This window comes from Ruegeria sp. AB8, from assembly GCF_056542605.1.
The window spans coordinates 1-56159 of record NZ_JBQGAB010000006.1; the positions used below are offsets into that span (position 1 = coordinate 1).

A 56159-nucleotide genomic window follows, 5' to 3' on the forward strand; every position below is an offset into this window, starting at 1 on the left:
CCGCTCTCGCCGAGTGGCGTCAACTTTGTTCCGGATAGGTTCACGGTTTCCGCGGCAAACTGAGACTGGTTCGAATTCGTCTGACAGCACCGCCACAAACCAAACGAAGCCCAGATCCAGCCGTCTTCTGAGAGCCGCTGATTCAGACTTTTTTCGTTTGACCTATTTCGGTCGAGTCATATCCTTGCAGCTGACTGACCAGCGGTCCTTCTTTCAATAACAAATTACCCATTCAAAAAGGCCGCTTTTGTCGACTGCGTCAGGCGCACGGCGTTTGATGCCGATCCACGCATTGAAGTTGGAGTTTTTGGATGAACGGCTCGGAAAGGCTCTCGGAAAAGTCTGTTCTCGGAACATGGAAACTTGTCGCTTATCGCTTTGACTACGACGATGGCACGCACGAGGAACCATACGGGCCCGATCCGATTGGAATGCTTCACTATTCTGAGGACGGGCATGTATTCGTGCACATGATGTCGGCTGGTAGACAACCTTTTGGTTCGGACAGTTCGACCGCAACAAGCGAGGCCGCCCAAGCGGCACTCGGAAGCCACATCTCCTATTGCGGTACGTTTCAAGTCTCTGACCAAACGGTCAATCATGAAGTACTAGTCTCGGTTTTGCAGGATTTTGTAGGCCTGACCTTGCAGCGGGAAATTGAGGTCGCAAAAGATCGGCTTACGCTTCGTGGCAAGAACGCGACATTTGGAGGGAAACGTGGAACGGCCGTGCTGGAATGGGCGCGTGCAGATTGAAAGGACTTGCTGTCGAGTTTCCCCTGAATGCTGGCCCACAGGATCCCGACGGCGGCTTACTTTGGATAGGAGGAGAGTAATGGCGCGCATTCTGGATTTTTCAGAGCAGAACGTCATGGTGACAGGCGGCTCAAACGGCATCGGGCTCGCCGTCGCGGAAGCGTTCGTAGACGCTGGAGCGAAGGTGACTGTGACCGGCAGAAGGGGATCGGTCGGGGAGTATCAGGCGGACCTTTCCGCCTTCCGATACCATCAGGTGAACATGGAAGACGAAGCCTCGGTAGCTTCCCTGGTCGCCGCGACTGGTCAGGTTGATGTTCTTGTCAACAATGCGGGAACCTTTGTTGATCCTCCTGAAGGCCTCTCACCCGAGGGGTTTGATCGAAACATGATTATCAACCTCAACTCGGTTTATCGCCTAAGCCACGGCCTGTACCCGAAATTGGCCAAACGGCCGGGATGCATCATCAATATCGCCTCGATGTACAGCTACTTCGGAAGCGGATCGGGGCCAGCCTATGCCGCAAGCAAAACTGGGATCGTTGGCCTGACCAAATCGCTTGCGGTCGCTTATGCGCGTGACGGCGTACGGGTAAACGCCATTGCGCCAGGATGGATCCGGACCAACCTGACCGCAGAATCGCAGGCAAACGACACGTTCAGTGCTTCCATCGTCCAACGAACACCTTTGGCGCGCTGGGGTGAGCCAAAGGAAATGACCGGGACAGTTCTTTACCTTGCATCATCAGATCTGGCCGGATTTGTGACAGGCGTGACGATACCGGTGGACGGCGGTTACAGCGTGATGTAGGACGATGCGTCTGCGTTTTCAGGCCGAACTGTTCGTCAGAGAACGTATGGCGCCAGCCCCATTCCTATCACCCTGGATCACTGTTCGTCATGTCGGTTGGTCGCGCGTGGATTGATGGGGCGATCAGTGGTGAATTGACTGGATGCTGCATTGTATCAAGACAGCGGCGCTTTTATATCTGGCTGGCACATGCTGTGGCTTTGCAAGACAGTTGCGGTGAGTTTGACCTACTGGAATAACGCTTCATGATCGATCTGAGTTCTTTTGAACCACTGCGAAAAAGCCGCAATTACCTGATTTTCCAGCACCCTGAACAAGACAACGCGCTGCTCAAGGTCAGAACGGACAAACCGGTTCGCAGTCACTTTTTACCGCGATACGCTGAATGGCGTTATGGCAATCTGCGGCAGTGGAACCGCGAGGCAAATGAGTACCTGGCCGCCCTGAGCCGAGGATGCCCCGAAATCGAGCGTCTGGCCCGGTTTATGGGATACGCGTCGACATCAGCGGGGCCAGCGCTGGTCGTGGAAAAGATGACCGGCCCGGGCGGCGATCTGGCACCGACGGTGTATCAGGAATTTGTCTCGTACGACGGCGACAAAGACAAAATCCGTACGCTGCACGACGAGTTTATGGAACTTTTGGATGATCTGGAACGCGGCAACATTCTGATGGGCGACATGGGGTTGGAAAACGTTGTTCGCGCTGAACAAAGGGGCGGGCGTCTGGTCGTGATTGATGGGCTGGGTGAAAGGGTTCTTCTGCCTTTGACGCTGTTTAGCAAACGTGCGTATCAGCATTCCATCTTGCGGAGACGCAAGCGCATGTCAGGCAGCTTTGGCGAATTTTGATCCGCGAATCCTCGGCCTGCCATATCGTGGCCCGCGTACAGGGTTGATTTCCGGATCAGGCAGGACCGGCCTGCGCTAATTGAACGAAAGGAACGGTAGTGGAGCGTCAGAGGCAGGAGCAGTTGACCGGTGTGTTTTTTATCAACCTGGACCGCGTTCCCGAGCGGCGGGAGTTCATGGAGGCCGAGTTCGCCAAAGCCGGGTTGAGCAACGCAATTCGATTCAGTGCGACGGACGCGCAGGCAGAAGGGGCGCTTGAAGGGAACGGATATGTCCCGGGAACCGGTAGTCGTTGGGGCCTGAAGCGAAGCGAGATTGCCTGTTTTGAAAGCCACCGGGCCGTCTGGAAACAGATCGTGGATCAGGGACTGCAAGCCGCCGCGGTTTTTGAGGACGATGTGGAAATGTCTGCCAGCGCCGGAGGCGTGATTGAGACAATTCTTTCCAATGGCCAAGTCTTTGATTTTGTGAAGCTTGACTATTCTCCCAAACCGTTGCGTTTCGGGCCACAGGAGACCATTGGTGGTGTCATGGCAAGACCGATGCTGGAAATGGCACCCAGTGCGGCTGCGTACATTCTTTCACAGGAAGGGTGCCGAAAGCTTTTGTCGTGGTCGGAAAATTACTCAGATCATTTGGACGATTTTGTATCTATTCCGCGCCCCGACTGGCGCATGTTTCAGGTGTTCCCTGCGGTTGGCGTACAGATGATCTGGTCGAAGCAACAGGGTCAGACGGTAGAAACTGTCAAAGTCAGCGAACGGTCACAGGACAAGACAACGAATAGCGGTCTGGACAAGGGGCCGCTTTGGTTTCGGGTTCGGCGCGAACTGCAGGCGGCGGGTCGAAAATTGCGCTGGCGAATGGGGCGGCAAGAGCGTCTGCTGAGTCAGGGCGGCTATGCAGGGTTCATTCCCTGCGCCGAAGATTTGAGAGTCTGAGGCCCACGGATACCGGGCCATTCATGTCGTTGAAATCAGTGATCCGGTCATAAACGTTAACAAAACTTTCAATTTGATATAACCTTGCAGTGTTATGAAGAATTAACACGCAGGTAATTGGTGTGGGTCAGACAATTTATGAGAAATACGGCGGGTTCAAAACCATCAGCCGTATCGTAATGACATTCTACGAAATGGCGCTGGACTCCGATGAAATCGGAGGTTTCTTCGAAGACATCGACATGCCGCGTCTGATCGATCACCAAACCAAGTTCGTTTCGTCACTGGTCGGCGGACCGGCGTCGTTCAGTGATGAACGGATCGAGGCGGTGCATAGGAACCTGAACATCAGCCACTCGGACTTTGACGAGATGGCCGAATTGTTCGGGCAGGCATTGTCAATGCACGGAATGTCGGACGGTGATGTGAAAACGGCGCTGGCTGCAATCGAAGGGAAGCGCGCTATCATCGTGGCGCGGGACGCTGCATGAGTATTCTTGCAATCAATGAACAACTGCTGCGTGCAATCGGGGTAGGAGTGGCTGTTGTCCGTGCCTCGGATTTAAGTTTTGTCTTCTATAATGGACCCTTCAGCGAATGGTTCGGCACACCAGCCGAAGGACAAACCCTGATGGACTTCCTTCCGGACCTGGATATGCGAGAACTGGAGGATGTGAAACAATCCGGTCTGCGTTATTCAGTGGAGTTGCAGATCAAGCCGAAACGCAGGACCCTGATATTTGCCACGGCCGTTTCCCTTGCCAATGGCCTTTCCGAGCAGGTCCTGGTGGTCGAGTGCCAGAACATCACCCGCATTCGTGAATTAGAAAGCATGATCGACAGCTATTCGACCATGGTGGAACGCAATACGCGCGAACTTGAGCGGGAAAAGGAACGGGTCGAAAGGTTGCTGCTGAACCTGATGCCTCGTGCGGTTTACGAGGAATTCAAGACGTTCGGCGTTGTGACACCGCAGCTTTATGAACAAGTGTCGGTGGTTATGCTGGACTTCGTCGGCTTCACCGATTTTGCTGCGAAAACGGACCCGACAGTCACGCTGAGCGAGCTGAATGATATTTTCACGGCATTTGACCGCATCGTGGAACAATATGGATGTGAAAGGATCAAAACGATCGGAGATGCCTATCTTGCAGTGTCCGGCATGCCCGATGCGACGCCGGACCATGCAACGGCTGTCGCCCATTGCGCGGTCCGGTTCCTCAGGTATCTCGAGCGGCGCAACGAGACACACCCCCACAAATGGCAGGCCCGTATCGGGTTGGGCATGGGCGCCGCGGTGGGGTCGGTCGTCGGTATCCAGAAATACGTCTACGACGTTTTTGGCCCGGCCGTGAACATTGCGTCCCGACTGCAAGTTTTTGCGAATCCAATGAAAATTGTTGCTCCGGAAGAAATGAAGTATGCGTTGATTGACGAATTCCAGGTTTCGGATCTGGGACTCGTGGAAATCAAGGGCATGGGTGAAATGGACCTGATCAATGTGACGTCCGGCCTGAGCGTACCGCAACCCAGAAAGGTCTTCTGATCGGGTTCAGTCGTCCTGCGGAACCAGGCCAAGCCCCCTCAGGTAGATGCCGATGCCGGTCTCCAGAAGGTCTTCGGGCGGAAAGGGAGAGCTTGCGCCGGTATTTCGGGCAAACAGTTCCACGACTCCATGACTCATTGCCCAAATATGGGCGCTGAACATCGATGCGGGCGGGCGTTTTTCCGGCGGAATGTGCTTGGACAGTTCACTGGCGGCTTTTTCCAGAACGGCCTTGGCCCTGTTGGCGGCCATCGCCAGCTCAGGGGTCCGGTTCAGGGAAATACCGCTTTCAAACATCGAAATGTAGTGACCGGGATGCTTGCGGGCAAAGGCCAGATATGCTCGCCCGGTCGCTTCGAACGCGGCCAAGGCCGAGGGTTGGCCTTTGTCGTATGCGTACTGCATCAGATCGGCAAACATCTCGAACCCCTGACGCGCAGCTTCGGCGATCAGGTCTTCGCGGCCGTGAAAATGCCGGTACACTGCGGCAGGCGTTACGCCCGCCGTCTTGGCAGCTTCGGACAGGGTGAACCCGGTGGGACCCTTTTCTTCGATCAAGGACAATGCCGCCTCGATCAGCGCTTGTTTCAGGTTTCCGTGGTGATACCCGCGTTTTGTCATCCAGGCCTCAGGCGTTTTTTGTTGTCATAACTTGTAAAGTAAGCAGGCTGGCCCGTCCAACAACTGCACCATGTTTGCCAGTCAATCGTACGCCTACGACTCCCAGATGTCCGGCCCGCCGCAAATCAGGGGATCGATCTCTCCGATCGCGCTCTTGTCCTTTTCGTCATAGTCCAGCGCGTGCAACACCGTACGAATGGCGGCCAGTCGCGCACGTTTCTTGTCATCCGAGCGGATGATGGTCCAGGGACAGTGATCCGAGTGGGTGCGGCTCAGCGTTTCTGCGATGGATTGGCTGTACTCATCCCATTTTCCAAGACCGGCAACATCGATCGGGCTGAGTTTCCATTGCTTGAGCGGGTCATTTTCGCGATCCAGAAAGCGACTGAGCTGTTCCGCGCGCCCGACATTCAGCCAGAACTTGAAGAAATGAATGCCGTCATTCACCAACCCGGTTTCCAGCGGGGCGACTTGCCGGAAAAAGCGTTCCCGTTCTTCAGAGGTGCAAAAGCCAAAAACGTTTTCCACCACACCCCTGTTGTACCAGCTGCGATCAAAGAACACGATTTCACCTGCCGAGGGCAGATGCTGGATATAGCGTTGGAAATACCACTGGCTGCGTTCGGCATCCGATGGTTTGCTGAGCGCCACAACCCGCGCGCCACGCGGGTTCAGGTTTTCGCGAAAGCGTTTAATGGTGCCGCCTTTACCCGCCGCATCGCGGCCTTCAAAAATCAGCGCCACGCGATGATCCGAGTCTTTCAGCCAGGCTTGCATCTTGACCAACTCGATCTGCAAAGCCTCCATCTGCCGATCGTATTCCTTGCCCTTCATCTTTTCCGAGTAGGGAAAAGAGGGATTCAGAATTTCGCGTTTCCCGGCATCCTTGATCGCAGAGCGAACGTCTTTGGGCGCATCATTTCGGTAGTAGTCTTCGATCAAACCTTTGTCCGAACGGGCCATGCCTTACCTCGCGATAAAATCCATACCTGACTATGGATTAGCCGGAAGCCTAACGCAAACCGGCGCGTTGTGCGGCCCGGTCGATGGCCGAGGCAACCTCGGGCGCGGCGACCACTTGCGGCATATGCCCGATTCCATCAAGCAGGATCAATTCCGCACCGGGGATCTGTTGGGTCAGCGGTTCCGCGTGCCAGTCGGTTTCAACCGTCGTGTCAGCCGTGCCATGTATGATCTCGGTTGGCACGGAAATCTCTCCGTACCGTGGTTGCAGCTCAGTGATCTCGTTCAGAAGGTTGGCGCGTTGCCGTGCATTGGCATGCATTGACTCGGGTCGCATCGTCAGCCCGGGGCCGAAATGGGCGGCGTAGCCTTCCGGGGCTTTCTGCGGCGCGAACACTTCATCCAATGCGCGTTCGACAAACCAGTCCGGCGTGTATGCGGACACGAACGGCAATGCCGCTAGGCGCCCCGTCGTGGTCGAGGCGAGCCGATTGAAACCATCCAGTGGTGTTTCCCACGGGATGGCTGCCGGCGCGATCAAAACCAGTGCCGAAATGTTCTCGGGCCGGGTCACTGCCCATGCCAATGCAACGGAACCACCATAGCTTTGCCCGGCGACAATGGGTTTCTCGGCTCCAAGCTGGGCGGCCGCACGTTGCAGGATTTCGGCTTGCTCCGTGATGGTTTCGCCGTTCGGGTTAAAGCTTTGGCTGTATCCGAGGCCGGGCCGGTCAAACACGATGACACGAAAGCTTTGTGCCAGGATCGGAGCCAGCGCAACCGTCATGTCCCGCGTGTTTCCGCTGGAGCCGTGGATCAACACCACATCCGGTCCTTGGCCCATGACCACCGCGTGAACCGCAATGCCGTCAACGGTCAAGATGTCCCCTTCGGGCGGAAAAGCGGCCTCTGCGCTTTCCTGATATCGCGCGGCTCGCCACAGGGTGAAGGCCCAGAACAGGGCGAGGGCAGTCAGGAGGATGACGGCAACACGCATCGACCCGCGTCAGGCCCTCAGGTCGGTCATTTCCATACCGATCCGAGTGATATCATAGGGGGTGGTTTCGTAGATTTCGCTGATCCAGTTACCATAAAGCAGATGCGCATGGCTTCGCCACCGGTTCTGCGGTGTCCTTGTTGGATCGTCATCGGGATAGTAGTTCAGCGGGACATTGATCGGCGTGCCGTTGGCAACGTCGCGATCGTATTCCTGTTTCAACGTGTCGCTGTCATACTCGAAATGGTTGAAGATATAGATCGCGCGGTGGGCCTTGTCCTCGACCAGACATGGCCCGACTTCATCGCTGCCCAGCAAGGTGATCAATCCGGGTGCTGCGTCTATCTCATCCTGTTTCATCTCGGTCCAACGGCTGACAGGGATCACGCAATCGTCTGAAAATCCGCGCAGAAAGGGCGAGGATGGTTGCAGATTGCGATGACGGAAGCAGCCAAATGCCTTCGCGTCCAGTATGTGTTTCCTGACGCCATGAAAATGGTTGATCATGGCCATTCCGCCCCAGCACACACCGAAAGTGGAATGCACGTTGGTTTGTGTCCACTGGAAGACTTCCCTGATCTCGTCCCAATAGGTGACGTCGTTGAAATCCAGATGTTCAATCGGCGCGCCGGTTATGATCAGACCGTCGAACTTCTCGTCCTTCACCTCCTGAAAAGGGCGATAGAACTCCTGCATATGCTCGGCGGCGGTGTTCTTGGTTTGGTGCTCGGTCATGCGGATCAGCGACAGATCGATCTGCAATGGCGTGGCGCCGATCAGGCGGGCGAACTGGTTTTCGGTCTGAATCTTCTTCGGCATCAGGTTCAGCAACCCGATGCGCAATGGCCGGATGTCCTGCCGCATTGCCTGATCCTCGGCCATGACCATGACGCCCTCGTTGCTGAGGACGTCAAATGCGGGAAGGTCGGATGGGATCTTGATTGGCATACTGGTCAAGCCTTTGCGGGAACAAGGTAAGTTTGAAAACTATGTGCGGTTGCGGTGGGTCTCAAGAGTGCGTTCGATCAACTCGTCGAAATCTCCGGCGTCCCGGACCGACGCAATCTCACGAGCGGGAATAGTGACGCCCCAATTGTCGGCCATTGCCTGGTAACGCGGCTGGCGGTGCGCCAGAGCCTGCGCATAGGTCCACCTGATGAAGGCATCGGGGTCGACCTCGGTCGGGGCGCAGTCATTCAGGGTCAGGTATTCGTCCCATACGCGGGTCAGAAACTCAGGCTGATAGGACATTGGCTTTGGGGCTTTGTCAAAGCGGCGGATCAGTTCGGAGGCGTGGTTTTCGTCGCCCTTGATCCAGATCATCAGTGTCTGACCGGACAATTCTGACAGGACCTGATCTCTGGGATCGCTTGGATCGACCCACTCGCAGATCGATCCGCCCGTGTCACAGATGAAGTGCGGGTATTTGTAAAGCCGCTGAGCCCGGTCGACAAAATACTCGGTATCCAGCAAGGCGTGGATTTCTGCCAGCCGGAACTGTTCCTGCCTGCGGCGATATTCCTGCAGTTCCATTCCACCCAATTCCGGGTCGCCCGGTTTGCCCAGGTATGTCGCGACGGGCTTGAGGTTCTCGAATGAGATGTTCGAACCGATATAGATCGAGTCCGACAGCAGCAGGTCGCGCAGAAAAGGCACCTTCATCGCCTGCGCTTTGGCGTTGTCGGTAATGTACTCTCCCATGTAACGGGTCCCGATCCGGTAATCGATCGAGTAGTGAAACCAATCACCCGAGTCACGCAGAACGTTCGATACGTAAGTTTTGCCCAGGCCCGACATGCCGAAGAACAAAACCTTTTTCCGCGCTGCCTCGCGCCAGTCTTTCGCCGAATTGTAGATCATGACCCGCCGTTCCTTTTGGAACCTAGCTAAATCGGGCAGCGAGCGGCGTCAATCGCGCGGACCCGAGCGGTTGAGGATCAGCAGGCCCAGTGCCAGCACGGCAAATCCCGCAAACGCATTGGGCTGTAGCGTTTCGCCGCGAATAACTGCCCCCAGCACGATGGCGACAGGCGGAATTATCAATGTCACCAGCATCAGGTTTCCACTGCCTACCATCGCCAGGATCCGGTAATACAGCAGATAGGCCCCGGCAGTTGCAATCAATGCGTAATATCCGATTGCGACCCATGCGGAAATCGGCAGGGCAAACGTTGGGACACCATCCAGAAACAGAGCGAACGGCAGTATCAATATCGTCGACGCCGTCAGCATTCCAGCCGCGGCGACTTGTGGTGGCAGGTCGGACAGGGTTGCCCTGGCCCATGCCCCGGCTAGAGCGTAGGAAACTGTTCCCGCGACAATTGCGATCTGGGCCGTGCTTTGCAGTGAGAAACTTGTGAAATTTTGAAGTCCAATGGCGATGGTGACGCCTGCAAAGCCAAGCGCAACACCAACGATACGAGCTGGCGTCAAACGTTCGTCGTTGAAGCATAGTGCCGCCACGATCACGCCGAAAATGGCGGTTGCGGCATTCAATATCGACGTCAAACCGGATGTCACATAAAGCTGCCCCCATGCCATCAGCGAAAACGGAATTGCATTGTTCAGCAGACCCATGATCAGAAACGCCCCCCAGACGCGTGGGTTACGGGGAACAGGAAGCCGTTGAAACCAAACCACAGCCCAAAGCACCAGCATTGCCCAGAACACCCGATGCAGAACCGAAGTCACGAAAGGCACCGAGTCCAGCGCGATACGAATGGCAACGAAGGATGCGCCCCAAATCAGGCCCAACAGACAAAGTTCGGACCAGGCGCGGGCGGAGAAGTGTTTTTGAGAAGTCATGGTTTGTGTTCGCACGTCCGGACGTGCACGACGACCCGGATCCTGCGAAAAAAAAGCCCCCGCACGTCATGCGGGGTCAATTCCGTGTCTTGGCGATCAGTCCAGAGCGTATGTGATCTGGAAGCCCACGCTCCACGCACTGTTGCCTGAGAAGTCTGCCCGTGCCAACGGTCCTGCGCCGTCTGCGGTCGCATCGCCGATATCGGTGTAGCGAACGCCGCCCGAGATCTTGGCCTTTTCAAGCGAGTACGTTCCGCCCAGGCCAATGCTCCAGAACCCGTCGGTCGGCCCCAGGTTGGAAACCGGATTGCCTGACGAGGATTCGTAGCCCAGTGTCACAGCTCCCGAAAATTCTTCCGAGAACTGATATCCCAGACCAAGAGAGTAGGTGAACGTGGCTTCGTCGTAATCGACCAGGTTCGAGGTCGGCGGATAGTTTGGCGGATTATATACCAGCTGAGGCCAGTCGACCCAGCGAATCGAGCCAAACAGAAGGGTCTTAGGCGCCACACCGGTCTGGAAGTCCAGGTTTACGGACTGCGGTGTTTCAATCTCGCTCGACGTGTCGAATGTTGCCACGGTTCCCGGTGTGATCGGGGGGCGCGGTGGAGGGTTCAGCGATTCCGTCTGCGACCAGTCATGGCTGATTTTCGAGTTGTAGGTCAGTGCTACGCGTGCCGCGATCTCGGGTTTCTCCCACGCCACACCAACCACATAGCCAAACGCGATATCGGCATCGGTATCCACTTGATATCCGGCGGCGAGCGGAACGGTAACGGATGCCTCAACACGTTGAGCGCGAATACCACCGATGGCGCTGAAGCCACCGTCGAACTTGTAGCGCAGCAGCGCCGTGATTGCGTCGGTATCAGCCGTTGCTTCCAGAACACCGGAGCGGCCGCCCGGAATTGGGTTCAATGACAACGGGTAATTGCTTGCGTATGATATGTCCGCCCCGAACGGCTGATCGTACATGACCGCAAAATCAAGCTTGTCGGTCAGCGATGTTTTGAAGCCGAGGTGGGGTGTGAAGAAACTGTTGGCGACATCGCCTGAATCAACGGGCTGGCCCAGGGTGGCGGGATTCAAGCTGGGCATGGTGCCGCTGACGCTTGGGTCGGTATACCCAAGGCGGAACTGAGCAACCGTACCTTTTTCGAAAATAAGGTTGATACCCTGTCCGCTTCGGTCCAGCCCCCCAGCCTGCGCGGCTGATGCACCGGCACATATCATGCACGCCTGTAGTAGCGCTCTCTTCATGTATTCCTCCCTGTTTGCCTCATAACGGTCGCTCTGCTTGGGTTGAGTGAATGGCAGAGCGAGCCCCGGTAGTAAGATTTGCGGATACTCGCTTTTCGTTTGTTTTAACGTCAATCGGTGACGGTGCGTTACTGGCTGCGACTATCCTGACTGACTGTTGCCAAACTGTTACGATTCTCGGACCAGACATTCAGAAATATCCCCGAAAAGATTACAGCCGCCCCCACAAGCGTCCAATTATCCAACGGTTCGGAGTAGAGCACCATGCCAACGATGGCGATGGTCGGCAGCCTGGCAAAGTCAAACGGGATGACCACGGTGGCAGGTGCAATCGCCAGCGCGTTGGTGATGCAGAAATGCGCCAGCAAGCCGGCTATGCCGACCAGCACCAAATAGGGCGCGGTCTGCACGCTTGGCAGCCCGATCTCGCCATCAAGACCAGCGGCAGCAAAACCCAGTACGCCTTGCATCGCGGTGAGCCAGAAAACAATGCAGCCGATCTGTGCGGTCTGTGTGAGTTTCTTGGTGGTAATCGTTGTAAACGCAAAGAAAACAGCAGACGCGGCGGCCATAATAAGACCCGGGCTAAGCGGGGCGGCACCGGGACGCGTGACAAGCAGGATTCCGGCAAATCCTATCAAAGCGGACAGCATTTTCAACGCGGTCAGACGCTCGCGCAGCAGCAGTGGGGAAAGGAGGATAACCCAGATCGGCTGGGTGAATTCCAGTGCAAAGACCTGCGCCAGCGGAATAACACCAACCGCGTAGAACCACAGATTCTGACCCGTGAAATGCAGCGTATTTCGCAGGGCGTGAAGCCCAAGTCGTTGGGCAGTAACCTGATGCCAATTGGCTGTCAGGGTCAGTACGGTTGCAACGATCGCAAAGCCCACGATGCTGCGATACATCATGATTTCGAAGGTGTCGTGAAACAGGCTTAGTTCGCGCCCGGCGACAGCCATTGACGAAAAGGATGCAATCGCACCCGTCATCCATAGGGCAGCTTTGCCCGTCTGAGTTTTGGTCCCGTTCACGTCAAGTCCATGATGTTAGTGGATCATGCGATTGAAAAGGAACAATAAATTCAAAGGGAAATAAACAGAAAAGCCGGGGTGGACCCGGCTTTTTGTCATTCCCATTCGATTGTACCCGGCGGCTTGGATGTTATGTCATAAGTGCAGCGGTTGATGCCTTTGACTTCGTTTATGATCCGAGTGGCCGTTTCGCCAAGGAATTCATGGCTGAACGGATAATAATCCGCTGTCATTCCATCCACTGACGTTACGGCACGAAGCGCACAGGCATAGTCGTAGGTGCGTCCGTCGCCCATCACACCGACCGTGCGAACGGGAAGAATGGCCACAAATGCCTGCCAGATGTCGTCATACAGCCCGTGTTTGCGAATCTGGTCGATGTAAACTGCGTCGGCTTCGCGCAGAATCGCCAGCTTTTCGCGGGTGATTTCGCCGGGGCACCGAATCGCCAGGCCGGGGCCGGGGAAGGGGTGGCGACCGATGAAACTCTGCGGCAGGCCCAGTTCCCGGCCCAGCGCGCGGACCTCGTCCTTGAACAGTTCGCGCAGGGGTTCGACCAGCTTCAGGCCCATCTTTTCTGGCAACCCGCCCACATTGTGGTGCGATTTGATGGTCACTGACGGGCCGCCCGAGAAAGACACCGATTCAATTACGTCGGGATACAGCGTCCCCTGAGCCAGAAACTCGGCCCCATCAATGGTGTCGGCGTGTTTCTGGAACACATCGATGAACAGCTTGCCGATGATCTTGCGTTTGGTTTCCGGATCGCTCTGGCCTTCGAGTTCACCCAGGAACAACTGGCTCTCATCCGCATGAATCAGTTGGATGTTGTAGTTGTCTCGGAACATGCCGACGACTTCTTGAGCCTCGTTTTTGCGCAGCAGACCGTGATCGACAAAGACGCAGGTCAGCTGATCGCCGATCGCTTCGTGAATCAGGATTGCGGCTACAGAGCTGTCTACACCGCCGGAAAGGCCGCAGATGACCTTCTTGTCGCCAACCTGCTCGCGAATCTTTTCGATCATTTGCTCGCGGTAGGCGCCCATGGTCCAGTCACCGCTGAAACCTGCCAGTTTCACGAAATTCTCGTACAGCTTCGCGCCCTTGGGCGTGTGGTGCACCTCGGGGTGGAACTGCACAGCATAGAAATGGCGATCGGTGTCGGCAGTAATCGCAAATGGCGCGTTGGGCGAGGTGCCGAACACCTCAAAGCCAGGGGCAATTTCGCTGACATGGTCTCCATGGCTCATCCAGACCTGCTCGTCACCGTCGGAAAACCATCCATTCAGGATATCCAACTGCCCTTTGGGAGTGACAAAGGCGCGTCCGAATTCCGCAGTGCCGTGACCGCTTTCGACTTTGCCGCCCAGTTGATGCATCATCACTTGCTGGCCGTAACAGATGCCAAGGATCGGAACACCGTAGTCAAAAATCTCTTGCGGCGCGCGCGGAGAACCTTCCCGCGTCACACTGTCAGGACCGCCCGAGAAGATTACGGCCCGGGGGGCCATTTCCCGAACAAACTCCATCGTGACTTTCTGATAGGGGTGAATTTCGCAATAGACATTCAGTTCGCGCAGGCGACGAGCGATCAGCTGCGTAACCTGGCTGCCAAAGTCGATGATCAGAAGGCGGTCATGGGATGTATCACTCATGTCCGCGCCATAGGCCAAGCACGGGAATTTCGCAAGTGTAAGGTCATCGTCGTCGTGCAGATCAGGTCGGAAGTGCAGGTTGCGATGATGACGGGGGATGCTTGCCACCTTGGGCTGACGCTGCTGGTCTATCAGCTTTGGCAGGCGTGCGAGGCAGGGATTCTAATATCGCGGGGGTGAAACGCGCACTTTGGCCTCTTCATCTCTATCTCATAATTCCCTTCGAGCGGTTCGATTTACCGAAAGCTGACGTTGATCCGGGGCACAAACTATGTCGCTTTTATGTTCCAATGGCCGTTATCTTCCAATGGTCCGAACAGTTGTCACGATAAATAGGAACACAATCTGAAATTACCTGAGTATGGGGAAAGCAAATGGCTGAAGCATCAGCACGTCGCCGGAGTCGCGGTGGGGGCGGAGCCGCCCGCCGGGCAGAGCGCACTGCGGTTCGGATCGAAACCGCCAAGTACATTGAGCGCAATATTCCCAACTTCGAGATTCTCAACGAAGAAGCGTTGGAAATCATCGAGACCAACGCCGAGACCATTCTGGAAGAGGTCGGCGTTAACTTCGTCGACAATCCCGCCGCTCTGGAACGCTGGAAAGAGGTCGGTGCGGATGTGGATGGCGAGCGTGTGCGCATCCCGCGCGGACTAGCCCGCCAACTGATCAAGACCGCGCCCAGCCAGTTCACGCAACACGCGCGCGACCCGGGAAAATCGGTTGTCATCGGCGGCCGAAATATGGTTCTGGCCCCGGTCTATGGCCCGCCGTTTGTACGCGATGCACAGGGCGGCCGCCGCTATGCGACCATGGAAGACTTCAACAAGTTCGTGAAGCTGGCCTATATGTCCAAGTGGCTGCACCATTCGGGCGGCACCGTGTGCGAGCCGACCGACATTCCGGTCAACAAACGCCATCTGGATATGCTGATGGCGCACATGACCCTGTCGGACAAGCCGTTCATGGGATCGGTCACTGATCCCAGCCGCGCGCAGGATTCGGTAGAAATGTGTGAAATCCTGTTCGGCAAAGAGTTCGTTCAGGAAAACACGGTCATGACCTCGCTTACCAACATCAACTCGCCGATGACCTTTGACGACGTGATGATGGGGTCGCTTGAGGTTTATGCGAAGAACAACCAGGCCTGCATCATCTCGCCCTTCATCGTAGGCGGCGCGATGGCGCCGGTTTCGGTAGCCGGTACACTGACTCAGGTTCTGGCCGAGGTTCTGGCAGGCGTTGCCTACAGCCAGATCATCCGCCCGGGTGCACCTGCGATCTTCGGCGCGTTCGTTACTTCGATCGACATGAACTCGGGTGCACCGACCTTTGGTACGCCGGAGGCCGCGCACATCACCTATGGTGCCGGTCAGCTGGCGCGGCGGCTTAACTTGCCCTACCGCTCGGCCGGATCATTCTGCGGCTCGAAACTGCCGGATGCGCAGGCCGCGTATGAGACGTCGAATTCGCTGAACATGGGGCTGATGGCCGGAGTGAACTTCATGCTGCATTCCTGTGGCTGGCTCGAAGGCGGTCTGGTTGCCGACTTTGAAAAATTCGTCATGGACGCTGACCAGTTGGGTGTTCTTCACCACCTGGCCAAAGGCGTGGCTTATGACGAAAACGCGCAAGCCATGGAAGCCATCCGTGAAGTTGGACCCGGCGGTCACTATCTGGGCTGTGCCCACACACAGGCCAACTTCAAGGAAGCGTTCTGGAAGTCAGACCTGCTGGATTACAAGCCCTACGAGACCTGGGAAGACGAAGGTGGGCGCGACACGAGGCAACTGGCCTCGGCTCGGGTCGAACACCTGCTGGCCAACTACCAGCAGCCGCAACTCGACCCGGCAATCAACGAAGCGCTGAATGCGTATGTGGCGAATAAGAAAGCCTCGATGCCGGACGCCTTCACCTGATAGATTACTGAAACTGCGAGGCGCGGCTGGTCTGAAATAACTGCGCCTCGCTTGAAATCGCAATCAGCAGATCCAGATGCCGCACCAGTGAATAGGCGGCGTCATCGCTCTGTCGTTGCGCCTCTACTTCCTTCTCCATATCCATCAATCGCACAAGGGCCGAACCGGTTCCGGGTAGTGATCGTATCCCAGAATACGTTGCAGATGCCGGTCACGGTTGTACTCCTGCGCCCCGAACTTGGCCGCGCGAGTCAACAGGCGCGGGCGGCGTAGCGTCGTGATCATTGTCATCAGGTCCTGCATTCTCGGGCTCCGTAACTTTTGTTTTTGCGAGGCCAGTTGTTGCACAACCTAAGCGCGTGGTGCCTTGTCTATATTCGCGCCAACGCTGCTTTCATGAGTGTTTATCAATTTGAATCAAATCTGGTTTTCGCCTTCAGGGGTTAACGAACAAGTAACGAAAGAAACCCTAATTAGAATTGGTTAACTCATACTCCGAGGGCGATCTTAGACAGAATTTCTTGTCGGCGAGGACAAATGACTATGGAAAACAACATGGCTTTCACTGTTCCGGCATGGGTGCCGGAAGGCGCGCAACGTTATCTGGATCACACGGAAACCGGCCGGTCGATCCGAGAAATTGCGCGAAAAGCAGGGTGCCATGCTTCGACGATTCTAAGGCAGATCAGGCGGATCGAGACGCGCCGGGATGACCCCCTTGTGGACGCGGCGCTCCAGTCTCTGGCCGAGACACATTTCTCTGAATCCAAAGTCAGCCCTGGTTTCAGTTCCGATGTTTCAGACGGGACGCCCGAGGGGTTGGCCGCCGCCCGGGATGAGGAGTTCACCCGCGAAGCTCTCAGGGTTTTGCGCAGGCTTTGCGAAACCGGAGCGGTACTGGCGGTCGCCGAAGAAATGGACAAGGCCGTCGTTGTCCGCGATACCGGCAACAGCGCTGCCACCCGGACCGCAGTAGTTGATTGCCGGATCGCCCAGGCGCTTGCGCTGAAGGACTGGATCAACTGCGACAACCCGGGTCGGATTTCACGGTACCGAATTACGGCGCAAGGACGGGCGGCTCTGACCCGTCTGATTGCCCAGGCGGAAAACAAGGCCCGCGCCGGGAATGATCTTGGCATGGCCGAAGCGCAGGCGTCGTTTCAGGCGCACTCGGCTTCGGGCAACACGACTGCATCCCAGCCCGAGCGCGCCCGGCGAATCCGGTATAGCGCCACTGAAAGCCCGTTAATCGCGCTGGCCCGCAGGCGCGATCGGGACGGCAAGCTTTTCCTGGACGAAACACTGGTCGCCGCAGGTGAGCGTCTGCGCGAGGACTTCGAACTTGCCCAGATCCGACCAAAAGTGGCGCAGAACTGGGACCTGTATCTGACAGGCGGTGGACGTGGTTCTTTCGGAAACAGCCCCCAAGTTGGAAACGGATCGTCGGATGCACGGGATCGCGTCGAGCGGGCACTGTCGGACCTAGGGCCGGGCTTGAGTGATGTGGCGTTGCGGTGCTGTTGTTACCTTGAAGGGTTGGAATTGGCCGAAAAACGTATGGGATGGTCTGCCCGGTCTGGAAAGATCGTGCTGCGCATCGCGCTGCAACGTCTCAAACGCCACTATGAAACGCAGGCCGGGCTCAATCGCATGATCGGATGATCGGCAGTCTACGCGATATGAGAGTCTTGTGTTGGTTGAGGTAAGTGATAATCAATGATTATGAACTTCACCCTCCGGCAGTTGCAGTATTTCAGGGCTGTTGCAGAACAGCGGAACTTTGGGCGTGCGGCACAAATTTGTCATGTGTCGCAGCCGGCTTTGTCCGTGCAGATCAAAACGCTCGAGGAAACACTGGGCGGTACATTGTTCGAACGTCAGGCCCGGGACATCCTGCTGACCCCGCTGGGTCGGGACGTTCTTGAACACGCCCGCCAGGTGCTTGGCGCTGCGGACAGGCTGGATCAGTTTGCAAGGGATCACTCGGGCGGGCACCGGTCGCTGTCGATCGGCATCATTCCGACTATTGCACCGTATCTGTTGCCCGGGGTTCTGGCTGGTCTGAGATCAGCAGACGTGTCGTTGCGCGTTCAGATTCGCGAAGCCCGAACCGAACGCTTGCTGAACATGTTGCGGGGCGGTGAAATTGACGCTGGGCTGATGGCGCTTCCGTCAGGCGGTAGCGAATTGTTTGAACTGCCCTTGTTCGAGGACAGGTTTCTGCTGGCAGGCAGCGCGGCCCGCGTACAGAGACTGGCGGATAATCCGGAAACCCTGCGACCTGTCGATCTGCAGACTGCGCAACTGATGCTGTTGGAAGACGGCCATTGTCTGACGGATCAGGCGCTGGACGTGTGTGGGCAGGACAGAAGCAGCGGTTTGATCAATATGGGCGCGTCTTCTCTGGCGACCCTGTCGCGGCTTGTGGCCGAGGGGTTTGGCCTGACTTTGATGCCCGAACTGGCCGCCCGTTCTGAAACCGAGGCCGTGCCGGGGCTGCAACTCATGCGGTTCGGGGCACCACAACCGGCCCGGACCGTAGGGCTGGTACGTCGAAAATCCACAACCGGAGAAGACTGGTTCGACAAACTGGCCGGTGTGATCAGACAGGTCGGCGAAGAGATCGTGACCGCGACCCGCGAATAAGAAAAAGGCCCGACTTGGGCGGGCCTTTTCAACTTTCGGACTTAGGCCAGTGCGGGCTCTTTCGCCTCGCTCAGATGCGCCATCAGGGACTCGGGCGACGAAACGCCATAGGGATCCTCGGGGCAGTTATCCATCAGGCCGGGCTCTTCGAACCACGCTTCGACCACACCGTTATTGACGATGGCTGCATAGCGCCACGAACGCATGCCAAAGCCCAGATTGTCCTTGTCGACCAGCATTCCCATTTTGCGGGTGAACTCACCCGAACCGTCCGGGATGACCTTGACGTTTTTCAGGCCCTGATCCTGTGCCCATTTATTCATGACAAAGCTGTCATTGACAGACATGCAGTAAATTTCGTCGATACCTTGGGCGGCGAAGTCGGCATGGCCGTTTTCGAATCCAGGCAATTGGTAGGTCGAGCATGTGGGCGTAAATGCGCCCGGTAGCGAAAACAGGATGACGCGCTTGCCGGCAAAATAGTCAGCCGTGGTTTTGTCTTCCCAGCGGAACGGGTTTGGCCCCTCGACGGCTTCGTCGCGAACGCGGGTGTGGAAGGTCACGTCAGGGAGTTTTGCATCGGTTTTCATAGTCGTATTCCTGTGATTCAAGTCTGATTGAGGTGTGATCTAAAACAGTTCTAAATCGCAATCAATGACCGTTATTCTGCATTTGCACGGTTGCCGGATGCCATCGGAAACCACTGGAATTGAAAGTTTTAACATAAATCGGCTTAGAGGATACTGCGCCTGCATCAATTGGCAGCATGGCGGCTATGCACCTGTGGTGTAGATCGGCCATACGGACTATGTTAGGGAAAGAAAATTGACCCAAAGTCAGGATACCGAGCCGTGCGTGATCTGAAGATTCCCGAACAACGCCACCCTGAAAAAGCGCATCGCCCCGACAACGCTCAGCCGAAAAAGCCAAGCTGGATTCGGGTGAAGGCACCGGGTGGCAAAGGATACGCCGACACCAGGCGGATCATGCGGGACAACAACCTTGTCACAGTGTGTGAAGAAGCCGGTTGTCCCAATGTCGGCGAATGCTGGAGCCAGGGCCACGCCACCATGATGATCATGGGTGACATCTGCACACGCGGATGCACCTTCTGCAACATCGCAACCGGACGGCCGGACACTCTGGATGTGTTCGAACCGGGGCGCGTTGCACATGCAGTCGAGAAGTTGGGACTGAACCACGTTGTCATCACCTCGGTCGATCGTGATGATCTTGAAGATGGCGGGGCGGATCACTTCGCCCAGACCATTCGAGCCGTGCGCCATCGTTCGCCCAAAACGACGATCGAGATTCTGACACCGGATTTTCTGAAGTGTGATCCGGGAGTTCTGGAAGTTGTTGTCGAGGCCAAGCCAGATGTATTCAACCACAATCTGGAAACGGTCCCGGGTCTTTATCCCGAAGTGCGCCCTGGTGCCCGGTACTTCCATTCATTGCGTCTGTTGCAACGGGTCAAGGAACTGGATCCCTCGATCTTCACCAAATCGGGCATCATGGTCGGGTTGGGAGAAGACGAGCAGCAAGTACGGCAGGTCATGGATGACATGCGTGCTGCCGACATCGACTTTCTGACCATCGGTCAATACCTGCAACCCACGCCCAAGCACCACGGTGTGGATCGGTTTGTCACGCCCGAAGAATTCGCTTCTTACGAAAAGGCGGCTTATGGCAAAGGGTTCCTGATGGTTTCGGCCACTCCGCTGACGCGGTCTTCGTACCACGCTGGGGATGACTTCGCTCGGCTGCGCGCCGCGCGCCAAAAGAAGCTGGAGCAAGGGTGAAACCTGAAACCCTGTCGCGCCTGACCGCGCTGCGACACGAATTGCATCAATTTCCGGAACTGTCCGGTGAGGAACAAAAAACAGCCGCGCGGGTTGCCGACCTGCTGCGGTCTCTTGGTGCGGGTCGTGTTCTGACTGATATCGGCGGCCATGGCGTTGCAGCAGTATATGATAGCGGTCATCCGGGGCCCTGTGTTGCCATCAGGTGCGAACTGGACGGGCTTCCGATTCAGGAGCTTTCGAGCGCGCCCTACGTTTCGCGGGTCGCGGGCAAAGGTCATTTGTGCGGGCATGACGGCCATATGGCAATGGTGCTGGGCGTGGCCCAAGACCTCAGAGATAACCCGCCAAAATCCGGTCGTGTGGTTCTGATCTTTCAACCCGCGGAAGAGACGGGAAAGGGTGCCGCCGCTTATCAGGCCGATCCGAGGTTTTCTGAGTTTTCCCCGGATTATGTGTTTTCGCTGCACAATCTGCCCGGGCTTGAGCTGGGTCATGTCGAAATTTGCCGGCGCTCGGCCAACTGCGCCTCGCGCGGTATGCGGGTGGTTCTGACGGGAAAAACCTCACATGCCGCCGCGCCCGAGGACGGGATTTCGCCGATCGGTGCGCTTGCTTGGTTGTTGCCGGAACTGGCCGGGTTGGGGGCAGGCGGTCCGTTGACCGATGATTTTGCCCTGACAACCGTGACACATGCCAGCCTGGGCGAGCAGACTTTTGGCGTCGCTCCTGGGCAGGCGGAAATCTGGGTGACCCTCAGAACCGTTTCAGATGATCGGATGAGGAATCTGGTCGAAGAGGCCGAGACGCTGGTCGGACGAGCGGCAAACAAAGCAGGGCTGCAGGTCGAAATCACCTATGATGACATCTTCGAGGCGTGCACGAACGACACCGAGGCGGTCAAAATCCTTTCCGACGCCTGCGCGTCTCGGAATGTGGCCTATCAGATTACTTCCGAGCCGCAGAAATTTTCTGAGGATTTTGGGCAGTTCGGCAAAGCGGCGAAAACGGCGATGTTCTGGCTTGGGGCAGGGGCGGATCACCCGCAACTGCACAATCCCGACTACGATTTCCCGGATGCGCTGATCCCGGTTGGTGCCACGGTTTTTTCGGCTGCAATTCGCTCACTGGTTGGTTGATCGCTCAATTCACCAAATCGCTGACAATTCCCACGGCCTCAATGACGGTTTGTGTGTCGTCCGAGATCGACAAAATTTCGTCATCCACGCGGACGTATCTCTGACCGGGAGGTAACGGTTTCAACTTCCAGCCATCAAGGTCATCCAAGTAGTCGAATTGCAGATCTTTCGGTAGTTTTTGGCCTCGCGTGTAACGCTTTACCTGCCCGGGCGGAACAGCGACGCCATTATTGGATTTTATCGCCTTTTGGACTTCGGATTTGTCCGCACCTTTTGCTTTGCCTTTGTTATCTTTTGCATCCGCATAACCAGTTGTCAGAGCGACTGTAAAGGCAGCCACAAGACCAATAGACGACACTTTCATTAGCAGAAACCTCCTTTGTTCTTCTGAGGGTAGTCTGCGGTTGAGCACATTGTCCATTGATATTCGGTTGCTTGAATTTATTGACTTTTCGTACAGTAGACATTTCAGGGGTTAGTCACGGACTACCTGACCAACAAGCCAAGCACGCAATACAGCGATTGAAAGACCCTGAAATATTACACCGAATACTAGCTTGTAGGCCCCACCTGAACTGCGCAGAACACGGCGAGGGTCCGTACGGTCCTCGGTCAATTCTCGACAAAACGAACCTTGCCGATGAAAGGCAGGTTGCGGTTACGCTGTGCGTAGTCGATTCCGTATCCCACGACAAATTCATCCGGAATTTCGAACCCGATCCAGTCCGAGCGAAAGTCAACTTCGCGCCGGCTGGGCTTGTCCAGCAAAGCAATAGATTTCAGTCGTTTGGGTTTCCGGCTCAGCAGCAGGTGGGTGACATGGTTCAGGGTGTGGCCCGTGTCGACAATGTCTTCGACAACCAACACGTCCCGACCTTCAATTGCGCCGCGCAAGTCTTTGAGAATGCGCACTTCCCGGCTGCTTTCCATCGAGTCTCCATACGATGACGCCTCGAGAAAATCGACCTCGATCGGCAAGTCCAGTTCCCGCACCAGGTCGGCGATGAACACGAAGCTGCCGCGCAGCAGGCCAACAACGACAAGCTTGTCCGTACCGCCAAACTCATCGGTGATCTCGCGACAGAGCTCTTCGATCCGCGCGGCAATGGCCTTGGCCGAGATCATCTCATCTATCACATATGCGCGGTCGCTCATTGCTGCCCCCTTGATCTTTGGCGCGCAACATACGACATGACGCGCCATTGTCACCTGCAAATACCGGACGCCATGCCCATTCATTCGGAAAACCGCCACCTGCCTTACACCGCTCAGCAGATGTATGATCTGGTTGCCGATGTGGCCAAATATCCGGAATTCCTACCATGGTGTGCCGCGGCGCGTGTCCGCAAGACCTTTGCTGTTGGAGAAGCGCAGGTGATGGAGGCCGATCTGGTCATCTCTTTCAAAGTCTTTCGCGAGCGTTTTGGCAGCCGCGTGACTTTGTTTGCGGATCAGAAAAGGATCGATACCGAATACCTGGATGGTCCGTTCAAATACATGAAGTCCGACTGGCAGTTCGAGGACGCCCCGGATGGCGGCTGCAATATCGCTTTCCATGTGGACTTCGAATTCAAGAATGCCATCCTGCAAGGCATCATTGGCGTTGTATTCAACGAAGCAATGCAGCGGATCGTGCGCGCGTTCGAAGCCCGGGCCGCCGAACTTTACGGCTAGTGTCCCAATCCTGAGGCTTTACCGGAGACGGGCGCACGCTAGACTGCGCTCATGACTGATTTCACTACCAAGATTGCCGCTTTCGCCGCTGGCCCCGTTTCGACCTCATCCCAGACCCGGATCGTAACATCCCTGTCCGTGCTCGACTGGATCGCGGTAGGGCGGGCGGGCGCGGACGAACCTGTGTCGAAAACCGTCCGCGCAATGGTTCTGGCCGAGGCCGGCCTACAACAGGCCCGCTTGTTCGGCGGCGGTTCGGCGCCCTTGCGCGCGGCCGCGTTGGTCAACGGTGCGGTCTCACATGCGCTGGATTACGACGACACGCATTTTGCCCATATCGGACACCCCTCGGTAGCGGTTTTGCCTGCTGCGTTGGCCTTGGCAGAATGGGACGACCGTATTGTCGTTGACCTTCTTGAGGCCGCGCTGGTCGGTATGGAGGTCTCCATCCGCATCGGGCTGTGGCTGGGACGCGGTCATTATCAAGCTGGGTTTCACCAGACCGCAACGGCGGGCGCGTTTGGCGCGGCCGTTGCCGCCGGGCGGATATTGGGTTTCGAGGCCGGGCAAATGGAAAGAGCACTGGGGCTTACTGCGACACGCGCCGCCGGGCTTAAGGCGCAGTTTGGAACCATGGGTAAGCCATATAACGCCGGTATGGCATCATCTGCCGGTGTCGAGGCGGCGCTGCTTGTTCAGCGCGGGTTTGAACCGAACTCCACCGCGCTTGAAGGGCAGTACGGGTTTGGCGCCACTCATCACGGAGAGGGCGACATCGTCTCTGCACTCGATGGTTTGGGCCATGAATGGCTGTTCGAGTCCGTCAGCCACAAGTTCCATGCCTGCTGCCACGGGTTGCACGCGGCGCTGGAAGCGGCGCGTGACCTTGACATCGCGGAACCCGAAGTGGCCGAGATCAAGATCAAGACGCACCCGCGCTGGATGAGCGTGTGTAACCAGATGTCGCCGGACACCGGATTGGGTGCCAAGTTTTCCTATCGAACGGTGATTGCGATGCAGGCGCTGGGATTCGATACCGCATTGCCGGAAAGCTATTCGGCCAAAACCTGCGCCGACCCGCGCATCGTGTCCCTGCGAGACCGGATTTCAGTCGATGCCGATGACAGCCTGTCTGAAACGCAAGCGCAGATATCTCTTCTGCGCCGCGATGGCGTTCGTCGTGAGGCGACCCATGATCTGCTGACGCCCATGGCTCTGTCGGACCGCGAAGACCGGGTCCGCGGCAAGGCGGCCAAACTTATCGGACACGAAGACGCGGACGCGATCTGGTCGATGCTGCGCACCGGGGGCCGCGCCCGCGAACTGCCCATCAATCCTGACGGTTAATCAACCCGCCAGTGCAGCGGGAAGCCCGGGTCGAACACGGTCACAGGGCCATCCCCTGTCTCAATTTTGGACGGGTAGGTCACCGCGTCGCCTTTCGTCAGGGTGAGGCTGTCCTCATTCACAGGCAAGCCATAGAATGCCGGACCGTTGAGCGAGGCAAACCCTTCCAGCTTGTCCAGCGCGTCTTCACGCTCGAACATTTCCGCCAGCAGCGACATGGTGTTTGTCGCCGTGAAACACCCGGCGCAGCCGCAGGCCATTTCCTTGTTAGCATCCGTATGCGGCGCGCTGTCCGTGCCCAGGAAATACCGCGCATCGCCCGAGGTCGCTGCGGCCAGCAATGCAAGGCGGTGTTCTTCCCGTTTTGCGACAGGAAGACAATAATAATGAGGTTTGATCCCGCCAACCAGAATGTGGTTGCGATTGATGATCAGGTGATGCGCCGTAATCGTTGCACCCAGTCCGGCCTCATTCGATTTGACATAATCGACGCCGTCTTTCGTCGTAATATGCTCCATCACAACACGCAGTTCGCGCGTCGCCCTACGGATCGGATCCAGAACGCGGTCGATGAACACGGCCTCACGGTCGAAAATATCGATGTCGGCATCGGTTACTTCGCCATGCACACAAAGCGGCAAACCGATGCTCGCCATTTTTTCCAGTAAAGGGCGGACCTTGTCGAAATCGCGCACGCCCGAGGCCGAGTTCGTCGTCGCGCCTGCCGGGTACAGCTTGACAGCCTTGATCAGGCCGCTGGCATGGGCGGCGGCAAGATCATCCGGGTCCGTATCTTCGGTCAGATACAACGTCATCAGCGGCTCGAAACTCATTCCTTCCGGCAGCGCGGCCAGAATACGCTCCCGATAGGCTGCAGCCTGTGCGCCGGTGACAACAGGGGGCACAAGGTTCGGCATGATGATGGCTCGCGCAAAGTGGCGTGCTGTTTCGGGCAGAACGGCCTGCAACATGGCGCCATCGCGCAGATGCAGATGCCAGTCGTCGGGGCGGCGGATCGTGATGCTGTCGGTCATGTGCCCCGGCTAGCACAAGGGTCGCAATCGTGAAAGACCTTGTCGAACCATCTGATCGCAGTAAGTCCAGAAAGACCCGTGGGGTTGACGCAAGACCGGCACCATGCCCTTGTGTGCGAAAGGAGATCGGCTGATGAACCACCCCCAATCCATTGATGCGGTTCAGAAGATGTTGGGCGCGCAGGGATACGTCTGCGGCCGGTCTCTGGCGACCGTTGTGTTTCTGTCTCTCAAACTGGGTCGCCCGCTGTTTCTGGAAGGCGAGGCCGGGGTCGGCAAAACCGAGATCGCCAAGGCGCTGGCTTCCGGTCTGGGGCGGCGGCTCATCCGGTTGCAGTGCTACGAGGGGCTGGATGCCGCGTCGGCCGTTTACGAGTGGAACTTTCCTGCGCAAATGCTAGCAATCCGGACAGCCGAAGCGGCAGGTGCTGCCGACAGATCCGCCCTGCAGGCCGAACTGTTTTCCAAAGACTACCTCGTGGAACGCCCCTTGCTGCAGGCCATGCAACCCGATGAAGGCGGCGCGCCTGTACTTCTGATTGACGAACTGGACCGTACGGACGAGCCATTCGAAGCCTTTCTGCTGGAAGCTCTCAGTGATTTTCAGGTGACGATCCCGGAGCTCGGTACGATCAAAGCGCCGGAACCTCCAATTGTGATCGTCACGTCGAACCGAACGCGCGAGGTCCACGACGCGCTCAAACGACGGTGCCTGTATCATTGGGTCGACTATCCGGATTTCGACCGTGAAATCGAAATCCTGCATGCCCGCGCGCCCGAGGCTGCTGACGCCCTCAGTCGTGAAATTGTGGCCTTTGTCCAGCATCTGCGGACCGAGGACCTGTTCAAGAAGCCCGGCGTCGCCGAAACGATCGACTGGGCCAAGTGCCTGTTGGCGCTGGATGTCATCAATCTCAGCCCCGAAGTGATCGGCGACACACTGGGCGCAATCCTGAAATACCAGGACGATATCCAGAAACTGCAGGGGTCCGAGGCGAAACGCATTCTGGATCAGGCCAAAGCCTCACTCGAACCGGCGTGATGCTTCATCTTTTCCGAAATACTCCGGGGGTATGGGGGCAGCGCCCCCATGCATTGTGATGGCCGAGCAACTGCCGATCGACATTCCCGATGATCCCAAACTGGCGCAGAATATCACCCATTTTGCCCGCGCTCTGCGCAAGGCCGGGTTGCCGATAGGAACCGGCCGCGTCATTGATGCCATCCGCGCCGTTGAAGCCGCCGGTTTTACCCGCAAGCAGGATTTCTACTGGACCCTCCACGCCTGTTTCGTCAGTCGTCCGGAACACCGCACCGTGTTTGCACAGGTGTTTCGCCTGTATTGGCGGGATCCACGCTATCTCGAACACATGATGTCCATGATGCTGCCGGCCATTCGCGGTGTTCAGGAGGAGCGCAAAGCGGATGCAGCCGAAAAGCGGGCAGCCGAGGCTCTGCTGGATGGTGTCGAAAAGGATCTGCCGGAAGTCGAGGATCAGGGTGAGGAAACCGAACTCGACATTGATGCCTCTCAGACCGCGTCGTCCGAAGAACGACTGCGAAATCTGGATTTCGAACAGATGAGCACCGACGAAATCGCACAGGCCAAACGGATGCTGTCGCGCTTGTCTCTGCCGGTCAAACCCATTGCTTCACGCCGTGGTCAAGTCAGCCATCTGGGTCATCGTATCGACCGGGCCCGAACCTTGCGGGCCGCGATGCGGCAGGGTGGGGACATGCGGGACATCGCCCGGCAACGGCCCAGACCGCGCTGGCCCAACCTTGTCGTTCTTTGCGATATATCGGGCTCGATGAGTCAATACAGCCGGATCATCCTGCATTTTCTGCACACCGTCTCGAATGCGCGCGGCGCGGGCTGGGCCAGGGTTCATGCTTTCACTTTCGGAACCCGACTGACGAATATCACCAGACACCTGCATCAGCGCGATGTCGATGCAGCGCTGGCCGCCGCCGGGGCCGAGGCGCAGGACTGGGAAGGAGGAACCCGTATCGGGGAATGCCTTCACGCTTTCAATCGGGACTGGTCCAGACGGGTCATGGGGCAGGGCGCGGTGGTTCTGCTGATCTCAGACGGGCTGGATCGCGGTGAGCCGGATGCACTGGCGAAGGAAATTGAGAGGCTGCATCTCTCTGCAAGACGCCTGATCTGGCTGAACCCCCTGCTGCGATGGGATGGCTTTGCACCCAAGGCCAAGGGAATTGCGGCCATGCTGCCCCATGTCGACAGCTTTCGGGCAGGTCATTCCATCGCTTCGCTTGAGGAACTGGCCCAGGTCATATCGCGGACCGACGACAACGGCGAGAAAGCGCGGCTGATGACCGCGCTTTCAGAGCAGTCTTAGCCTAGCTGCTTTTCATTGCACTCTCGTGCCATTTCCATGGCTTTGTAGGTGCCCGTCAGATCGACGGTAAAGGCGAATTCCTTTTCCGGAAAAACGACCATGACCTTCTGTTTGGCCAGATCGTCGGCGAATTGCGGGTTGTCCGACAGGACATAGCCACCGGAATAACCCTTGGTGATGTTCCCTTTCATGCCAGTACCTTCGCCGACATACAGGTTGTCACCCAGCATGATTGCGACCGCACCTTTTTCACCGCGTTTGATATCGGTTTTTTCCTTGGTGAATATGCCGACGTAGCCAATCCCGCGGTCTTCGGTCAGCCCCATCTGAACCACGTTTTCAGCGCTGTCCACGGCTTCAATCAGACAGGACTTCTTTTCCTTGTCCACAAAGACTTTCCAGCCCTCGACTTCTCCATACCGTTCGAATGTATCAGCCCATACAGCAGTCGAGGCCATCAGCCCCAATGCGGTCCCCAGTGAAAGAATACGTTTCAATTTTCTCTCCGATTCAAAAAAAGTGGCAGAGCATCAGGCAGCTTGCCAGATGCGGGGTCAGGCTAAAACCTGCGCCCAAAACAATCAATCCTAGGGTTTTTTGAATATGATGAAGCCTTCAGGTTGCCCCAAGGATCCGTTTGTCTTCCAGCCATGGGTTTCTTGCTGACCTCGCCGCAGGGCTGACTTTTCATTGCAGCAAACCTGCCTATGTTGGAACGGGAAACGCCAGGAGGTTTCGATGGATCGATTCGACAATAGCCCGGAGACAGCACTGAACTGGTTCCGCAAGGGCCGTGGCGCGGCCCTGGCGACCGTCGTCGATACCTGGGGCAGTGCACCGCGCCGGGTCGGATCGCAGCTTGTGATCGGGGGAGATGGCCGGATCGAAGGGTCGGTCTCCGGTGGATGTGTCGAGGGTGCCGTAATCGTCGAAGCAATGGAAGCCATCGATGAAGGCGAGGCGCGCCTGCTGGAATTCGGTGTCAGCGACGAGGACGCTTTTGCCGTCGGTCTGGCCTGTGGCGGCACGATACGTGTTCTGGTCGAGCCTGTCGGCACGGTTCTGACGAAAAACATGCTGACCGATCTGGTTGCGGCGCGCGCAGGGCGTGAAGCCGTCGCGTATGAAGTCAATATCGACACGGGGCACCGGGCTTTACGCCGGAACGCGTATCACGAGAGGCTCCGCATGGACCGGTCCGGTTTTGAAGCGGACGGCAAGACCTTTGTGGCTGTCCACAACCCTCCGCTGCGGCTGATCATCGTGGGTGCGGTCCACATTGCGCAGGCGCTTGTGCCAATGGCGCGGATCGCCGGGTATGATCCTGCAATCATTGATCCGCGAGAAGCCTTCGCATCCAGCGCGCGGTTTCCCGGTGAAACCATTCTGACGGAATGGCCAGACGAGGCGGTCGCTCAACTGGGGCTGGATGCGCGGACCGCAGTGGTTTTGCTGACCCACGATCCCAAACTGGATGATCCGGCGTTGCAGGCCGCGTTGCAGGCTGATGTGTTCTATATAGGCGCACTTGGTTCCACACGCACACACGCCAAACGAGTGGACCGGATGAAGCAGGCTGGTTTTGCAAATGCGCAGATTGCCAGGATCTACGGTCCGATCGGATTGGATATCGGCGCTGCGGATCCTTCGGAAATAGCGGTTGCCATACTGGCGCAAATGACCGCCGTATTGCGGGGCAAGGCGTGAAATTCGGACCGGTCCAGGTGCCCGAAGCAGAAGGGGCGGTACTTGCGCACTCGGTTCAGGCTGGCACAACCAAACTGCGTAAAGGCGTGATCCTGTCGCGTGAACACCTTGAACAACTGACACAAGCCGGCCATTCCGAGGTTATCGTGGCCCGGCTGGAACCCGGGGATTGCCAGGAGGACGAAGCCGCCCGAATGCTGGCCGAGGCTCTGGCGCCAGACCCGGCCGCTGCTGGTCTCCGGGTAACGCAGCCATTTACCGGGCGCGTCAACCTGCTGGCGGACGGGCCCGGCGTCGTGGTTCTGGATACAGATGCTCTGCGGCAGTTCAATCTGGTCAATCCAATGATAACGGTCGCCACTGTCCCCCAGCACCAGCAGATGGAAGCCGGTGGGATGGTCGCAACGATCAAGGTGATCTCGTATGCGGTTCCCGGAGGTGACGTCTTGCGGGCATCGCGACTGGCCGAGAACTCGATCCGGCTGGCCACACCTGTCCACCGGACAGCCGGATTGATCGTGACCGACATTCCCGGCGGTCCACCGAATGAAAAGGGCATTGCTTCGATGCGTGGGCGTGTCGAAGCGCTTGGGATGGAGTTGAACGATATCCGCATCGTGCCGCATCGAACGCCAGATCTGGCCGAAGCCATTGCCGCCATGCAAGAGGATATCGTGATGATTCTGACAGGGTCTGCGACATCGGATCCCGCCGATGTGGCCCCCGAAGCCGTGCGCTCGGCTGGGGGTCAGGTAGACAGGTTTGGTATGCCGGTCGATCCCGGCAACCTGCTGTTTCTTGGCAGCTTGTCGGATCGTCCCGTCATTGGACTGCCGGGATGTGCGCGTGCGCCTGCCTTGAACGGGGCCGACTGGGTGTTGTCCCGCGTGGCCTGCGGCATCCCGGTCACCAGTGCGGATATCGCCGGGATGGGGGTTGGCGGATTGCTCAAGGAAATTCCGACAAGACCGCAGCCCCGGGCCAGAAAGAAGGTGTGACGTGGGGGCATTTTGCCCGGTCGCCATTGCGGGCTAAGATGTTGTGTTTGGCCAATCCCCCTGTTCGTGCTCCTGCCAAAGATTTTTGTTCTCAAACGAAAATTCCCGTGTTTAACTCGGCACAAGCAAAAAAACGAAATGGGAGGAACTTATGACACAGGTCTCAATGACCGTGAACGGAAAACCCGTGAGCGGTGATGTCGAAGGCCGGACCTTGTTGTCCAGCTTTCTGCGCGATCACCTGTCGCTGACCGGGACACATGTTGGTTGCGACACCGCGCAGTGCGGCGCGTGCGTCGTTCACGTGAACGGGGACGCGGTGAAATCCTGCAACATGCTGGCGCTTGAGGCGGACGGTGCCGACGTCGGCACGATTGAGGGGCAGGCCAACCCGGACGGTTTGCTGAACGTGATCCAGCAGGCATTCCAGGATCACCATGGCCTTCAGTGCGGCTTTTGCACGCCCGGCATGGTGATGAGTGCCGCTGCGCTGCTGAAAGATAACCCGCGTCCGACCGAGGCCGAGATCCGGAAATATCTGGAAGGCAACCTGTGCCGCTGCACCGGGTATCACAACATCGTCAAGGCGATCATGGCCGCATCGGGCCAGGACGTTTCCAGCATCGCCGCCGAATAAAGCGGTCGCAAAGAATTTTCAGCGAAAATTCTTTCCCAGGGAGGAGAACAAGCAATGCCCAAAGACAGTGGCATCGGAGCCAGTTCCAAGCGGCGCGAGGACGTGCGCTTTCTGACCGGAGCGGGCAATTACACCGACGACATCAACGTACGTGGTCAGGCCTATGTACATTTTCTGCGGTCCGACATCGCACATGGCCGGATCAAATCCATAGACACATCTGCGGCGGAAGCCATGCCAGGTGTGGTCAAAGTGTTTACTGGTAAGGACTTCGAAGGCGTGGGCGGGATGCCCTGCGGCTGGGAAGTCACCGACAAACACGGCGCACCCATGCAGGAGCCGCCGCACCCCATTCTGGCGCAGGGCAAAGTGCGTCACGTTGGCGATCCTATCGCCGCCGTTGTGGCCGACAGCCTTGAACAGGCGCGCGACGCGGCCGAGGCAATCGACGTAGATATCGAGGAACTGCCAGCCGTCATGGATATGAAGGCCGCCGCGCAAGATGGCGCGACGCTGGTTCATGACGACCTGAAGAACAACATCTGCTATGACTGGCAGCTGGGCGAAGCGGACGACGCCAAGGTAAACGATGTCTTCGCCAACGCAGCCCACGTGACGACGCTGGATTTGGTGAACAACCGTCTGGTCGCCAACCCGATGGAGCCGCGCGTGGCCGTGGCCGAGTACAGCCGCGCGACCGAAGAGTATACACTTTACACGACGTCGCAGAACCCGCACGTGATCCGCCTGCTGATGTGCGCCTTTGTTCTGGGTCTGCCCGAACACAAGGTCCGCGTGGTGGCCCCGGATGTGGGTGGCGGCTTCGGCACCAAGATCTTCCACTATGCCGAGGAAGCGTTCTGTACCTTTGCGGCAAAAGCCTGTGGGCGTCCGGTCAAGTGGACGGCCAGCCGGTCCGAGGCATTCATGTCGGATGCGCAGGGTCGGGATCACGTCAGCAAGATCGAACTGGCGCTGGATGCGGACAACAACTTTGTCGGCCTGCGGACAAACACCTATGCCAATCTGGGCGCGTATCTGTCGACCTTCTCCAGTTCGGTTCCGACCTGGCTGCACGGCACGCTGATGGCGGGCAACTACAAGACGCCGGTCATTCAGGTAAACGTGAAAGCGATGTTCACCAACACGGTGCCGGTGGATGCCTATCGCGGCGCAGGCCGCCCCGAGGCGACCTTCCAGTTGGAGCGTGTCGTGGACAAGGCCGCACGTGAGTTGGGCGTCGATCCGATTGCACTGCGCCGTCAGAACTTCATCACTCAGTTCCCCTATGACACGCCGGTGGCGCTGACTTATGACACTGGAAACTACAACGGGACGATGGACAAGCTTGAGGCCGCTGCCGATCTGGCGGGCTTTGCTGCACGTCGGTCGGCGAGTGAGGCCAAAGGCAAGCTACGAGGTCTTGGCATCAACTGCTATATCGAGGCCTGTGGCATTGCGCCTTCGAACATCGTTGGGATGCTAGGGGCCAGGGCGGGTCTCTATGACGCTGCGACGGTGCGCGTGAACGCGACCGGGTCGATCAGCGTCATGGTCGGTGCGCACAGCCACGGGCAGGGGCATGAAACCGCCTTCCCGCAGGTCGTGGCGGACATGATCGGCATCGACGAGTCGATGGTCGAGATCGTGCATGGGGATACGTCCAAGATCCCGTTCGGGATGGGCACCTACGGCTCACGTTCGCTTGCGGTCTGTGGGTCGGCCATGGTCAAGGCGACCGAGAAGGTGATCGATAAGGCGAAAAAGATCGCTGCACATCTGCTTGAAGCGTCCGAGGCCGATATCGAGCTGAAGGATGGTCAGTTCAGTGTCGCGGGCACCGACAAGTCGGTGGCGTGGGGGGATGTGACTCTGACGGCATATGTCCCGCACAACTATCCGCTGGAGGTCGAGCCGGGGCTTGAGGAAACCGCCTTCTATGACCCTGCCAATTTCACCTTCCCGGCAGGTGCTTATGCCTGTGAGGTCGAGGTAGATCCGGACACAGGTCAGGTCAGCATCGAGAAATTCACGGCTGCGGATGATTTTGGGAACATCGTCAATCCGATGATCGTTGACGGCCAGGTCCATGGCGGTATCGGTCAGGGCATCGGTCAGGCCCTGCTGGAGAACTGCGCCTATGACGAGAATGGCCAGTTGCTGAGTGCGTCCTTCATGGATTACGCGATGCCGCGTGCCGACGATGTGCCATTCTATGGTGTCGACCATTCCAGCCAGACGCCGTGTACGCATAACCCATTGGGTGTGAAGGGCTGTGGCGAAGCGGGCGCGATCGGATCGCCGCCGGCAGTTGTCAATGCGGTGCTGGATGCGCTGAATTCGGGCGGCAAGGCGGTGGACCACATCGATATGCCGGTCAGCCCGTCGCGCGTCTGGGCAGCTATGAACGGCTGAGTTGAGAGGGTGGACCGGGGGCCAGCCCCCGGACCCCCGGAGTATTTCCAAAAAGATGAAGGGCCGGGAAACGCCCTTCGGAAAGGAAAAGCGAAATGTACAGTTTCGAGTTTGAAAAACCCTCGACCATAGCCGATGCGGTTGCCGCATTGGCGGCCGAGGATGCACAGGCGTTGGGAGGAGGGCAGACCCTAATCCCGACGCTGAAACAGCGACTGGCCGCGCCATCATCCCTGGTATCCCTGAGCGGAATTGCCGAGATGAAGGGTGTTTGCATTGAAGACGATGGCTCGGTTGCGATCGGAGGGGCGACGACTCATGCCTCGGTGGCGCGTGATGCGGCGGGGTCGTACCCGGCACTGGCGGCGCTGGCTGGTCAGATCGGTGATCCGGCAGTGCGCAACCGCGGCACAATTGGCGGGTCGGTTGCAAACAATGATCCTGCAGCCTGTTATCCTGCGGGTGTTCTGGGATCAGGTGCGACCATCGTTACCAATACACGCCAGATTGCGGCAGATGACTTTTTTCAGGGTATGTTCACCACTGCGCTGGATGAAGGTGAAATCATTACGTCTGTCCGTTTTCCGGTGCCGCAGGCGGCGAGTTACCAGAAGTTTCTGCAACCGGCGTCGCGTTTTGCGTTGGTGGGTGTGTTTCTTGCCCGTTTCGCTGACGGTGTTCGGGTTGCCGTAACCGGGGCCAGCGAAGATGGCGTGTTTCGATGGGGTGAGGCTGAGCAGGCCCTGAACAAAGAGTTCCGGCCGGATGCGTTGATGGACCTGAGGGTCAACCCCGCGAACATGATTGGGGACTTGCATGGCAGCAAGGAGTATCGCGCACATCTGGTGAACGTGATGACCAGACGGGCTGTCGAAGCGACGATGTAAACAGCGCAATGAACAGGGGCAGGCCCCGGGTTTACCGGGGGCTGTTCTTTTGACGCACTCTGGGCGGTTTTGAAGGGCGCCAGTAAGCGCCGGTTTCCTCACGAGCCCTTTGATATTCTTCCACGCGAATTCGTGCGGCGTCGCCGCCGGCGTCAAAGAGATGACCAAGCAAGCATTCCAGAACGGCCATTGCGCCCGAAAAGCTTGAGAAGTGGTGCAGGGATCGGGTGCTAACTGCAAGTACAACGTCGGGTTTGACGCCCGGGGCGATGACGTCACTGTCCGACAAAAGTATGATCTTCATTCCCATGTCGCGGGCATACCGCATGGCCTGAATCGTGTCCGCTGAATAAGGTTGGACGGTTATCGCGAACAGACAATCCTGCGTGTCCCCTTCGATCAGATCATCAATCGCGGAGCCCATTTGCCGAGGGATAAGCTGCATTCCGGGTTGTGCCATGCGTCCGGCGTAGCAAAAATAAGAAGCCAGTGCATGGCTGGACCGTGTGGCCGTCACAAAGCAACGCTTTGCATTAGATATGATTTTCGTGGCCATCTGCATTTTCTTGGGGTCTATCTGCCGCAACGAGCGGGTGACGACGTTCAACTCATTCCGTGCGAATTGGGATTGAGCCGTAGCGAATTGCCCTTCTTGTCTGAGGCTGGACAGCCAGTCCTGTCCCAGCTGTTCCTCTCGGTCTGTGGCCAGAGCGTGCCGAAATGGCTGACGAAAGGCGTCAAACCCGTCAAAGCCCAGCCTCTGTGCCAATCGGACCAAAACGTTGGAACTGACGCCGATCTTTTGGGCGGTAACTCGAACCGGGTCGATACCGAAATCTGCCGGATGATCGATAATGTATTTTGCGGCTGCCTGAAGCTGTGTCGGCAGGTCATCGATGGTGCGGCGAAGGCGGTTGGTCAGTTGGGTTGGAGATTCCGGCATATCATTAGAAAAACATATGTTATGAAAATGGCAAGTTGAAAACACGCGGTCAACAGGTAAATGGGGTGCAGGAACGCGGCTGGGGTTGGAGCAGGGAATGCAACGTCCGGAAAATGAAACAATCAGACCTTACGTAATGGTCGCGCCCAATGGCGCGCGGCGCGGTCACAATGATCATCCCAAGCTGCCTGTTTCGCTGGATGAAATATCGGCCACCGCCCGATCCTGTTTTGATGCTGGTGCCCAGGGGCTGCATTTGCATGTCCGTGACGATCAAGGTGCCCATTCTTTGGATGCTGGGCGATACCGAGAAGCGATTGCCGAGTTGAGCCGCACTGTGCCGGAGATGGACATTCAGATCACAACCGAGGCCGCGGGCGTTTTTGATGTCGCGGCGCAGTTTGAATGTGTGAAGCAGGTCAACCCTGGCTGGGCTTCGATTTCCGTCCGTGAAACTGCCCGTGCGCCGGAGCTTGCGGCACGGCTATATGGACTTTGTGCCGAACAGGGTACACGGGTTCAGCACATCCTTTATGATGCAGAAGATGCGGCTTTGCTGGATCAGTGGCGGGACAAAGGGATTGTGCGACAAGAGCAGGCGGATCGCCTGCTGGTTCTGGGCCGCTACACAACAGGTGGGGAATCGACACCTGAAGATATTGATGGTTTCCCGCAAAATCCGGCGCCGTGGATGATCTGTGCCTTTGGGAAACAGGAACATATGTGCCTTGCCGAAGCCGCAAAGCGAGGCGGTGATGTGCGGGTTGGTTTCGAAAACAGCCTGACCGACGCACAAGGTCGAACATGGACAGACAATGCGGCATCGGTAGCAGCGCTGGTCGCAAAAATTGAGAGGATTTTGATATGAGCCATGTATTTCCACGTCACACCAAGGCCGAACTGCCGGTCGCAGCAGGCGCTGATGGGTGTTACCTGATTGACGCTGACGGACGGCGCTATCTGGATTGCGGGGATGCGGCGGTTTCCTGTCTGGGGCACTCCAACCCGGCCGTGATCAAGGCGGTACAGGAACAGGTTGAAAAGATCGCCTTTGCCCATACAGGCTTCATGACCTCGGAACCGGCAGAGGAATTGGCGGATTTGCTCATCGAACACGCGCCGGGTGATCTGGACAGGGTGTACTTCGTTTCCGGGGGGTCTGAGGCCACCGAAGCCGCGATCAAGCTGGCGCGCCAGTATTATCTTGAAATCGGTCAGCCGGAACGCCGGCATGTGATCGCTAGACGGCAGAGCTATCACGGCAACACTCTGGGTGCGTTGTCGGCAGGTGGAAACGCGTGGCGGCGGGCGCAGTTCGCGCCGATGCTGATCGAGATGACCCATATCGCGCCCTGTTTCGAATATGCGGAAAAGCCCGATGGAGAGAGTAGCTTTGACTATGGTCAGCGCGTCGCCAATGAGTTGGAAGCCGAGATTCTGCGGCTTGGTCCCGATACCGTTATGGCTTTCATGGCAGAACCGGTTGTTGGCGCGACATTGGGTGCAGTTCCTGCGGTTGAGGGGTATTTTAAACGCATTCGCGAGATCTGCGACAAGTATGGCGTGTTGTTGATTCTGGACGAAGTGATGTGTGGCATGGGCCGGACAGGGCATCTGTTTGCCTGCAACCATGATGGGGTGGCGCCGGACATCCTGTGCATCGCCAAGGGTCTGGGCGCGGGGTATCAGCCGATCGGTGCGATGCTGTGTTCCGGTGCAGTTTATGATGCGATCCGGGATGGGTCCGGTTTCTTCCAGCACGGACACACCTATATCGGGCACCCGGTTGCGACGGCTGCTGCCTTGGCTGTTGTAAGGGAGCTGACTAACCGCGATTTGCCGACCCGAGCTGGCGTGATGGGTGAAAAGCTGCAATCAGCGCTCGAGGCTGCGTTTGGACAACATCCGAATGTTGGCGATATCCGCGGCCGGGGGTTGTTCCGCGGGGTGGAACTGGTGGCCGATCGGGAAAGCCGAACGCCCTTTGACCCTGCGCTGGGTGTTGCGGGAAAGATCAAGAAGGCCGCTTTGGCCGAAGGGCTGATCTGTTACCCGATGTCCGGAACGCGCGACGGCAGGAAAGGTGACCACGTCCTGCTGGCACCGCCCTTTATCATCGAGGACGAGCAGATTGATGAACTGGTCGCAAAACTAAGCAAAGCCATCGAGGTTTCGCTTCCGGCCTGATCAAGTCAGAGAATTCTCAGAGGGCCGTGCCTTCCATGGCCCTCTGGTAATGCGCATTGAACGCCATGATCGGGTGTTCTGATTGCGATGAACACGCGTCATCGACCACCAGTGCCCCAAACCCGATCGCGCCACTTTCCCACCCTTTTTGAACCGAATCCACAATCGGGCCATCTTCGGCAAAAGTGGTGTTGCGGTGTTGCAGGATGATCTCTTGTTCAACGGCGTTGGGTTCGGATTCGGGCAACCACCAGTCAACTTCGATCTTGGTTTTGTTCACGCTGACCGGGGTCCAGCGATAGGTGTTCACAATCCCACCGGGATAAACCTGCAGGGCAAAAAGCGGAAAGAACCACCAGGTCAGGAACTTGTCCGTGCGCGCTTCGGGGTCGGCGACATAGCTGTAGGATTTCTGACTGTCCGGGCGGGCCGGGCTGGCATGGCGAATGCCGTAATCATGGCCGCGCGTCCGGTACAGGTCCGGATCGACCACACCAGTTGTCAGAGTTTTGTGAACAACAGCGCAGTGATAGCATTCGTTGAAATTCTCGGCGACCACTTTCCAGTTCGCGCTGGCCAACCGTTCCGTCCGGTCCGCGCGTTTATAGTTGGGAAGGTTGGGCGCGTACTCAGCGATTTCGCCAAGCGCGCTTTCGGCCAGTTCGGCCATTGGCCGGGCGTCCGGGTCCAGGTTCAGCAGAATGAGTCCGAAGAACAGTTCAACCTGAACCGGGCGCAGCTTGTACTGGCTTTTGTCAAAGCCCGGAAACGCGGTGGCATTCGGCGCGGCGCGCAACTGTCCGGTCGTGTCATAGGTCCATGCGTGATAGGGGCACGTCATCTTTTTGGTGCAACCCTTGCCATTCAGCAATTCATGGCCGCGATGAACGCAGACGTTGTAAAAGGCTCGGATTTCGCTGTCCTGGCCCCGAATCACGATCACTGAGACGCCGCTGATGTCTTCGACAACATAGTCACCGAAGTTGGGGATGTCGGTCACATGGCCTACCAAATGCCAGGACCGCCTGAATATCCGGGTGCGTTCGTGGGAAAAAACAGCCTCATCGCAATAGGCCTGCGTCGGCAGAGATTGATAAACGCCGCCAGCGAATGACATTTCACCCATCGTTGCCTCCCCTTTATCCGGCATCTCACGCTTAACCGCATCGCGATTCCGCGCATTCCAGTTTGCGCCAGCGCGCCGTCGAAATCAGAGTGCCTGAAATCGACCTATTGTCGCCTTCCGGCCTTTAAGATTTGCGGACGGGGACAGGTGTGTACAAATCGCGAGGATTGAATTTTCGGTGAACAAAAAAACCCTGCCAGAGCAACTCTGACAGGGTTTGAAATTGGTTATTTGCAGGGCTTATTTCTGCGGAAGCGGGCCGATCATCATGATCATCTGACGGCCTTCCATCTTCGGCATGTTCTCGACCTTGCCGATTTCCTTGATATCTTCGGCAACACGCTCCAACAGCTCGCGACCCAGGTTCTGGTGCGCCATCTCACGGCCACGGAAGCGCAAGGTGACTTTGACCTTGTCGCCCTTTTCCAGAAACTTGACGACGTTCTTCATCTTGACGTCGTAATCATGCGTGTCGGTGTTGGGCCGGAACTTGACCTCTTTCACCTCGATGATTTTCTGCTTCTTGCGGGCTTCGCTTTCGCGTTTCTGCTGTTCGTACTTGAACTTGCCGAAATCCATGATTTTGCAAACCGGAGGATTGGCATTGGGCGAGATCTCGACCAGATCAAGTCCGGCATCAGCGGCCATCTGCATAGCTTTGGCGGGATGAACCACCCCTACGTTATCACCGTCAGCGCCAATCAGGCGGATTTCAGGGGCACGGATCTTTTCATTGACGCGCGGTCCGGTGTCTCTCTGCGGCGGCGCGTTGTGGGGTCTGCGGGCTATGGGTTCATTCCTTTGATGATTGCAGAATTTCGAGACCGGAATTTAGACCGGTGCGAAAGGCGTTTCAAGCAGCATAAAGGCCGGAAAACACGAAAAACCCGCCTTTGTTGGCGGGATTGAGCTGGCCGGGTTGTCAATTACCCGGCCAGCTCCAAAGATCAGCCGACAAAGGCTTTTTCGATGACGAATTCCTTGGGGTCGGAATTTGCGCCTTCGCGCAGTCCGAACTCTTCCAGAATTTCCTTGATATCGAGGTTGAAAGCCAGGCTGCCGCAAACCATCGCGCGGTCGGTTTCGGGTTTGATTCCGCCATCGATGCCCAGATCGGCAAATACGGTGCCGTCTTTCAGCAGGTTGGTGATGCGGCCCATCTTGGGGCTCTCTTCCCGGGTGGTGGTCGGGTAGTAGCGGATCTTGTCTGCAAAACCTTCGCCGATCAGTTCGGCCAGCAGTTCGTCCTGGCGGATGCTTTCGATCAGCTGGCGGCCGTACTCCAGTTCAGCCACTTCACGGCAGGTGTGCGTGATGATGACCTCATCATAATCCTCATAGGTCTGCGGCTCGCGCAGCAGCGAAGCGAAGGGCGCGAAACCGGTGCCGGTGGCAAAGAACCACAGGCGTTTGCCGGGCAGCAGCGCGTCGTGCACCAGGGTACCAACGGGCTTGGGGCGAAGGATGATCTGGTCGCCGGGTTTGATGTGTTGCAGCTTCGAGGTCAGCGGACCGTCCTGCACCTTGATCGAGTAGAACTCGAGTTCCTCGGCCCACGAAGGCGAGGCGATGGAATAGGCGCGCAGCAGCGGCTTTCCGTTATCGCCCAACAACCCGATCATCACGAATTCGCCCGAACGGAACCGCAGCGAGGCAGGGCGCGACACCTTGAAAGAAAACAGGCTGTCGGTCCAGTGTTTCACGTCAATTACTGTTTGCGCGTCCGGTAGGACGGGGGCCTTTACGGCAGTTACTTCGCTCACGGGCTTCATCTCTGTCATCGTTTACCTGCCGGTCTGCTAAACCGACATCTCCGTTTAATCGTTGATCCAAGTCAGGAAAAGGGGACAGATTGCCCCCTTTCTGTCACAAGCTGGCGATGTGCGGCCTTAACCGCGCAGGCGGGCCTGATAGTTGTTCTCTTTCCAGTTGGCGCGGGCAAGCCACTGATCTTCGGGCTGACGGGTGGCAAGGCCATCATCAATCTCGACCTCGTCAAAGCCGCTGCGCCGCGCCATGGCGTATTGGTCTGCCAGAACGTGCCCCTTGGCGCGCAGACGCCCGGTATAGCCTTTCAGGCGCAGTGTGCGGGCGATGGTAAAGCCGCGGCCATCTGCGAAGGACGGGAAATCGACCCGCACCAGTTCGGCTCGGCCAAGACGATCGTAGAGTTCATCCGGGTCGGTGTCTGAACTTACATCCAGGGCAACCACGTCATTGGCGGCATCATCCAGCGAAACAAAGCCGTCGGTCCAATCATCGGGGGAAAACCCCTGATCCGTTACGATTACATTCATTGCTTTTCTCCAACACGCACCATCTTGCCGTCGACAAAATGGATGCCGCATTCTTCCTTGTTCTGATCGCGCCAGCGTCCGGCGCGGGGGTCTTCGCCCTCTTTGACCGGCGAGGTGCAGGGCGCACAGCCGATTGAGGGATATCCTTTTGCCACCAGCGGATGCCGGGGCAGGCGGTTTTCGTCCATGTAGGCGCGCACATCTTCGGGTGCCCAATGTGCCAGCGGGTTGACCTTGATCCGGCCTGTTCCGTCCTCGACCTCGAAAAAGTCGAGCGCGGCGCGGGTGCCGGCCTGAAACCTTTTGCGCCCGGTGATCCAGCCGCAATAGCCCATAAGGGCCTTTTGCAGCGGGAATGTCTTGCGCAGGTTGCAGCACGCATCCGTGTCGCGCAGGCGCAAGGCTCCATAGGGGTCATCGCGCTGGACGTCTTCATCGTCCGCCCTGATGATCCGAACGTTTCTCAGTCCAAGACGCTCGCTGACCTCCTGCTGATATTCCAGCGTTTCGGTGAACAGCATCTGAGTGTCGATGAACAGGACGGGCGTTGCTTTGTCAACAACAGCCGCCATGTGCAGCAACACCACCGATTCCGCCCCAAAGCTTGACACAAGGGCAAGCTCATCGATCTCTTCAATCGCGCCATGCATCACGTCGTGTGCACTGTGGTGGCGGAATCGGGCGTTGAGGTCCTCGACCCGTTCAGTCAGTTCACTTCGGTCTTTACCCAGTTCCGTCTGGATCAGGTCAAGCGGCATTGGCCTGTGCCTCGGGGTAAAGCGCCGCCTTGAACGGCGCCATGCCAACGCGGCGGTATGTTTCCAGGAACGTCTCCTCTGCGCTTTCGCGCTGGTTCAAGTAGGTTTCGACGATGCGTTCTACGGCGGGGACGATCTCATCGTAAGCAAAGCCCGGACCAGTTCGATCGCCGATGGCCGCGCTTTCGGTGGCATCACCGCCCAGAGTGATCTGGTAGTTTTCGACGCCGGCACGATCCAAACCCAAGATGCCAATATGACCCACGTGGTGGTGACCACAAGCGTTGATGCAGCCCGAGATCTTGATCTTCAGGTGGCCGATATTATGCTCGAGCTTCAACTCCTCGAAGCGGGTTGCAATCTCTTGCGCAACCGGGATCGAACGAGCGGTCGCCAGTGCACAGTAATCCATGCCGGGGCAGGCGATGATGTCGCTGATCAGGCCGATATTAGCGGTTGCCAGTTCGTATTCCTTCAGCTTCGCATGGATTGCAGGCAGGTCCGATTTATGGACATGCGGCAGGATCACGTTCTGCTCATGGCTGATGCGCAGCTCGTCATAGGCGAACTCTTCGGCCAGATCGGCCATGACCCGCATCTGCTCGGCCGTTGCATCGCCCGGCGTCTGGCCGTGCTTCTTGATCGAGATCGTGACAATCGCGTGGTCTGCGTTCTTGTGCGGTGCGATGTTCGTATCGATCCACGAGCGGAAGACCGGATCGTTGGTGTAGGCAGATTCAAACGACGCAACCGAACCCTCTCGGAAGGCGGGGGCAGCGAAGTGGCCCTTGATTTCGTCCAGCAGCGACATGTCCGCGCCTTTGAACTGCGGGCGAACCTTCAGGAAGCGCTCATTCACCTTGGCACGGATGGCGTCGATGCCATGCTCATGCACGGTGATCTTGATGCGCGCCTTGTATTTGTTGTCGCGGCGGCCGATCTGGTTCCACACGGAAACGGTGGCTTCGAGATAAGCCAGCAGGTCGTCAAAGGCGACGAATTCGGACAGTTCCTTGCCAATCATTGGCGTACGGCCCAAACCGCCACCCACGATGACACGAGCCCCCAGAACGCCGTCACGCTCGACCAGTTGCAGGCCGATGTCATGCGCCTTAATCACGGCGCGGTCGTTTTCCGAGCCGGTGATGGCGATCTTGAACTTACGCGGCATGAACTGGAATTCCGGGTGGTCGGTGGACCACTGACGCAGCAGTTCCGCATAGGGGCGCGGGTCGGCGACCTCATCCGCGGCGGCACCGGCGAAATGGTCGGCGGTCACGTTGCGGATGGTGTTGCCCGAGGTCTGAATGGCGTGCATCCCAACCTCGGCCAGCGCGTCCAGCATATCCGGCACGTCATTCAGTTTCGGCCAGTTGTACTGGATGTTCTGACGGGTGGTGAAGTGGCCATAGCCCTTGTCCCACTTTTCGGCCAGTAGGGCCAGCTGACGCATCTGAGCGCTGTTCAGCGTCCCGTAAGGGATCGCTACGCGCAGCATGTAGGCGTGCAGTTGCAGATACAGGCCGTTCATCAGGCGCAGGGGTTTGAATTCGTCTTCGGTGAGCGAGCCGTCGATGCGACGCTCGACCTGCGCGCGGAACTGCGCGTTGCGTTCTGCCAAAAATGCTGTGTCGAACTCGGAGTAGCGATACATGATTAGCTGTCCTTAGTTGCAGCCCCGAACCTTGGGGCCTTGTAGGGGAGAGTGAGGGGCCAGAGGTCAGGCCCGGGGCTGCGGGGAAGTTTCCTGTTTGCCGTGGGCATAGTTGGACGGACCAGTCCGGCGGAAGTCTTCCCGAAAATGAGTGGGCTCGGGGCCGCGTTTGCCAGCGACCGCGTCGGCCAGATATGCGCCAACGATGGTATTCGCCTGACGTGCGGCATCCAGCAGACGCACCTGTGCGTGAGCTTCGTCAGTAATCAGTTCAGCCTCGGACAGATCGCGTGACCAGCGATCGTCTTCGGTCAGATAAATGACGTCTCCTTCCAGCAGGTCGTTGGCTGTAACCACTTTGGGTGTAAAAGCGCGGGCCATCAGGCAAGCTCCTTGTTGAATTCGGTCAGGGCCTCGGCTGCACGGCGCGGTGCGAGGCCATAAAGGGTCAGTGCGGGGCCGTCCATTGCGGCGGCATGCAGATCGGTGGGCAATTGGTCCAGCGTCGTGGACAGCACCCTTTGGCCTGGGCGCGACGCGTTTTCGACGATGGTGACAGGGGTTGCGCGGTCAGCACCGTGCATGATCAGACGGCCCTGAATGAAACGGGCGGATTTCTTGCCCATATAGATTGCAGCCACGGAACCGGGACGCGCCAGTGCATTCCAGTCGTGGTCGGCAAAACCCTTCATGTCGTGACCCGTCAGGTACCGCACCGAGGAATTGCGACCGCGGCGCGTCAGGCTTTGACCGATGCCAGCAACAGCGGCAGAGGCGGCAGTGATGCCGGGAATGATCTGCCAGGAAACACCTGCAGCCTCGACCGCTTCGATTTCTTCGTCCAGACGCCCGAATACAGTGGGGTCCCCCGACTTCAGACGGACCACACGCTGACCCTTCAGTGCGTAGTCCACCAATAATGCGTCGATGTCTTCCTGTTTCCATGAGGGTCCGAAGCCGGCCTTGCCAACATCGACCAGTTCAGCGGTCTTGCCGGCCAGCGCCAGAATTTCGGGGCTGATCAGGCGGTCATGCAGAACGATATCCGCACGCTCAAACGCGTTCAGCGCCTTAAGCGTCAGCAATTCCGGATCACCCGGACCTGCGCCGACGAAATCGACGTGCCCTGTATCCGTATATGTGTGCGATTGCCGCATCTGAGGATCTCGACCTGTGTTTGACTTGACCCTCAATATAGGAAATATTCCCGGATTAATGCCATATGGGCGAGTAAATAAGAACATACGTTCCAATCAGGCTGAGCTTTGGGACGCTGGTTCCGGAAATGGAAGGAAATTGGAATGTCGGTGCGGATTGATGATACGGATCGGAAAATTCTGGTCGAGCTGCAACGCGACGCCAGTCAGTCACTGGATGAAATCGCTGCAAGGGTCGGCAGTTCCAAGACACCTGTCTGGAACCGAATCCGAAAACTCAAAAGTGCAGGGGTCATTGGTCAACAGACAGTGTTGCTGGATGCCGAGGCACTGGGGTTCGAGGCGACGTTCTTTGTTCTGATCCGGACTTCAGAACATGAGGCGGAGTGGCAGCGTAAGTTCCTAAAGGCGCTGAGGGACCGACCAGAAGTGCAGGAGGCGCACCGCCTTGCTGGTGACATCGACTACATCCTCAAGGTGCGCGTCAGAAATGCCCGCGCCTACGACGATTTTTATCAGACCCTGATCTCGGAAGTCAGGGTGCACAACGTCACGGCCCTTTTGTCGATGGAAGAGATCAAATCAACGACGATGCTACCGCTGAGTGCGTTGGTTGTTGGTTAACGAAGTGGGGGGCGCTTCCCCCGCCGCGCTTAAGCGCGCCTCCCCTGGGATATTTGGGGCCAGATGAATAAAGGATCCGATTTCATCTGGCTATAAATATCCCCGCCGGAGGCATAGCGCATTATGCGCTATTCAGTCGGCATCTGCTGAAACTCAGACGTGAACAGGCAGCCGGGTAAGCCCATGAAAGTGATAGCTGTTCGAATATTCCGGCTGTACCGACAGCCGTAGTTCTGGCGCCCGCTGGAACAACACCTGCAGTGCGATGCGCATCTCGAGACGGGCCAGTGGGGCGCCGACGCAAAAGTGCAGGCCGCCGCCGAAACTGGTGTTTGTGACAATGGGCCGGGTTGGATCGAAGGTGTTCGGTGCATTCCAGACCGCGGGGTCGCGGTTTGCGGCACCCAGCAACAGCGCAACCTCATCGCCACGGCTGAAGCGGTGATCAAAGATCTCCACATCCTCATAGGCATAGCGCGTGAACATGTGCAGTGGCGGATCATATCGCAGAATTTCTTCAACGGCGGCATCGATTTCGTCGGGTGCAAGCGGACGGGATCCGGTTTGCAACAGAGTTTTCACCCCGTTCCCCAGGGAGTGAACCGTGGCCTCGTGCCCGGCGTTCAGCAACAGGATGCAAGTGGCAACCATTTCGTCGCGGGACAGTTTTTCTCCGTCCTCTTCGGCCGCTATCAGGCGCGTGATCAGATCGTCACGGGGTTCGCTGCGGCGCTGTTCGATATAGCGGGTCAGAAAATCGGTAAACTCCCGTGCGGCCCGGGCCGCGTTGTCCCCGGTCTGGTGGTTCCGGCTGGCCTGATACATCGCGACCATGTCATGCGACCATCGCAGCAACTGTGGTGACATGTCCTCGGGGACGCCCAGAAGACGGCAGATCGTAATGACCGGTACCTGAGTGCAATAGGCGTCCAGAAGGTCGAACTCTGTCGCGGGGAACCGGTCTATCAGGGTGTGGCAAAGCTGCTCGATCGAAGGCGCCAGGGACGCGATTGAACGTGTGGTGAAGGCGCGCATGACGAGGGCGCGCAGCCGCGTGTGCCGTGGAGGTTCAGCTTCCAGCAAGGAATGCGCTTCGACATTCAACCACGGCGCCAGATGGGCGGGGCCGGGTTCTCGCAATTCTGCCGGAACCTCTCGGCCAAACCTCCGATCCTTCAGCAGGGCTTGCACAGCGCGATAAGAAACAGCGGCCACTTTGTTGTAGTCGCCCCAATACACAAGGTCGCCGTATTGGCGCGCCTCGTCATAGAATGGGTAGGGGTTCTGCACGAAACCGAGTTCGACCGGCGATTGAAATAGCGTCTTCATGCGGCGCAGACTTGCCATGAGGCGCGTCGAATGCAAGACCCTATGTCATGTATCGAGTCTGGGTGATCCTTGGATTTCTGTTTGTCGTCGGACTGTTGTCTGCCGGGGTCTGGTCCTACGCCTATCGTCAAGCCCTGTCGCAACTGAGCGAAAAGGCCGAGGCAGATCTTGAACTTGCAGCAGACCGGCTGAGCACGCAGATGCAGGTGTATCAGGAGCTGGCGGTCCTGATGGCCGATCATCCAGCCCTGCACGAGTTAGAAACCCCGGCAGACAGGCAGGCGGCCCGGTCCCTGCTGCTGGATGTGTCCGACAAGACAGCTGCAGTGAACATGATGTATTTGGATTCCAACGGGCAGGTTCTGGTCGCGGCCCAGCCGATAAGGCAGCCCGACATGGCCGGATATCCTGCTTTTGAGCGCGCCATGCAGGGGGCCATGGGAAGTGCCCATGGGGCCCTGCCGGAAAGCGGTGATCGGATTTATTCTTATGCGGCTCCGACCTTTGGACCCTCGGGTCAGGTTGAGGGTGCTTTGATGGTTGTCGCGGACGTGCAGGATGTTGAGCAAACCTGGCGCGGCAGCACCGAAGCGGTATTCTTCGTGGATGCGGAAGGCGTTGTCTTCATCTCGAACAGGTCCGATCTTCTGTTCTGGCGGCGCGCAGAGGGACAACAAGGGCTTTCACCGCCGGATGGCGGCACGGTCGATTTCAGCTCGACCCGGGTCGCCGGGCATGAATTGTGGACGCTGAACTGGGGGCGTTATTTGCCCCGTCACGCGCTGCACCTGACGCTTGACCTGCCGGTTATCGATATGACGGCCGAGGTGCTGGTGGACGTAGCACCGGCCCGGCGCTTGGCGGGATTACAGGCCGCCGCGGTTGCCGCAATCTGTCTGGCCTTTGGGGCGTTACTTTTTCTGGCAACTGAGCGCAGGCGCACTTTGGCCGAGGCAAACACCGTTCTGGAAAGCAAAGTCGCGCGGCGAACCCGTGATCTGACGGATGCAAACCTGGCCTTGCGGCGCGAAGTGTCCGAGAGGATGGAAGCGGAAGCCGCCCTGAAGCGCGCGCAATCTGATCTGGTGCAGGCCGGAAAGCTGAGCGCGTTAGGGCAGATGTCAGCGGGTATCAGCCACGAGTTGAACCAGCCGCTTATGGCCATTCAGCAGTTTGCGGATAATGGTGCCGCGTTCATGGAGCGCGGTCGGAGTGAAAAGGCCCGCGAAAACTTGGGGCGTATTTCTGAAATGGCGGCGCGTATGGCCCGTATCATCAAGAACCTGCGCGCCTTCGCCAGAAATGAAAGCGAACCGATGGGAAAGGTGGATCTTGTTCAAGTCATCAATACAGCCGTCGAACTGACCTCGGCACGGTTGCACGCTGAAGGGGTCACAGTGGATTGGCAGCCCGATGTTGAACCGGTCTTCGCCTGGGGTGGTGAGGTTCGGCTTGTTCAGGTTTTCGTCAACCTCATCAACAACGCCGCAGATGCCATGATCGAACAGGACGATCGATATATTCGCATATGGATCGACACCGACGCGCGAGTGTCCGTCACCGTGCGCGACAACGGTCCGGGAATCGAGGATCCCGAAAAGCTGTTTGAACCCTTCTATTCGACCAAGGCCGTTGGTTCGTCCGAGGGTATGGGGCTGGGCCTGTCGATTTCTTATGGGCTGGTTCAGAGTTTCGGCGGCGACATTCGGGGTTACAATTCACAGAGTGGCGCGTGTTTTACCGTCGAGCTGGATTATTACGAGGATGACAAGGCCGCATGATGCACAAGGTCCTACTGGTTGACGACGATGCGGCGGTTCGGGACGCCCTGGCGCAGACGCTGGAACTGGCCGATTACGCTCCGATTCCAGCAGGGTCATTTGTGGCCGCGAAAGACCATATCCAGGCCGAATTTCCCGGTGTCATCATCTCGGACATCCGCATGCCGGGGCGAGACGGGTTTCATCTGCTGAATTACGCGCATGAAATCGACCCCGATCTGCCGGTCATCCTTCTGACCGGAGAGGGCGACATTCCGATGGCGGTGCAGGCCATGGGGCAGGGTGCCTTCGATTTCCTTGAAAAACCCTGTGCCGCCGCCGACCTTCTGGCGGTTCTGAAGAGGGCCATGGAAGCCCGTGCGCAGGTTCTGGAACAGCGCGCATTAAAACACGAATTGGAACGCGGTGATCCCGCCGCCCGATTGTTGTTCGGACTGTCCCAGCAGGCCGAAGCACTGCGCGAACGTGTCCGCACCGTAGCACCGACCAACGCCGAGGTTCTGGTAACCGGGCCGGCTGGAAGTGGAATATCCAAGGTTGCCGAAGTGGTCCATATGATGTCGCCGCAGGCGCAGGGGCCCTTTGTCAAGCGGCCATCCTCGGGTCTGACCGCGGCGGCGCTGGTGCAGGTCTGTCATGACGCCGCTGGTGGCTCGCTGTTTCTGGATGAAGTGTCGGCAATGCCCGAGGCTACGCAATATGCCGCGCTTGAGATTGTCGAGCAGGGCGCCGGGGTCCGCATTCTGGCGGGCACCACAGCGGACCTGTCGGCATTGTCTTCGCAGGGCCGTTTTCATGCGGATCTGTTCTATCGCCTGGACGTCATGCGGGTGCGCATTCCGTCGCTGGCAGAGCGTCCCGAGGATATTCCGGTCATCTTTCGCCACTATGTCGCGCAGGCCGCTGAGCAGGCGGGGATTGCCGCGCCCGAGATAACCTCGGAACATCTGGCGTCCTTGATGGCCAGCGACTGGCCGGGCAATGCGCGCTCGCTGATGTCCGCTGCGATGCGATTTGTTCTGGGAATGCCCGAAGATGTCGCGCAGGCTGCTGATTTGGGGCTGAGCGAGCAGATGGCGCGTGTCGAACGTTCGCTGCTGATCACCGCCTTGGGCAGGCATAACGGGAAGGCCACGGAAGCGGCGCGTGCACTGAAGCTGCCGCGAAAGACGTTTTACGACAAACTTGCACGCTACGGCATCCGCCCGGAAGACTATCGGCGCTGACGCGGCCGTGCGGCTCAGTATTACCTAAAAATTCTGCGGTTATGCGCGCTTGGCGGAGTATCCCGCCCCAAGGGAGTTGCTACCGGTGCGAATCTCCTGGTGTTTGATTCGGAACTCGTGAGTCGCCGTAGTGCGGAAATCCGCACAGTGCGCCAAAGGCCTGTGCGGATTTCCGCACATGGCTTCTTGGGGATCTTGAAATCTCAGGTATTAAGTTCACCTAGGTATTTGATAGAAAACAATAAAATATCAAAAGAACAGCCATGAAACAAAAAGTTGTGAGAAGAGATCTGATTCGGTTCACTTCGCGTCATGGGGCGCTGCAAGAGTGCCCGATGAAGGGTTCTAGGAAGTCTGGGAGGACAATACAGATGAAAATCCTGACAACAACTGCAACCGCGCTTGCGCTGACCGTGACGGCTACTGCCGGGATGGCGGCGTGCGAAGATGGCGAAATTGTCGTTAAGTTTGCACACGTGACCAACACCGACAAGCATCCGAAAGGCATCGCTGCCTCGCTGCTGGAACAACGCGTCAATGACGAGATGCAGGGCGTCATGTGCATGGAGGTCTATCCGAACTCCACGCTCTACAATGACGACAAGGTTCTTGAGGCAATGCTGCAGGGCGACGTTCAGCTGGCCGCGCCGTCGTTATCGAAGTTCGAAAAGTTCACCAAACAGTTCCGCCTGTTCGACCTGCCGTTCATGTTCAAGAATATCGACGCCGTGGATGCCTTCCAGGCCTCGGCGGACGGTCAGGCGATGAAAGACAGTATGCAGCGCCGCGGCCTGCAGGGTCTGGCCTTCTGGCACAATGGCATGAAGCAGATGTCGGCGAACAAACCGCTGGTTGACCCGTCTGATGCGGATGGCCTGAAGTTCCGGGTTCAGTCTTCGGACGTTCTGGTTGCGCAGATGGAAGCCATCGGTGGCAGCCCGCAGAAGATGGCATTCTCGGAAGTTTACGGCGCGCTGCAGCAGGGCGTTGTGGACGGACAGGAGAACACCTGGTCGAACATCTACGGCAAGAAGTTCTTCGAGGTGCAGGACGGCATCACCGAGACCAACCACGGTATCATCGATTATCTGGTCGTGACGTCGGTCGACTGGCTGGACAGCCTCGAGCCGGAAGTGCGTGATCAGTTCCTGACCATTCTGAGCGAAGTGACCGAGACCCGGAACAAGGAAGCCTTTGCCGTGAACGAAGCGGCGAAAGCCTCGATCACGGACGCCGGTGGAATAATTCGCGAACTGAACCCTGAACAACGTCAGGCCTGGGTTGATGCGATGAAACCCGTTTGGGACAAGTTCGCTGACGATGTAGGTCAGGAAAAGATCGACGCCGCTCAGGCAATCAACGCCGGGTTCTGATCCCGGTCCAGGCCGCGCGTCAGGGGACTGGGGAGTTATCGACGCGCAGGCCGGGCGGGCCGAAAAGGCCCGCCCCAATCCTTCTCAACAATAAAAATGTGGGGACAGATAGATGTCTGGTGCGAAATCCGGCCATGGCGGGCTGGTCGACCATATCGAAGAAACCCTGATTGCATTGCTCCTGGGCCTGATGACGGCCGTTACATTTGCAAATGTGATCGCGCGTTTCTTCTTTAATTCGAACATATTGTGGGCGCTTGAACTGACAGTGTTCATGTTTGGCTGGCTAGTGTTGCTTGGCGCATCTTATGCGGTGAAGAAACACGCGCATCTGGGGGTCGATGCCATCCTGAACATGCTGGCTCCGGCGCCGCGCCGGATACTGGCGCTGATCGCCGTCGCGTGCTGTCTGGTGTTTTCGCTGCTGCTGCTGAAAGGGTCGTATGACTATTGGGCTGTGTTTGCCGACCTGCCACCCACATCCGGACGCTGGTTCCCGACAGGGTTCGATAGCGGAGCGCGCAGCCAGAGTTTCTACGAAGTTGACGATATCCCTATGGTCGCGCCGCTGCGCTTTCTTGAGGGTCTCATCAACTATGGCGAGGAATACGAGAAGCTTCCCAAGGTGGTGCCGTATCTGGTGTTGCCAGTGTCCATGCTGCTGCTGGTGATCCGCTTTTCGCAAGTCGCAGTGCAGATCTGGCGCGGTGAAACTGACCGGCTTGTCGCCAGCCACGAAGTCGAGGACGAGATCGAAGAAGTCCGGGCTCAGCAAGGAGAGCATGACTGATGGATGTAGTTCTTCTTTTCTCGATGGTCATTGGCCTGCTGCTGATCGGCGTTCCGATCGCGGTGGCACTTGGCCTCAGCTCGACCCTGTTCCTGCTGATCTATTCCGACAGCTCGCTCGCCTCGGTTGCCGGTACGCTGTTTGAGGCATTCGAGGGGCACTTCACTCTGCTCGCGATCCCGTTCTTTATCCTGGCGTCGTCCTTCATGACGACAGGGGGCGTGGCGCGCCGGATCATTCGCTTTTCGATTGCCTGTGTGGGCCATTTGCCCGGCGGGCTGGCGATTGCGGGCGTGTTTGCCTGTATGTTGTTTGCAGCCCTGTCGGGGTCATCCCCTGCAACGGTGGTCGCAATCGGTTCGATCGTTATCGCTGGAATGCGACAGGTTGGGTATTCCAAAGAATTCGCGGCCGGTGTGATCTGTAACGCAGGAACCCTGGGTATCCTGATCCCTCCTTCGATCGTCATGGTGGTTTATGCAGCGGCAGTCGAGGTTTCGGTCGGCCGCATGTTCCTGGCAGGCGTCATTCCGGGCCTGATGGCCGGTTTGATGCTGATGGTAGCAATCTATGTGATGGCGAAGGTCAAGAACCTGCCCAAGGGCGACTGGAAAGGCTGGGGCGAGATATTCGCATCAGCGCGTGAAGCTGGTTGGGGCCTGTTCCTGATCGTGATCATCCTGGGCGGCATTTACGGCGGTATCTTCACGCCGACCGAAGCTGCCGCAGTGGCCGCAGTATATGCGTTCCTGATCGCCTGCTTCGTCTACAAGGACATGGGGCCGCTTAGCAGCGAGGGTGACGCGCAGAATATCTCGCTGTTGAAGAAACCCTATGCACTGGTCACCGCGCTCTTTCACCCGGATACCAAGCACACGCTGTTCGAGGCTGGAAAGCTGACCGTCACACTATTGTTCGTGATTGCCAACGCACTGATCCTGAAACATGTGTTGACCGACGAACAGGTGCCGCAGCATATCGCCAGCGCGATGCTGTCGGCGGGCTTGGGGCCGATTACGTTTCTGATTGTGGTCAACGTGATCCTTCTGATCGGTGGTCAGTTCATGGAACCCTCAGGCCTGCTCGTCATCGTTGCGCCACTGGTGTTCCCGATTGCCATCGAACTGGGCATCGACCCGATCCACCTGGGCATCATCATGGTGGTGAACATGGAGATTGGAATGATCACGCCACCGGTCGGCCTTAACCTGTTCGTGACCTCGGGCGTTGCGGGAATGCCTATGATGGGCGTCGTGAAGGCCGCGCTGCCGTTCCTTGCGGTGCTGTTCGTCTTCCTCATCATGGTGACGTACATTCCGTGGTTGTCGACCTTCCTGCCCAACACCTTCATGGGGCCGGAAATCGTGACCAATTAAACAGCGTCTAAATGACAACGCAAAAAACCGGGCGGCGCGATCCGCCCGGTTTTGTCTTGAAGAACAGAATTGAGTGACTATCTGCCGCTCAGAGGACGACCTCCCCAAAATGGGAAATTCTCCGGGACGGCCCGGGCAAAACGAGGTCTCTCATATGCCCTGGATCATTCTGTTAACTGCCGGACTGCTTGAAATCGTCTGGGCCTTTGCCATGAAGCAATCGGACGGTTTTACCCGGTTTTGGCCCACCGCGATTATGGGCGTGTCGATGTTGGGATCGTTCGCCCTGCTTGCGCTGGCAATGCGGACGCTGCCATTGGGCACAGCTTATGTCGTCTGGACAGGGATTGGCGCCGTTGGCGCGTTTCTGGTCGGTATCTTGTTTCTGGGCGAAGCGGTAACCGCCACGCGCATCTGCGCGGCGGTTCTGATCGTGGCCGGGATGATCACGATGAAGCTTGCCTGATCAGGCGTTTTCCAGTGCCTCGATGATCCCCGAGAAATCGGCGGCTTTCAGGCTTGCGCCGCCAACCAGCGCACCATCGACATTGGAGACGGCGAAAATATCTGCTGCGTTGCTAGGCTTTACCGAACCGCCATAAAGCAACCGGACCGAGCGCCCGACACCTTCGCCAAAGCGGCGCTCCAGACGCGCGCGAATAAAGTCGTGAACCTCTCCGATCTCGTTCAGAGTGGGAACTTTTCCGGTTCCGATGGCCCAGATCGGCTCATACGCGACGATCAGGTTTTCACCGGTCGACTGATCCGGAATGGACCCCGACATCTGGCCGCCAATAATATCAAGCGTATTGGCGGCTTCGCGTTGTTCCAGACTTTCACCAACGCAGATAACGGTCTTAAGACCGGCGTCCATCGCGACGCGGGCTTTGGCACGAATGTCCTCATTCTGTTCGGAATGATCCTCGCGTCGTTCCGAATGCCCCAGAATGACGGTCGTTGCGCCAGCGTCGACCAGCATGTCGGCGCTGATATCGCCGGTGTGGGCGCCGTTCGGGGCCGCGTGGCAATCTTGGCCGCCGATAGTAATGCCGGTTCCCTGCGTCGCCTGCGCGGCGCGGTGAACCAGTGTGGCCGGAGGGCAGATCAGAATATCGACAGTTGGGGCAGGGTGGGTGCCGGCCAGCACCTCAAGCTCGCCCAGCGCTTCGCTGGTTCCGTTCATTTTCCAGTTTCCAGCCGCCAGCTTGCGCCGCATCCCTGCACCTATTCATTTTGACATCATTTCATTTTCGGATAGCACCCTACGCCCCACCTGACAATTCCGCGCAAGGGGTGCTGGACGGTCAAACGCCGGAAATTCCGTCTGCGCCAATACATACGGCACACCTGTTCAATAGGTGGCCGGAAACCCGGGAACCTTGGGGAGAATGTTGATGCGACGCACAGACGCCTTATCGCTGTTCAGTCAGCGCCTCGTCGAACTTGATCGACTCGCCGCAGCCGCATGCATCAACAACATTTGGATTGCGGAACTTGAAGCCGGACTCCAACAGAGTGACCTCGTAGTCGATCTCGGTCCCGAACAGAAACATTTGCGCCATGGGTGCAATCATGACCCGTGCACCGTCCTGTTCGACAACCTCGTCGTTAGGGTCCGCCTGATCCACATAGTCCATGGTATATTCCATGCCGGCGCATCCGCCTTTTTTCACGCCGATGCGCAGCCCGGCATGTCCGGCCGAGGCCATCAGACGAGCAATCTGCTCGGCCGCCTTGGGCGTCATGGTTACAGCCTGTTTGCCAGGAATGCCAAACATCAGGGGATCTCCGTCGTCGCGTTGACACTAATTTAGGGCTTTCGATCACCGGGCTCAAGTGAGCGCGGCCTATGATTGCGAAGATTTGCTTTGAAACGGCCGGTTTGCGGGCACCGGTCGCCTTGCACCAGCGCCGCTGGCCGGATTAGCCTGATCCGAAGGGGCAACAGATATCCGTCCTTTGGTGCAACAACAGTCACGAGGTTTGCAAATATGGCAGTGCGGTCAAAATATCTGAAATCAAATGCGCCGCTGGCGCTGTTGGGGCTGAGTTTTGCCGTTTTGGCTGGCACTGCCTGGGCTGCGTCGGACGGGCCCAGACACCCTGTCAATTGCGCAACCGCTGAAGGCGATCTGCGCGCGATTGCCTCAGAAAAGAAGCATGCCGAAGACAAGCAGTTGGAAAGTGTGGCGGCAATTACGCCCGCGGGCGCATTGCTTGGTCTGGTAACCGGCACCGAAGGCAAAAGACTGCAAATGCTGTCCGGAGATTACGTCAAGCAATTGGACGATAGGGCAGCAGAGATCAAATCGACCTGCGGCAATCAGTAAATTGCAGTTTACCCTGAACGTTCTGGACCGCCCTCGGGCAAAAGCGGTCCAATATTCGGGCCGGAGATTTCAAGGAGGGCAGGCGATCCAGCAGCCCGTGCGAACGACAAATGGAATGCACTATTTCGTCGACACACCGATTTGTTGCGCAGGTGTATGAAAGTTTTGCTACAGCCGTGTAACAGTTGGATGACTTTTTGACGACAACAGATTGATTCTTGAGAAATAATTCTCTGGTCACATAAATCCGAGTTCCAGTCGGGCCTCGTCAGACATCATTTCCATTCCCCACGGTGGTTCCCAGGTCAGTTCGACGTCAACTTCCTTGATGCCAGCAACCGGCTCAACAGCTTCAACGATCCAGCCCGGCATGTCTCCGGCGACGGGGCAGCCCGGTGCGG

Annotated in this window: 58 protein-coding genes and 1 pseudogene (1 of these 59 running past the window's edge); 31 read left to right on the forward strand and 28 right to left on the reverse strand. The window is 57.6% G+C overall.

The features are described from left to right. Positions 1 to 311 precede the first annotated feature (311 nt). The 6 genes from ACR0CG_RS07510 to ACR0CG_RS07535 all read left to right on the forward strand — a co-directional run bounded on the left by ACR0CG_RS07510 (position 312) and on the right by ACR0CG_RS07535 (position 4904). The gene (locus ACR0CG_RS07510; RefSeq protein ID WP_480523829.1) at positions 312 to 755 is read left to right on the forward strand and encodes a lipocalin-like domain-containing protein; all 444 of its coding nucleotides are present in this window, start codon (positions 312 to 314) and stop codon (positions 753 to 755) included. A gap of 79 nt (positions 756 to 834) precedes the next feature. Then, positions 835 to 1566 (forward strand): SDR family NAD(P)-dependent oxidoreductase, encoded by a 732-nt coding sequence (locus ACR0CG_RS07515; protein ID WP_480523831.1) that lies wholly within the window; start codon positions 835 to 837, stop codon positions 1564 to 1566. A gap of 245 nt (positions 1567 to 1811) precedes the next feature. After that, positions 1812 to 2417: a YrbL family protein gene (locus ACR0CG_RS07520; RefSeq protein ID WP_170616708.1), complete on the forward strand. Its 606-nt coding sequence runs from the start codon at positions 1812 to 1814 to the stop codon at positions 2415 to 2417. Positions 2418 to 2515: 98 nt separating this feature from the next. Then, a complete protein-coding gene (locus tag ACR0CG_RS07525; protein ID WP_480523833.1) occupies positions 2516 to 3358 on the forward strand; it encodes a glycosyltransferase family 25 protein in 843 nt (280 codons plus the stop codon). Positions 3359 to 3480: 122 nt separating this feature from the next. Next, a complete protein-coding gene (locus ACR0CG_RS07530; RefSeq protein WP_170616712.1) occupies positions 3481 to 3849 on the forward strand; it encodes a group I truncated hemoglobin in 369 nt (122 codons plus the stop codon). Beyond that, on the forward strand, positions 3846 to 4904 hold the full coding sequence (locus tag ACR0CG_RS07535; RefSeq protein ID WP_480523836.1) for an adenylate/guanylate cyclase domain-containing protein: 1059 nt from the start codon (positions 3846 to 3848) through the stop codon (positions 4902 to 4904). The genes ACR0CG_RS07530 and ACR0CG_RS07535 overlap by 4 nt, the downstream gene beginning before the upstream one ends. A gap of 6 nt (positions 4905 to 4910) precedes the next feature. Here ACR0CG_RS07535 and ACR0CG_RS07540 read toward each other — a convergent pair whose 3' ends face one another. The 9 genes from ACR0CG_RS07540 to guaA all read right to left on the reverse strand — a co-directional run bounded on the left by ACR0CG_RS07540 (position 4911) and on the right by guaA (position 14239). After that, positions 4911 to 5525 carry a TetR/AcrR family transcriptional regulator gene (locus tag ACR0CG_RS07540; RefSeq protein ID WP_170616716.1) on the reverse strand — a complete coding sequence of 205 codons (615 nt, stop codon included), beginning with the start codon at positions 5523 to 5525 and terminating at the stop codon, positions 4911 to 4913. A gap of 93 nt (positions 5526 to 5618) precedes the next feature. Next, complete coding sequence (ppk2, locus tag ACR0CG_RS07545; RefSeq protein ID WP_480523838.1) at positions 5619 to 6488, reverse strand: polyphosphate kinase 2; 870 nt, start codon at positions 6486 to 6488, stop codon at positions 5619 to 5621. 49 nt (positions 6489 to 6537) lie between these two features. Further along, positions 6538 to 7485 (reverse strand): alpha/beta fold hydrolase, encoded by a 948-nt coding sequence (locus tag ACR0CG_RS07550; protein ID WP_480523840.1) that lies wholly within the window; start codon positions 7483 to 7485, stop codon positions 6538 to 6540. Positions 7486 to 7494: 9 nt separating this feature from the next. Continuing rightward, a complete protein-coding gene (gene metA / locus ACR0CG_RS07555; RefSeq protein WP_480523842.1) occupies positions 7495 to 8433 on the reverse strand; it encodes a homoserine O-acetyltransferase MetA in 939 nt (312 codons plus the stop codon). Between the two features lie 39 nt (positions 8434 to 8472). Next, entirely contained in the window at positions 8473 to 9345 is an 873-nt protein-coding gene (locus ACR0CG_RS07560; RefSeq protein WP_480523843.1) for an ATPase, read from the reverse strand. Positions 9346 to 9393: 48 nt separating this feature from the next. Next, entirely contained in the window at positions 9394 to 10290 is an 897-nt protein-coding gene (locus ACR0CG_RS07565; RefSeq protein WP_480523845.1) for a DMT family transporter, read from the reverse strand. Between the two features lie 96 nt (positions 10291 to 10386). After that, a complete protein-coding gene (locus ACR0CG_RS07570) occupies positions 10387 to 11550 on the reverse strand; it encodes an OmpP1/FadL family transporter (RefSeq protein ID WP_170806242.1) in 1164 nt (387 codons plus the stop codon). Positions 11551 to 11678: 128 nt separating this feature from the next. After that, the gene (locus tag ACR0CG_RS07575) at positions 11679 to 12584 is read right to left on the reverse strand and encodes a DMT family transporter (protein ID WP_480523847.1); all 906 of its coding nucleotides are present in this window, start codon (positions 12582 to 12584) and stop codon (positions 11679 to 11681) included. A gap of 95 nt (positions 12585 to 12679) precedes the next feature. Further along, entirely contained in the window at positions 12680 to 14239 is a 1560-nt protein-coding gene (gene guaA / locus ACR0CG_RS07580) for a glutamine-hydrolyzing GMP synthase (protein ID WP_480523848.1), read from the reverse strand. Here guaA and ACR0CG_RS07585 point away from each other — a divergent pair. Both ACR0CG_RS07585 and ACR0CG_RS07590 read left to right on the forward strand, forming a co-directional pair. Continuing rightward, the gene (locus tag ACR0CG_RS07585) at positions 14222 to 14419 is read left to right on the forward strand and encodes a hypothetical protein (protein ID WP_480523850.1); all 198 of its coding nucleotides are present in this window, start codon (positions 14222 to 14224) and stop codon (positions 14417 to 14419) included. The two genes, guaA and ACR0CG_RS07585, sit on opposite strands and share 18 nt — an antisense overlap. Positions 14420 to 14613: 194 nt before the next feature. Then, complete coding sequence (locus tag ACR0CG_RS07590) at positions 14614 to 16158, forward strand: trimethylamine methyltransferase family protein (protein WP_480523852.1); 1545 nt, start codon at positions 14614 to 14616, stop codon at positions 16156 to 16158. Positions 16159 to 16162: 4 nt separating this feature from the next. On the opposite strand, the pseudogene ACR0CG_RS07595 reads toward ACR0CG_RS07590, so the two are convergent. Continuing rightward, positions 16163 to 16461 (reverse strand): annotated as a pseudogene (locus ACR0CG_RS07595) (DUF6477 family protein). Between the two features lie 240 nt (positions 16462 to 16701). Here ACR0CG_RS07595 and ACR0CG_RS07600 point away from each other — a divergent pair. Both ACR0CG_RS07600 and ACR0CG_RS07605 read left to right on the forward strand, forming a co-directional pair. Next, positions 16702 to 17820, forward strand: a complete 1119-nt coding sequence (locus tag ACR0CG_RS07600; protein WP_480524125.1) for a DUF6456 domain-containing protein — start codon at positions 16702 to 16704, stop codon at positions 17818 to 17820. A 60-nt stretch (positions 17821 to 17880) separates the two neighbouring features. Next, the gene (locus tag ACR0CG_RS07605; protein WP_170616737.1) at positions 17881 to 18804 is read left to right on the forward strand and encodes a hydrogen peroxide-inducible genes activator; all 924 of its coding nucleotides are present in this window, start codon (positions 17881 to 17883) and stop codon (positions 18802 to 18804) included. Positions 18805 to 18845: 41 nt separating this feature from the next. Here the strand turns inward: ACR0CG_RS07605 and ACR0CG_RS07610 are convergent, their stop codons facing one another. Continuing rightward, complete coding sequence (locus tag ACR0CG_RS07610) at positions 18846 to 19394, reverse strand: redoxin family protein (RefSeq protein WP_480523854.1); 549 nt, start codon at positions 19392 to 19394, stop codon at positions 18846 to 18848. Between the two features lie 261 nt (positions 19395 to 19655). Here ACR0CG_RS07610 and lipA point away from each other — a divergent pair, with 261 nt between their 5' ends. Both lipA and ACR0CG_RS07620 read left to right on the forward strand, forming a co-directional pair. Beyond that, the gene (gene lipA, locus ACR0CG_RS07615) at positions 19656 to 20606 is read left to right on the forward strand and encodes a lipoyl synthase (protein ID WP_170676848.1); all 951 of its coding nucleotides are present in this window, start codon (positions 19656 to 19658) and stop codon (positions 20604 to 20606) included. Next, a complete protein-coding gene (locus tag ACR0CG_RS07620) occupies positions 20603 to 21745 on the forward strand; it encodes an amidohydrolase (RefSeq protein WP_480523857.1) in 1143 nt (380 codons plus the stop codon). Before lipA ends, ACR0CG_RS07620 begins: the two co-directional genes overlap by 4 nt. 4 nt (positions 21746 to 21749) lie before the next feature. On the opposite strand, the gene ACR0CG_RS07625 is transcribed toward ACR0CG_RS07620, so the two are convergent. Further along, entirely contained in the window at positions 21750 to 22109 is a 360-nt protein-coding gene (locus ACR0CG_RS07625) for a hypothetical protein (protein ID WP_480523859.1), read from the reverse strand. A gap of 248 nt (positions 22110 to 22357) precedes the next feature. Further along, complete coding sequence (gene hpt / locus ACR0CG_RS07630; protein WP_170616748.1) at positions 22358 to 22900, reverse strand: hypoxanthine phosphoribosyltransferase; 543 nt, start codon at positions 22898 to 22900, stop codon at positions 22358 to 22360. Between the two features lie 72 nt (positions 22901 to 22972). On the opposite strand from hpt, the gene ACR0CG_RS07635 reads away from it, so the two are divergent. Then, a complete protein-coding gene (locus tag ACR0CG_RS07635) occupies positions 22973 to 23419 on the forward strand; it encodes a type II toxin-antitoxin system RatA family toxin (RefSeq protein WP_170616917.1) in 447 nt (148 codons plus the stop codon). A gap of 51 nt (positions 23420 to 23470) precedes the next feature. Then, a complete protein-coding gene (locus ACR0CG_RS07640; RefSeq protein WP_480523861.1) occupies positions 23471 to 24766 on the forward strand; it encodes an MmgE/PrpD family protein in 1296 nt (431 codons plus the stop codon). On the opposite strand, the gene pyrC is transcribed toward ACR0CG_RS07640, so the two are convergent. Then, positions 24763 to 25800 (reverse strand): dihydroorotase, encoded by a 1038-nt coding sequence (gene pyrC / locus ACR0CG_RS07645; RefSeq protein WP_480523863.1) that lies wholly within the window; start codon positions 25798 to 25800, stop codon positions 24763 to 24765. The two genes, ACR0CG_RS07640 and pyrC, sit on opposite strands and share 4 nt — an antisense overlap. A gap of 133 nt (positions 25801 to 25933) precedes the next feature. Between pyrC and ACR0CG_RS07650 the strand changes: the two genes are divergently transcribed. Both ACR0CG_RS07650 and ACR0CG_RS07655 read left to right on the forward strand, forming a co-directional pair. Further along, a complete protein-coding gene (locus ACR0CG_RS07650) occupies positions 25934 to 26842 on the forward strand; it encodes an AAA family ATPase (RefSeq protein WP_480523865.1) in 909 nt (302 codons plus the stop codon). Between the two features lie 58 nt (positions 26843 to 26900). Next, positions 26901 to 28163 (forward strand): VWA domain-containing protein, encoded by a 1263-nt coding sequence (locus ACR0CG_RS07655; protein WP_321254934.1) that lies wholly within the window; start codon positions 26901 to 26903, stop codon positions 28161 to 28163. On the opposite strand, the gene ACR0CG_RS07660 is transcribed toward ACR0CG_RS07655, so the two are convergent. After that, positions 28160 to 28660 carry a hypothetical protein gene (locus tag ACR0CG_RS07660; protein WP_480523866.1) on the reverse strand — a complete coding sequence of 167 codons (501 nt, stop codon included), beginning with the start codon at positions 28658 to 28660 and terminating at the stop codon, positions 28160 to 28162. The genes ACR0CG_RS07655 and ACR0CG_RS07660 overlap by 4 nt on opposite strands. A gap of 241 nt (positions 28661 to 28901) precedes the next feature. On the opposite strand from ACR0CG_RS07660, the gene ACR0CG_RS07665 reads away from it, so the two are divergent. The 5 genes from ACR0CG_RS07665 to ACR0CG_RS07685 all read left to right on the forward strand — a co-directional run bounded on the left by ACR0CG_RS07665 (position 28902) and on the right by ACR0CG_RS07685 (position 34807). Further along, positions 28902 to 29870, forward strand: coding sequence for an XdhC family protein (locus ACR0CG_RS07665; protein ID WP_480523867.1), 969 nt, complete (start codon positions 28902 to 28904; stop codon positions 29868 to 29870). Continuing rightward, positions 29867 to 30868, forward strand: a complete 1002-nt coding sequence (locus tag ACR0CG_RS07670) for a molybdopterin-binding protein (protein WP_480523868.1) — start codon at positions 29867 to 29869, stop codon at positions 30866 to 30868. The genes ACR0CG_RS07665 and ACR0CG_RS07670 overlap by 4 nt, the downstream gene beginning before the upstream one ends. 151 nt (positions 30869 to 31019) lie before the next feature. Continuing rightward, complete coding sequence (locus ACR0CG_RS07675) at positions 31020 to 31505, forward strand: (2Fe-2S)-binding protein (RefSeq protein WP_480523869.1); 486 nt, start codon at positions 31020 to 31022, stop codon at positions 31503 to 31505. Between the two features lie 54 nt (positions 31506 to 31559). Continuing rightward, positions 31560 to 33920 (forward strand): xanthine dehydrogenase family protein molybdopterin-binding subunit, encoded by a 2361-nt coding sequence (locus ACR0CG_RS07680; protein WP_480523870.1) that lies wholly within the window; start codon positions 31560 to 31562, stop codon positions 33918 to 33920. A 95-nt stretch (positions 33921 to 34015) separates the two neighbouring features. Continuing rightward, entirely contained in the window at positions 34016 to 34807 is a 792-nt protein-coding gene (locus ACR0CG_RS07685) for an FAD binding domain-containing protein (RefSeq protein ID WP_170616769.1), read from the forward strand. Between the two features lie 31 nt (positions 34808 to 34838). Here the strand turns inward: ACR0CG_RS07685 and ACR0CG_RS07690 are convergent, their stop codons facing one another. Further along, complete coding sequence (locus ACR0CG_RS07690) at positions 34839 to 35750, reverse strand: MurR/RpiR family transcriptional regulator (protein WP_480523871.1); 912 nt, start codon at positions 35748 to 35750, stop codon at positions 34839 to 34841. 97 nt (positions 35751 to 35847) lie between these two features. Between ACR0CG_RS07690 and ACR0CG_RS07695 the strand changes: the two genes are divergently transcribed. Beyond that, positions 35848 to 36618 carry a beta-keto acid cleavage family enzyme gene (locus ACR0CG_RS07695; protein ID WP_480523872.1) on the forward strand — a complete coding sequence of 257 codons (771 nt, stop codon included), beginning with the start codon at positions 35848 to 35850 and terminating at the stop codon, positions 36616 to 36618. Continuing rightward, positions 36615 to 37937 (forward strand): aspartate aminotransferase family protein, encoded by a 1323-nt coding sequence (locus tag ACR0CG_RS07700; protein WP_480523873.1) that lies wholly within the window; start codon positions 36615 to 36617, stop codon positions 37935 to 37937. Before ACR0CG_RS07695 ends, ACR0CG_RS07700 begins: the two co-directional genes overlap by 4 nt. A 16-nt stretch (positions 37938 to 37953) precedes the next feature. On the opposite strand, the gene ACR0CG_RS07705 is transcribed toward ACR0CG_RS07700, so the two are convergent. The 8 genes from ACR0CG_RS07705 to cobA all read right to left on the reverse strand — a co-directional run bounded on the left by ACR0CG_RS07705 (position 37954) and on the right by cobA (position 44929). Then, a complete protein-coding gene (locus ACR0CG_RS07705; protein ID WP_480523875.1) occupies positions 37954 to 39063 on the reverse strand; it encodes an aromatic ring-hydroxylating oxygenase subunit alpha in 1110 nt (369 codons plus the stop codon). A 240-nt stretch (positions 39064 to 39303) separates the two neighbouring features. After that, on the reverse strand, positions 39304 to 39894 hold the full coding sequence (infC, locus tag ACR0CG_RS07710; RefSeq protein ID WP_480440513.1) for a translation initiation factor IF-3: 591 nt from the start codon (positions 39892 to 39894) through the stop codon (positions 39304 to 39306). Between the two features lie 116 nt (positions 39895 to 40010). Continuing rightward, positions 40011 to 40844, reverse strand: a complete 834-nt coding sequence (locus ACR0CG_RS07715) for a ferredoxin--NADP reductase (RefSeq protein WP_480523877.1) — start codon at positions 40842 to 40844, stop codon at positions 40011 to 40013. Positions 40845 to 40952: 108 nt separating this feature from the next. Beyond that, positions 40953 to 41360, reverse strand: a complete 408-nt coding sequence (locus ACR0CG_RS07720) for a DUF934 domain-containing protein (protein WP_321253205.1) — start codon at positions 41358 to 41360, stop codon at positions 40953 to 40955. Beyond that, positions 41357 to 42118, reverse strand: coding sequence for a phosphoadenylyl-sulfate reductase (locus ACR0CG_RS07725; RefSeq protein ID WP_170806258.1), 762 nt, complete (start codon positions 42116 to 42118; stop codon positions 41357 to 41359). Before ACR0CG_RS07725 ends, ACR0CG_RS07720 begins: the two co-directional genes overlap by 4 nt. After that, complete coding sequence (locus ACR0CG_RS07730; protein WP_480523880.1) at positions 42108 to 43772, reverse strand: nitrite/sulfite reductase; 1665 nt, start codon at positions 43770 to 43772, stop codon at positions 42108 to 42110. Before ACR0CG_RS07730 ends, ACR0CG_RS07725 begins: the two co-directional genes overlap by 11 nt. A 66-nt stretch (positions 43773 to 43838) precedes the next feature. Next, entirely contained in the window at positions 43839 to 44153 is a 315-nt protein-coding gene (locus tag ACR0CG_RS07735; protein WP_170676885.1) for a DUF2849 domain-containing protein, read from the reverse strand. After that, a complete protein-coding gene (gene cobA, locus ACR0CG_RS07740) occupies positions 44153 to 44929 on the reverse strand; it encodes a uroporphyrinogen-III C-methyltransferase (RefSeq protein WP_170676887.1) in 777 nt (258 codons plus the stop codon). Before cobA ends, ACR0CG_RS07735 begins: the two co-directional genes overlap by 1 nt. 144 nt (positions 44930 to 45073) lie before the next feature. Between cobA and ACR0CG_RS07745 the strand changes: the two genes are divergently transcribed. Continuing rightward, the gene (locus ACR0CG_RS07745; RefSeq protein WP_480523882.1) at positions 45074 to 45553 is read left to right on the forward strand and encodes an Lrp/AsnC family transcriptional regulator; all 480 of its coding nucleotides are present in this window, start codon (positions 45074 to 45076) and stop codon (positions 45551 to 45553) included. Between the two features lie 153 nt (positions 45554 to 45706). Here the strand turns inward: ACR0CG_RS07745 and ACR0CG_RS07750 are convergent, their stop codons facing one another. Continuing rightward, a complete protein-coding gene (locus ACR0CG_RS07750) occupies positions 45707 to 46882 on the reverse strand; it encodes a cytochrome P450 (RefSeq protein WP_480523884.1) in 1176 nt (391 codons plus the stop codon). A 47-nt stretch (positions 46883 to 46929) separates the two neighbouring features. On the opposite strand from ACR0CG_RS07750, the gene ACR0CG_RS07755 reads away from it, so the two are divergent. The 6 genes from ACR0CG_RS07755 to ACR0CG_RS07780 all read left to right on the forward strand — a co-directional run bounded on the left by ACR0CG_RS07755 (position 46930) and on the right by ACR0CG_RS07780 (position 53894). Continuing rightward, complete coding sequence (locus ACR0CG_RS07755) at positions 46930 to 48663, forward strand: sensor histidine kinase (protein WP_480523886.1); 1734 nt, start codon at positions 46930 to 46932, stop codon at positions 48661 to 48663. Beyond that, complete coding sequence (locus ACR0CG_RS07760; protein WP_480523888.1) at positions 48660 to 49889, forward strand: sigma-54-dependent transcriptional regulator; 1230 nt, start codon at positions 48660 to 48662, stop codon at positions 49887 to 49889. The genes ACR0CG_RS07755 and ACR0CG_RS07760 overlap by 4 nt, the downstream gene beginning before the upstream one ends. 371 nt (positions 49890 to 50260) lie before the next feature. Next, complete coding sequence (locus ACR0CG_RS07765) at positions 50261 to 51262, forward strand: DctP family TRAP transporter solute-binding subunit (protein WP_480523890.1); 1002 nt, start codon at positions 50261 to 50263, stop codon at positions 51260 to 51262. A 112-nt stretch (positions 51263 to 51374) separates the two neighbouring features. Further along, positions 51375 to 52052 (forward strand): TRAP transporter small permease, encoded by a 678-nt coding sequence (locus ACR0CG_RS07770; RefSeq protein WP_480523892.1) that lies wholly within the window; start codon positions 51375 to 51377, stop codon positions 52050 to 52052. Further along, positions 52052 to 53428 (forward strand): TRAP transporter large permease, encoded by a 1377-nt coding sequence (locus tag ACR0CG_RS07775; RefSeq protein ID WP_480523894.1) that lies wholly within the window; start codon positions 52052 to 52054, stop codon positions 53426 to 53428. Before ACR0CG_RS07770 ends, ACR0CG_RS07775 begins: the two co-directional genes overlap by 1 nt. A 154-nt stretch (positions 53429 to 53582) precedes the next feature. After that, complete coding sequence (locus ACR0CG_RS07780; protein WP_480523895.1) at positions 53583 to 53894, forward strand: DMT family transporter; 312 nt, start codon at positions 53583 to 53585, stop codon at positions 53892 to 53894. Here ACR0CG_RS07780 and tpiA read toward each other — a convergent pair whose 3' ends face one another. After that, positions 53895 to 54644, reverse strand: a complete 750-nt coding sequence (gene tpiA, locus ACR0CG_RS07785; protein WP_480523897.1) for a triose-phosphate isomerase — start codon at positions 54642 to 54644, stop codon at positions 53895 to 53897. A gap of 196 nt (positions 54645 to 54840) precedes the next feature. Then, on the reverse strand, positions 54841 to 55206 hold the full coding sequence (locus ACR0CG_RS07790) for a HesB/IscA family protein (RefSeq protein WP_170616808.1): 366 nt from the start codon (positions 55204 to 55206) through the stop codon (positions 54841 to 54843). A gap of 213 nt (positions 55207 to 55419) precedes the next feature. On the opposite strand from ACR0CG_RS07790, the gene ACR0CG_RS07795 reads away from it, so the two are divergent. Then, positions 55420 to 55758 (forward strand): hypothetical protein, encoded by a 339-nt coding sequence (locus ACR0CG_RS07795; protein ID WP_170806265.1) that lies wholly within the window; start codon positions 55420 to 55422, stop codon positions 55756 to 55758. A gap of 237 nt (positions 55759 to 55995) precedes the next feature. Here the strand turns inward: ACR0CG_RS07795 and ACR0CG_RS07800 are convergent, their stop codons facing one another. Next, positions 55996 to 56159 carry the final stretch of an SUF system Fe-S cluster assembly protein gene (locus ACR0CG_RS07800; protein ID WP_170616812.1) on the reverse strand. It continues 199 nt past the right edge of the window, so only the last 164 of its 363 coding nucleotides appear in the window; its start codon lies beyond the right edge, outside the window; its stop codon occupies positions 55996 to 55998.

Coding starts and splice junctions, on each gene's coding strand:
- ACR0CG_RS07765 (WP_480523890.1), top strand. CDS start 50,261: ATGAAAATCCTGACAACAACTGCAACCGCGCTTGCGCTGACCGTGACG.
- ACR0CG_RS07650 (WP_480523865.1), top strand. CDS start 25,934: ATGAACCACCCCCAATCCATTGATGCGGTTCAGAAGATGTTGGGCGCG.
- tpiA (WP_480523897.1), bottom strand. CDS start 54,644: ATGCGGCGCAAGCTGGCGGCTGGAAACTGGAAAATGAACGGAACCAGC.
- ACR0CG_RS07750 (WP_480523884.1), bottom strand. CDS start 46,882: ATGAAGACGCTATTTCAATCGCCGGTCGAACTCGGTTTCGTGCAGAAC.
- ACR0CG_RS07600 (WP_480524125.1), top strand. CDS start 16,702: ATGGAAAACAACATGGCTTTCACTGTTCCGGCATGGGTGCCGGAAGGC.
- ACR0CG_RS07590 (WP_480523852.1), top strand. CDS start 14,614: ATGGCTGAAGCATCAGCACGTCGCCGGAGTCGCGGTGGGGGCGGAGCC.
- ACR0CG_RS07770 (WP_480523892.1), top strand. CDS start 51,375: ATGTCTGGTGCGAAATCCGGCCATGGCGGGCTGGTCGACCATATCGAA.
- ACR0CG_RS07655 (WP_321254934.1), top strand. CDS start 26,901: ATGGCCGAGCAACTGCCGATCGACATTCCCGATGATCCCAAACTGGCG.
- ACR0CG_RS07755 (WP_480523886.1), top strand. CDS start 46,930: ATGTATCGAGTCTGGGTGATCCTTGGATTTCTGTTTGTCGTCGGACTG.
- ACR0CG_RS07700 (WP_480523873.1), top strand. CDS start 36,615: ATGAGCCATGTATTTCCACGTCACACCAAGGCCGAACTGCCGGTCGCA.
- ACR0CG_RS07515 (WP_480523831.1), top strand. CDS start 835: ATGGCGCGCATTCTGGATTTTTCAGAGCAGAACGTCATGGTGACAGGC.
- ACR0CG_RS07760 (WP_480523888.1), top strand. CDS start 48,660: ATGATGCACAAGGTCCTACTGGTTGACGACGATGCGGCGGTTCGGGAC.
- ACR0CG_RS07535 (WP_480523836.1), top strand. CDS start 3,846: ATGAGTATTCTTGCAATCAATGAACAACTGCTGCGTGCAATCGGGGTA.
- ACR0CG_RS07715 (WP_480523877.1), bottom strand. CDS start 40,844: ATGACAGAGATGAAGCCCGTGAGCGAAGTAACTGCCGTAAAGGCCCCC.
- ACR0CG_RS07635 (WP_170616917.1), top strand. CDS start 22,973: ATGCCCATTCATTCGGAAAACCGCCACCTGCCTTACACCGCTCAGCAG.
- ACR0CG_RS07640 (WP_480523861.1), top strand. CDS start 23,471: ATGACTGATTTCACTACCAAGATTGCCGCTTTCGCCGCTGGCCCCGTT.
- ACR0CG_RS07690 (WP_480523871.1), bottom strand. CDS start 35,750: ATGCCGGAATCTCCAACCCAACTGACCAACCGCCTTCGCCGCACCATC.
- ACR0CG_RS07625 (WP_480523859.1), bottom strand. CDS start 22,109: ATGAAAGTGTCGTCTATTGGTCTTGTGGCTGCCTTTACAGTCGCTCTG.
- ACR0CG_RS07725 (WP_170806258.1), bottom strand. CDS start 42,118: ATGCCGCTTGACCTGATCCAGACGGAACTGGGTAAAGACCGAAGTGAA.
- ACR0CG_RS07745 (WP_480523882.1), top strand. CDS start 45,074: ATGTCGGTGCGGATTGATGATACGGATCGGAAAATTCTGGTCGAGCTG.
- ACR0CG_RS07780 (WP_480523895.1), top strand. CDS start 53,583: ATGCCCTGGATCATTCTGTTAACTGCCGGACTGCTTGAAATCGTCTGG.
- ACR0CG_RS07605 (WP_170616737.1), top strand. CDS start 17,881: ATGAACTTCACCCTCCGGCAGTTGCAGTATTTCAGGGCTGTTGCAGAA.
- ACR0CG_RS07570 (WP_170806242.1), bottom strand. CDS start 11,550: ATGAAGAGAGCGCTACTACAGGCGTGCATGATATGTGCCGGTGCATCA.
- ACR0CG_RS07735 (WP_170676885.1), bottom strand. CDS start 44,153: ATGGCCCGCGCTTTTACACCCAAAGTGGTTACAGCCAACGACCTGCTG.
- ACR0CG_RS07520 (WP_170616708.1), top strand. CDS start 1,812: ATGATCGATCTGAGTTCTTTTGAACCACTGCGAAAAAGCCGCAATTAC.
- ACR0CG_RS07675 (WP_480523869.1), top strand. CDS start 31,020: ATGACACAGGTCTCAATGACCGTGAACGGAAAACCCGTGAGCGGTGAT.
- ACR0CG_RS07540 (WP_170616716.1), bottom strand. CDS start 5,525: ATGACAAAACGCGGGTATCACCACGGAAACCTGAAACAAGCGCTGATC.
- metA (WP_480523842.1), bottom strand. CDS start 8,433: ATGCCAATCAAGATCCCATCCGACCTTCCCGCATTTGACGTCCTCAGC.
- ACR0CG_RS07705 (WP_480523875.1), bottom strand. CDS start 39,063: ATGGGTGAAATGTCATTCGCTGGCGGCGTTTATCAATCTCTGCCGACG.
- ppk2 (WP_480523838.1), bottom strand. CDS start 6,488: ATGGCCCGTTCGGACAAAGGTTTGATCGAAGACTACTACCGAAATGAT.
- ACR0CG_RS07610 (WP_480523854.1), bottom strand. CDS start 19,394: ATGAAAACCGATGCAAAACTCCCTGACGTGACCTTCCACACCCGCGTT.
- hpt (WP_170616748.1), bottom strand. CDS start 22,900: ATGAGCGACCGCGCATATGTGATAGATGAGATGATCTCGGCCAAGGCC.
- ACR0CG_RS07720 (WP_321253205.1), bottom strand. CDS start 41,360: ATGAATGTAATCGTAACGGATCAGGGGTTTTCCCCCGATGATTGGACC.
- ACR0CG_RS07550 (WP_480523840.1), bottom strand. CDS start 7,485: ATGCGTGTTGCCGTCATCCTCCTGACTGCCCTCGCCCTGTTCTGGGCC.
- ACR0CG_RS07730 (WP_480523880.1), bottom strand. CDS start 43,772: ATGTATCGCTACTCCGAGTTCGACACAGCATTTTTGGCAGAACGCAAC.
- ACR0CG_RS07775 (WP_480523894.1), top strand. CDS start 52,052: ATGGATGTAGTTCTTCTTTTCTCGATGGTCATTGGCCTGCTGCTGATC.
- ACR0CG_RS07560 (WP_480523843.1), bottom strand. CDS start 9,345: ATGATCTACAATTCGGCGAAAGACTGGCGCGAGGCAGCGCGGAAAAAG.
- ACR0CG_RS07795 (WP_170806265.1), top strand. CDS start 55,420: ATGGCAGTGCGGTCAAAATATCTGAAATCAAATGCGCCGCTGGCGCTG.
- ACR0CG_RS07790 (WP_170616808.1), bottom strand. CDS start 55,206: ATGTTTGGCATTCCTGGCAAACAGGCTGTAACCATGACGCCCAAGGCG.
- ACR0CG_RS07680 (WP_480523870.1), top strand. CDS start 31,560: ATGCCCAAAGACAGTGGCATCGGAGCCAGTTCCAAGCGGCGCGAGGAC.
- ACR0CG_RS07665 (WP_480523867.1), top strand. CDS start 28,902: ATGGATCGATTCGACAATAGCCCGGAGACAGCACTGAACTGGTTCCGC.
- cobA (WP_170676887.1), bottom strand. CDS start 44,929: ATGCGGCAATCGCACACATATACGGATACAGGGCACGTCGATTTCGTC.
- ACR0CG_RS07585 (WP_480523850.1), top strand. CDS start 14,222: ATGGGATGTATCACTCATGTCCGCGCCATAGGCCAAGCACGGGAATTT.
- pyrC (WP_480523863.1), bottom strand. CDS start 25,800: ATGACCGACAGCATCACGATCCGCCGCCCCGACGACTGGCATCTGCAT.
- ACR0CG_RS07565 (WP_480523845.1), bottom strand. CDS start 10,290: ATGACTTCTCAAAAACACTTCTCCGCCCGCGCCTGGTCCGAACTTTGT.
- ACR0CG_RS07695 (WP_480523872.1), top strand. CDS start 35,848: ATGCAACGTCCGGAAAATGAAACAATCAGACCTTACGTAATGGTCGCG.
- ACR0CG_RS07685 (WP_170616769.1), top strand. CDS start 34,016: ATGTACAGTTTCGAGTTTGAAAAACCCTCGACCATAGCCGATGCGGTT.
- ACR0CG_RS07510 (WP_480523829.1), top strand. CDS start 312: ATGAACGGCTCGGAAAGGCTCTCGGAAAAGTCTGTTCTCGGAACATGG.
- guaA (WP_480523848.1), bottom strand. CDS start 14,239: ATGAGTGATACATCCCATGACCGCCTTCTGATCATCGACTTTGGCAGC.